Below are 57,671 nucleotides of genomic sequence, written 5' to 3'. Positions count from 1 at the left end.
CTGCAGCCATGCCTGAGCACCGAAGTTGCCATTCCATACCACGCCCTCGAAGAACGGGTAAATGAAGGCTACGATCAACGCTGTGGCACACAGCTGAGGCACGAACCGCGCACGCTCGGCGATGCCCCCGGAGATGATCGCCGGTATCGCTGCTGCGAACGTCAGCAGGAAAAAGCACTTGACCAGCGCATAGCCGTGGTCGGCGGCCAGCTGGGATGCCGGGGCCAGAAAACTCGCACCATAGGCAACCCAGTAACCGATGAAGAAGTACACCAGCGCCGAGATGGCGAAATCGCTGAGTATCTTCGACAAGGCATTGACCTGGTTCTTGTGGCGCACGGTGCCCACTTCGAGAAACGCGAAGCCCGCGTGCATGGCAAGCACCAGAATGGCGCCCATGAGGATGAAAAGTGTATTGGAGCCGTGGACCAGGGTGTCCATGGCGCTGTGCATGTTGTCCATGAAAAGGCAGACCTGACTGAAAAAAGGCACCAGGACAGTTCAAGAACCTGCATCCATGCACCGGATCGGTGCCAGCCCACTGCCCGGGTACGGTGAACCGAGCGAAGCCTGCGTGGTTTTTCTTGGGTTTGTCGTGGATTGGGTTAAGGTTTATCGGTATATGCCGGGGTCGTTGCCCTTAATCGGCGCACCGCTGCGGTTTACGCCCCGCGTTGTGGCAATCTTCTTTAGCAAGGCCCATACCAGCAACGGAAGTGAACCTTCAGCGCACAGCGAAACTCGAATGACCTACACATCGACACAGGGAGAGCACCATGGCCAGCAAATCGGCAAAGACTGCACAAGAGATATTGATGGCGGACTTTCAGGCTTTGGTCCGTGACACAGAGAAGCTCCTGGCCGACACCGCCAATCTGGCGGGCGACCAGGCCGATGAGCTGCGTGAGCAGATTCACGAGCGCCTTACCCAGGCCCGAGAAACCTTGCAACTGACCCAGGAGTCGGTACGTGAGCGGGGCCAGGCGGCCTTGGGCAGTGCCGAGCACTACGTACAGCAAAACCCTTGGCAGGCCATCGGCATTGCCGCAGGTGTCGGCCTGCTGATTGGCCTGTTGGCCAATCGGCGTTAAGGAGCTTCCATGGACAATGACGCCATTGGCACCGGCGCTTCGGGCAGGCGCCTGGGCGCCGCGATTCTGGGGCTGCTGCATAGCCATATCGAACTGTTCGGTATCGAACTGCAGGAGCAGAAAGGACGCACCCTGAGCCTGTTGCTGTTCGCCGGCCTGGCGCTGGTGTTCGCCCTGCTGCTGCTGACAGCCCTGTCAGGCCTGCTGCTGGTGTTGCTGTGGGACAGCTATCGCCTGGCCGGGATAATCGGCCTGTGTGTGTTTTATGGTGTGGCTGCGCTGTATTGCGGCCTTCGCTTGAAAGCCGCGGTGTTCGACGAGTCTTCGCCGTTTGGCGCCACCCTCGAAGAACTTGCCAAGGATCGGGAGCGTCTGCTGCCATGAGCCTGCCTGAACTACCCAATACACGTAACCCACGAGAGCTGCGCAAAGCCCTGCTGCGCCTGCGCATGGAGATGCACCGCCAGCAAATCCGCCAGGAGTCCGGGCAAATGCTGCAGCCACTGCACCGCCTGCGCGGCATGGGCGGCTCACTGCATGATGGCCTGGGCATCAAGCACGCGCCTCTATGGGGCATTGGTGCGGTGGTGGCGCTGGGCTTTCTGACCGGCAAAGGGGTGCGCAGCGGCAACCTGTCGCGGCTGGTGCGCCTGGGCACTACCCTGCTGCCGCTGGTGAAGCTGTATCTGCAAGGCCCACGGCGCTCCTGAGCCACCACCAGAGCCGTCAACCACAGGTGACCCACGCGTTTGCAGCGTGGCTCGCACCTGTGAGCGACGGCTTGCCGACGATAAGGCCGGTATCGATTTTCCGCTTGCACAGCCCCGCGCGACACCGGAAGCTACGCCATTCGACCCACAGGAGAGCGAGCCTTGGACTGGCATACCCTGCTCACCCGCGAGCGCCTGGGCAAAGCCCTGTACAGCCCTGAGGAACTGGGGCGAAGCCCCTTCCACAAGGACCACGACCGGATCATCTTCTCAGGCGCGTTTCGCCGCCTGGGGCGCAAGACCCAGGTTCACCCCGTTTCCAGCAACGACCACATTCACACGCGCCTGACCCATTCTCTCGAGGTTAGCTGCGTAGGGCGCTCACTGGGCATGCGCGTCGGCGAAACGTTGCGGGGCAGCCTGCCTGACTGGTGCGAACCCAGTGATCTGGGCATGATCGTGCAGTCCGCCTGCCTGGCCCACGACATCGGCAACCCACCGTTCGGCCACTCAGGCGAAGATGCCATCCGCCATTGGTTCCAGCAGGCTGCAGGGCGCGGCTGGCTGGATGACATGACGGATGACGAGCGCGGCGACTTCCTCAACTTCGAAGGCAATGCCCAAGGCTTTCGCGTGCTCACCCAGCTTGAGTATCACCAGTTCGACGGCGGTACCCGCCTGACCTACGCCACCCTGGGTACTTATCTGAAATACCCCTGGACCGCCCGGCATGCCGATGCCCTGGGGTACAAGAAGCACAAGTTCGGCTGCTACCAAAGCGAACTGCCGCTGCTAGAACAGATCGCCCAGAAGCTCGGCCTGCCCTTACTGGAGGAGCAACGCTGGGCGCGCCATCCGCTGGTCTATCTCATGGAGGCAGCCGATGACATCTGCTACGGCCTGATCGACCTGGAAGATGGCCTGGAGATGGAGCTGCTGCAGTACGCCGAAGTGGAAGCACTGTTGCTGGACCTGGTCGGCGATGACTTGCCAGAAACCTATCGCCAGCTTGGCCCTGCAGATTCGCGACGACGCAAGCTGGCGATCTTGCGTGGCAAAGCCATCGAGCACCTGACCAACGCCGCTGCGAGCGCCTTCGTCGAGCAACAGCAGGCCTTGCTTGCCGGGCAATTGAGCGGCGACCTGGTCGAGCACATGCATGGCCCGGCCAAGCGCTGCGTGCTTCAGGCCAAGGACATGGCACGCAACAAGATATTCCAGGACAAGCGCAAAACGCTGCACGAAATCGGTGCCTACACCACCCTGGAAATCCTCCTCAACACCTTCTGTGCTGCCGCCCTGGAGCAGCATGGCGGGCGCACCCCGTCCTTCAAGAGCCGCCGCGTACTGGATCTGATTGGTAACAATGCCCCCCACCCGCATGATTCTCTGCACAAAGCCTTCCTGCGCATGATCGATTTCATCGCCGGCATGACCGACAGCTATGCCAGCGAGATGGCCCGCGAGATGACCGGCCGCTCCAGCCCGACCTGAACCTGGGTGCTGCCGCATGCCTTTACGTATGCGGCCCCTTTTATTGAAGGATATTTCCTACAAATGTCGCCAACTGTTAAACAGAAAGAGCATCTCCAAATAAAAAGTTACCAATAGACCTTTGACACTGATTCAAACTCTTACGCTTCGTAGCTCTAATTGCTTTCCACTGTAAGCCATTTCCCATATACGTTTAATCGCCCCACTTCACACCCCATGTCAGATGCAACTGGGTTAAGGTGCCCCCCTGCCTCGTCATCCGCCGTAGGGAAGTTGAACATGCACTCCGTATTTATTGTCGATGACCACCCCGTCATCCGCCTGGCTGTCCGTATGCTGCTTGAAAACCAGAACTACAAAGTCGTCGGCGAGTCGGACAACGGCGTGGACGCCATGCAGATGATCCGCGAAACGCTGCCCGACCTGGTGATTCTGGATATCAGCATCCCCAAGCTGGACGGCCTGGAGGTCCTCTCGCGCTTTCAGGCCATGGCGTTGCCGCTGAAGGTGCTGGTCCTCACCGCGCAATCGCCCGCGCTGTTCGCCGTACGCTGCATGCACTCGGGTGCAGCAGGCTATGTGTGCAAACAGGAAGACCTGAGCGAGTTGCTCAGCGCTATCAAGGCGGTACTTGCCGGATACAACTATTTCCCCAGCCAGGCCATCCACACCGACCACGAAACAGCGGATAACGATCTGCGGCTTTTCCGCCAGGTCAATGATCGTGAACTTATGGTGCTGCAACTTTTCGCCCAAGGGCGCAGCAACAAGGAAATTGCCAAAGGCATGTTTCTGAGCAACAAGACCGTCAGTACCTACAAGAAGCGCCTGATGCAGAAACTCCAGGTCGACACCTTGGTCGACCTTATTGAGATGGCCAAACGCAACGCGCTGGTCTGAGGTGTCACATGGCGCGACTTCTTGCCTGGCTGGCCCTTGCACTGCCATTGGCCTGCTGCGCAGCGCAGGCTTCTCAGCTTGAGGCGGTGCCGTATTCCCTGCTTTCCCGCTCCTCGGCCCCACCGGTCACCCCACAGCTGACCGCGCAACAGCGGGAATGGCTGATGGGCCGCCAATACCTGAAGCTGGGCACGTCTGCACCCGACTATCCGCCGTTCGACATAACCAGTGGCGGCCGCGACTATCAAGGCCTTACCGCCGAATATGCCAGCCTGATCGGCAAGGTCCTGCAAGTGCCGATTCGAGTGCTGCGCTACCCCAACCGGCAAGCTGCGGTAGAGGCGCTCAAGAAAGGTGAGATCGACCTGCTCGGCAGCGCCAATGGCTATGAAGCAGCGAGCGATGGCCTGGCGCTTTCGGACCCTTATGCCGTGGACCAGCCAGTGCTGGTGACCCGCGAAGACGAACGCCGCACACTCAACCCGGGCATGGCGGGCATGCGCCTGGGCATGCTGTATCACTATCTGCCCCGAGAAGAAGTCAGCACTGTCTATCCCAAAGCAGAACTGCTGGCCTTCGGTTCATCTTCCCAAGCCCTCAATGCCGTAGCGTTCGGGCAGGCTGACGTGTTCATCGGCGATACCATCTCCACGCACTATCAGCTCAACCGCGGCCACCTGCCGCGCCTGCGCATGGCCAGCTTCGGCAAACATGAAAGCGTCGGCTTCAGTTTTGCGATGCGTGCGCAAGATACCATTCTCAAGGATCTGGTGAACCTGGCCCTGGACCGCCAGCCAGCTGCCGTGCGCGCCAGCATCTTCAAACGCTGGAGTGCCGGCAGCGACCTGCTGCTGAGCGAGCGCAAACTGCAGCTCACGGCCGAAGAAGAGCAGTGGTTGCGCCGCCACCCTGTGATGCAGGTGGCTATCGACGAAACGGCTGCACCGCTGTCGTATTTCGACGGCAATGGCCATTTCCGCGGGATCACCGCCGACCTGCTGGACCTGATCCGCCTGCGTACAGGCCTGCGCTTCGAAGTGCAGCGCGCCAACGGCATCGCTGAGATGATCGCCCGACTCGAGGACGGGCGCGTCAACATGATCGCAGCGCTTGCCGTGGATGACATGAGCGAGGAGCACTTGCAGCTCAGCCGGCCGTACCTGGAAAGCACCTATGTGCTGGTGACGCGCACCGAAACGCCCCAGTACACCTCACTGGAACACTTGCAGGGCCGGCGCATCGCCATCACCCGCTACAGCGAAATGTCCGAACTGCTGACAACCCGATACCCGCAGACCGGCTGGATCGAGACCGAGAGCCCCTACTATTCCATGGCACTGCTGAGCAGTGGTGCAGTCGATGCCGTCATCACGACCTTGATCGATGCCAACCATGCCGTGGCAGGTAACGCCAAACTGGTGATCCGCAGCACGGTCGGTACCGAGCCTGCGAGCTTCGCCATGGCCACCTCCGCACAGGAAACAGAACTGGCATCGATCCTGGACAAGGCGCTGCTGAGTATTTCGCCGGAAGAACTGGGGGTGATCAACAACCGCTGGAGTGGCTACAGCCAGCATGACGACAGCAACTGGCTGGGTTTCAGGCGCCTTGCCATGCAAGTGTTGCTGGGGACCGCTGTGCTGCTGTTGGCCGCGCTGCTGTGGAACGCCCGGTTGCGCCGCCAGATCAAACAGCGCCAGCACGCCGAACGGGCCCTGAGCGATCAACTGGAGTTCATGGGCGCACTGCTCAACGGCACCCCGCACCCCATGTACGTAAGGGACAGAGCGGGCTGTTTGCAAAGCTGCAATGCCAGTTACCTGGAAGCGGTGCAGGCGACCCACGAAGAGGTCATCGGCAAGCGCCTGGAGGACAGCCTGTTCGCAGGGTCGGACAGCACCCGCCAGATCCATGCCGACTATCTGCAGGTGATGGCCGCCGGCGTTCCGTTGATCATCGACCGCCCCTTGCGGCTCAAGGATCGCGAAATCACCATCTACCACTGGATCCTGCCGTACCGTGATTCACTCGGTGAGGTCCAGGGAATCATCGGTGGCTGGATCGACATCAGCGAGCGGCGCAAGCTGGTGCAGGAGCTGCGCGAGGCCAAGCAATTGGCTGATGATGCCAACCGCGCCAAAAGCACCTTCCTGGCTACCATCAGCCATGAAATCCGCACCCCGATGAACGCGGTCATCGGCATGCTCGAACTGGCGGTCAAGCGTGCTCATCAAGGGCAGATCGATCGCACCTCCCTGGAAGTCGCCCACCATTCGGCCAAGGACCTGCTGGGCCTGATCGGTGACATCCTGGATATCGTGCGTATCGAGTCTGGCCACCTGTCCCTTGCACCCGAGCCGGTCGACCTTGCGGCGCTGGTCGAATCGGTGAGCCGCGTGTTCGATGGCCAGGCACGGCAAAAAGGCCTGGCCTTCGACGTCGAGATCGACCCCAGCGCACGCTGCCACGTCCTGCTCGACCCCTTACGCTTCAAGCAGATCCTGTCCAACCTGATCAGCAATGCCATCAAGTTCACCGGGCAGGGTCAGGTGCGCATCAGCCTCAGCCTGCATGAAGAAGCCCCATCAGTGCCTCCCAGCCTGGAGCTGGAAGTGCGTGACACCGGCATCGGCATTCACGACGATGACTTGCAACGGCTGTTCAATCCCTTCGTTCAGGCCAACCCACACAGCCAGGGCGCTCGCGCCGGCACCGGCCTGGGCCTGGCCATCTGCCGTAGCCTGTGCGAAATGATGGGCGCGAGCCTAAGCATCAAGAGCGTGCCGGATTTCGGCACGCAGGTTCGCTTCAGCGTCCCACTGCAACGTGTAGACGCTCTGCCGCCGCAGGTGCTGGAAGCCGATGACATGGACGTCCCCGATGCCCGGCTGAAGGTGCTGGTGATCGACGACCACCCGGCCAACCTGATGCTGATGGCGCAACAGCTGGGCTACCTTGGCCTGAGCCAGGCCACTGCCAGCGATGGCAGCGAAGGCCTGGAAAAATGGCGCGAAGGGCAATTCGACGTGATCGTCCTCGATTGCAACATGCCGCACATGAACGGTTATCAGCTTGCCGCCGCCGTGCGCGCCGAAGAACGCCAGAACGGGCGTACTCCCTGCGTGATCCTGGGCTATACCGCCAACGCCCAGCCCGAAGTCAGGCAGAAGTGCCTAAGTGTCGGGATGGACGACTGCCTGCTCAAACCCATCAGCCTGCGCACCTTGAGCCAACGCCTGGCCAATATCACCCCCCGGCGGGAGCGGCCCGCAAAGGAGGCACCGTTCCATCTCGAAGGTCTGCGCAGTATCGTTGGCGATAACCCCAACGACCATGAGCGGTTTCTCAAGGCGTTGCTGATGAGCCTGCAGCAGGACCTGGCAACGCTCATGGGCCTGAACCCTGAAGCCCAGCCCGAGGCCATCGCCGAGCAGGCACACAAGATCCTCAGCGCGGCGCGGATGCTGGAAGCGCAGCACTTGATGGCGGCCTGTGAGGCCTTGGAACAGAACGGGTTGCCCGCAGCGCAGCTGAAACAGCGGCGACAGGCTTTGGCACGGCACATGCGCCGCGTAGAGAAAGCCTTGGCCAGAGAACTGACCAAGCCTTGATGAAGCGGCCGCCCGAACGGGCGCCGCTTCAGCCGAGCATCAGGAAGCCGGGTTGATCGGCTTTTCCGGGTACCAGGCGTCCAGCAGCGGGCTGACTTCGATGGAGGTCAGTTCGCTACGGCCTTTGAGCCAGGCTTCGACAGCGGCACGTTGCTCTTCGCTGACCGAGCCACGTTCTGCCAGGCAAACCAGGCCGAAATCATCACCACCGACATAGTCCAGGCCGTTGGCGTCCATGGCTTCTGCCAGGAAGGCGTCGAGGAAGGCATCGATGGCTTCGTCGGACAGGTCTTCCTTGAAACCCAGGTTCAATTCGAAACCCAGCTCCTGGAATTCATCAACGCACAGCTTCTTGCGCAGACGACGGGAACGGTTGGTAGCCATGAAACAATCCTCTTGAGTAATAACGCGCGGCACTTTAACAGTTTCCGCAGTACAACGGCGCTTTTCCGTCGAACGTGGCGCATGAGTGCTGCGCTTGGGGCATAATGCGCACTATATTTCGTAGAGGGGCCATCATCTCTTACAGCCCCTATGTCTTTTTCCCTCGTCCGCAGGGTATGAATCTCATATGATCAAATCGCTCCGCCCCCTCGTTCTCGCCGGCATGCTCCTGCCGTTCGCCCTGCCCAGCCAGGCTGCGGCTGTAAACACCACGCTGCCACCCAAGGTTCAGCAAGCGCTCAAAGCCAGCAAACTGCAGGACAGCGCACTGTCACTGGTGATGCTGCCGCTCAATGGCCCTGGCACGCCGACCGTGTTCAACGCCGATGTGTCGGTCAACCCGGCCTCGACCATGAAGCTGGTCACCACCTATGCAGCCCTCGAACTGCTCGGCCCGACATTCCAGTGGAAGACCGAGTTCTACACCGATGGCACCCTGAGCAACGGCGTGCTCAACGGCAACCTGTACCTCAAGGGCGGCGGTGACCCCAAGCTGAACATGGAGAAGCTGTGGCTGCTGATGCGTGACCTGCGCGCCAACGGCGTGCGCACCATCACCGGCGACCTGGTGCTGGACCGTAGCCACTTCGTACAGCCCAACCTGCCGCATTTCAATGATGACGGCGGCGACATGAACAAGCCCTTCCTGGTCAAGCCCGACTCCTTGCTGGTCAACCTCAAGGCCCTGCGCTTCGTCGCCCGCAACGATGGCGGCAAAGTGACTGTCGCCGTTGAGCCACCCATTGCGAGCATTCGCATCGACAACCAGGTCAAGCCAGTTGCCTCCAGAAAGTGCACTGGCGATGTACGCTACAACCCGGTGCCTCAAGCCGATGGCATGAATGTGGTGGTCAGCGGCCAGTTGGGCGATGGCTGCAACTCGCAGACCTACCTCGCGCTGCTCGATCACCCGACCTACGCCGCCGGTGCCGTGCGCGCGATCTGGAACGAGCTGGGTGGCAGCATCCAGGGCCGTGACCGTATCGAGAACGTGCCCAAGGGCGCGCGCCTGCTGGCACGGGCCTTCTCGCCCGACCTGGTGGAGGTGATCCGGGACATCAACAAGTACAGCAACAACACCATGGCCCAACAGCTGTTTCTGAGCCTTGGCGCACAGTTCCGTACCGACGCCGATGGCGACGATGCCCGCGCCGCCCAACGCGTGATTCGCCAGTGGTTGGCCAAGAAAGGTATCACCGCGCCGCACCTGGTGATGGAAAACGGCTCGGGCCTGTCGCGTGCTGAACGGGTAAGCACCCGGGAAATGGCTGCATTGCTGCAAGCGGCGTGGAATAGCCCCTACTCCGCCGAGTTCATCAGTTCGATGCCATTGGTGGGGATGGACGGCACCATGCGCAAGCGCCTCAAGCGCACCGCCATGGCCGGCGAAGGCCACATCAAGACGGGCACCCTGAATACCGTACGCGCCATCGCGGGTTTCAGCCGTGACAGCAACGGCAATACCTGGGCAGTGGCGGCGATCCTCAACGACCCGAAACCCTGGGGTGCATCGCAGGTACTCGACCAGGTACTGCTGGACCTGTATCGCCAACCCAAAGCCGGTAACCGGACGGCAGGCGTCAACCCATGATCTGACTCCAACAGATCCGGCCTCATCGCCGGCAAGCCGGCCACATGGCTTTGCGCCGGCTTCAGAAATTGGGCAGGCCTTAAGCTCTGCGCGGTCGCGGTGGGAGCCGGCAAGCTGGCTGCCACTTGGATTTGCGCCGGCTTTTAGAAATTGGGCAAGGCGGGTGCTGTCACAGGCAAAGCGCAGGCCTTGAGAACTGCGCGGTTGGGGTGGGAGCCGGCTTGCCGGCGATGAGGCCGGTGCGCACACCTCAGCTCAATTCTGCCTCGACACGATCCCTGCCTGCCTGCTTGGCTGCATAGACGCCAGCATCAGCCCGCAGCAACAGGGCATCGGCACCCTCCCCCGGCCGCCATCCAGCCACGCCAAAACTGGCGGTCACTTTGCCAACGCCTTCGACAGGCACATTGCGCACGCCGTGCCACAGTTCCATCGCCAACAGCCGCGCCTGTTCGGCGCTGCTGCCTGGGCACAGCACCATGAACTCTTCCCCGCCAAGCCGGCAGAAAACGTCGGTACGCCGCAAGCGCTGACCGATGCGCTGGCACAAGCTGCGCAGCACATGATCCCCCACGGCATGGCCGTACTGGTCGTTGATCCTCTTGAAGTGGTCGATGTCGAGCATGATCACTGCCAGTTCCTGATCATCACGCTGGGCTCGGTCCAGTTCGGCCTTCAGCCGCTCCTGGAAGTAGCGGCGGTTGTGGATACCGGTCAGGGCGTCGGTCACCGATAGCTTACGCAAATCCTCCTCCACACCCTTGAGGTCGGAAATGTCGGTCAGGTAACCATGCCAGAGCGTACAACCGTCTTCACCGACCTCGGGCGTGGCCTCGCCGCGCACCCAGCGCAAACCGGCTTTGGGCAGGCACACCCGGTACTCTTCACGCCAAGGGGACAGGTGTTCGGCCGAGTCGCGCACGGAGCGTCGCACGCGCTCAAGGTCATCGGCATGAATGCGCTCGAACACCACCGTGGCGTCCTTCTGCAGCAACTGCAAGTCGATCTCGTAGATATCGAACAGCCCTTGGCTGGCGTAGGGGAAACACGAGTGGCCGTTGGCGTCCAGGCGATACTGATAAATGCCGCCCGGCACCTCGGCACTGAGCTTCTCCAGCAGCCGATCACGCATCGCCAGCGCCTCATGCACACGACGCTGCTCGGTGACATCGATGCAAATTGCCAGGTAACCCACCCAAAGCCCCTGCTCGTCGAGCACTGCGGTCACCAGCATGTTGGCCAACAGCTGGCTGCCGTCCTTGCGCACCAGGGTCCACTCGCCTGGCTGCGCGCCACCGCCCTGCAAGGTCTCGGCGAACATCGCCTGGCCACCGTCAATCTGACGCCCGTAGCGCAGGCTCAGGGCATGGGCGCGCTGGCTGAGTTCCTCAGGCAGGACCAGGTGTTCCAGATGAAGGTGCCCGACCGCTTCGCTGGCCGCGTAACCCAGCATGCGTTCGGCACCGGCATTGAAGGTACTGACCACGCCCTTGAGGCTGGTCGCGATGATAGCGACCTGGGTAGCAGCATCAAGCACACTGCGCAGCTGATTATGCGTCTCGCGCAACGACTGCTCGCTGACCCGCAACTGCGCGGTACGCTGCTCCACCAGCTTGAGCGCCCGTTGCCGCTGGCTGAACAGACTGTACAGCAACGCACTGAGCAACAGGCTCAGCAGGCCACCGAGCAAGCCCACAGCCAGCGCTGCCGAGGAGCGGTTGCCCTGCATGAATACCTGGCTGGGGCGGATATCAAGCTGGTAATGATGGTCGGCCAGGTGCAGCAGCTGCGTGCTGACCAACGCCAATGGCGCGGCCGGGTTCTGCGAGTCGAACAACAACTCATGGCCATCGCGCCCACTGGGGTCGACGATGCGTACCACCAGGTTGTCCTCGGCAATGGCCGGCAGGCCGTCCGTGATCAGTTGCCGCAGGTTCAGCAGCGCCATGGCATACCCTGCAGGGCCGTCAGCCTGCGCGGTGTAGAACACCGGCGCGACCATCAACAGCCCGCGGGCGTAGCCCGGCGCCACACTGATCATGTCCAGCGGCGCCGACACTGCCATGCTACCGGGCTCCACGGCACGCATCAGGGTCTGGTCACGTACCGCCTGGCCGCGCAGGTCCAGCCCGTAGGGTTGCCCCTGCATCTGGGTTGCTTGGGTGTAAAGCACAGGGAAGTAGTGATCACGTGGCGGCGCCGGGTGCCAATCGCCCCCCTCGTCCAGGTCACGGATCAAGTAGGCCTGACCCAACGCAGCACTGGCCCGGCGCTCGAACTCAAGCCGCTGCGCGCCTTCAACCCGCGGCGCCCACGAGTACGCCTGGGTACGTTGCAGCAAGGGGCGGGCGTAGCCGTTGAACTCGCTTGGGGTGACTTCGTTGGAGAAGCTGAAAAAGCGGCGCAAGCTGTCCAGGCGCTGCTCCTGGTCATCGAAGCGCTCGGCGATACGGCTATAGCGCTCGCTGGCCAGCAGCTCGAAGCGCTGGCGCAGTTGCTGCTTGTAAAACGCATGCGTGGCCAGCGCCAGGGCAATCGACAGCAAGCTGCCGGCCACCAGCGCCACCAACGCCACTGCCCAGGCAGCCATCGCCTGGCTGCACAGGCCCAACACCTTCGCACGCACGCCATACTTCGACATAGATCGGTCTCGTCACGTCAGCGTCCTGCGAAAATCATGGCCCTGTGCTGAGTTATAGCTATTGGCCATTAGCGATGCAACGTTGCCTGTCGCATTAGCGCAGTTGCAGGCGCCAGGCGCGGTGGATGCGATTGTTACGGGCAAAATCCGGGTCCAGTGTCTGCGCCGTGATTTCCTCCACCACGTACCGCGCAGCCAGGTGCTCATCGAGCTGGAACTTGCGGAAGTTGTTGGAGAAATACAGCACACCGCCGGGGGCCAGGCGCGCCATGGCCAGGTCGAGCAGTTGCACGTGGTCACGCTGCACGTCGAACACACCTTCCATGCGTTTGGAGTTGGAGAAGGTTGGCGGGTCGATGAAGACCAGGTCGTAGGTGTCGCGATTGGCTTCCAGCCACGCCATGACATCACCCTGCTCCAAGCGGTTGCGCTCGGAGAAACCGTTCAGCGACAGGTTGCGCCGCGCCCAGTCCAGGTAGGTCTTGGACAGGTCGACGCTGGTGGTACTGCGCGCACCGCCCTTGGCAGCATGTACGCTGGCCGTCGCGGTGTAGCAGAACAGGTTCAGGAAGCGCTTGCCGGCGGCCTCACGCTGGATGCGCATGCGCATCGGGCGGTGGTCGAGGAACAGGCCCGTGTCGAGGTAGTCGGTGAGGTTGACCAGCAGCTTGACGCCACCTTCACTGACCTCATGGAAGCGCCCTTCGGTGGCCTGGCGCTCATACTGGCGGGTGCCGCTCTGCCGCTCACGGCGCTTGAGCACCACATGCTGCGGGTCGACGCCCAGCGCCTGGGGGATCGCCGACAAGGCATCGAGCAGGCGCGCCTGGGCCTTTTCCGGGTCGATCGAGCGTGGCGCGGCGTACTCCTGCACGTGTACCCAATCCTGATAGAGGTCGACCGCCAAGGCATATTCAGGCATATCGGCATCGTACACGCGGTAGCAGTCGATCTGCTCCTTGCGCGCCCACTTGCCCAGTTGCTTGAGGTTCTTCTGCAGGCGGTTGGCGAACATCTGAGCGCCTTCGGACAGGCGTGCAGGCTCATTGGCTACCGGCAGCGGTCGGCGGGTATCGCCGCTCTCGGCCTGGGCCTCGCGACGCTCGCCGGTGACGAACTGATCAGGCTGCACCTTGAAAAGCAGCAGTTTGCACGGCAGCGCGCCGTTCCAGAACGCATATTGCTTGTGGCTGCGGATGCCCATGCGCTTGCCCAACTCCGGCGCACCGGTGAACACCGCCGCTTCCCAGCCCATGCACGCCTGGCGCAAGCGCTCGCCGAGGTTCTGGTAGAGATACAGCAAGCTGGCCTCGTCACCCAGACGCTCGCCATAGGGCGGGTTACTGATGACCAGGCCCTTCTGGTTCTGATCAGGGCGCGGCTCGAAGCTGGCGACTTCCCCTTGGTAGATCTTGACCCAGTCGCTCAGGCCTGCGCGCTCGACGTTGTTGCGCCCCGGCTGGATCAGCCGTGGGTCTGCCTCGTAGCCGCGAATCCACAGCGGCGGCTTGGCCAGCCCAGCCTGTGCACGGGCCTGCGCCTCTTCGTGAACCTTGCGCCAGGTGGCTGGCACATGGCCAAGCCAGGCGCTGAAGCCCCAGCGCTCGCGCTTGAGGTTGGGTGCCATATCGGCGGCGATCATGGCCGCCTCGACCAGGAAGGTACCTACACCGCACATCGGGTCGGCCAGAGCGCCACCCTCGGCGGCGATTCGTGGCCACCCGGCACGGATGAGCACTGCCGCTGCCAGGTTTTCCTTGAGTGGCGCAGCACCCTGCTGCAGACGATATCCGCGCTGGTGCAGGCTGTGGCCGGAGAGGTCGAGCGAAAGAATTGCCTCGCCACGGTCCAGGCGCAGGTGTACACGCACGTCCGGGTCGACCTTCTCCACCGACGGGCGCAAGCCTTCACGGTTGCGCAGCTTGTCGACGATGGCGTCCTTGACCTTCAGAGCGCCGAAGTGGGTGTTGTCGATGCCCGAGCCATGGCCACTGAATTCGACCGCCAGGGTACCGTCGGCCGCCAGGTGATCGGCCCAGTCGACAGCGTTCACACCGTCGTAGAGGTCGTCGGCGTTTTTCATGTTGAAGCGCTTGAGCACCAACAGCACGCGGTTGGCAAGGCGCGACCAGAGGCACAGGCGGTAGGCGGTTTCCATGTCGGCCGCGCCGCGGATGGCCGAAGTGTGCTCGCGCACATCGTCAAGGCCCAGGGCCTTGGCCTCTTCGGCAAGCAGGCCTTCCAGGCCTTTGGGGCAGGTGAGATAAAGTTCGAAACGGTCCGACATGTGTATTCCAGAGCCTTGGGCTATTTGATTGACGAGGTGACGCATCGCCCCGCCGATGTTTGCCCGAACGCCCTTCCAGCAAGCGTCCGAGTGGCCTTTGGCTGCGCGACATGCTGCAGCTGATGGGCCGGGCCGCCTGATCGATCCACTCTCGCCAGTGGCAGAGAGAGCTTAGATCATCAGGCAGTGCATAAAATTTCTACCGATTTCAGGGATGATGTGACCCTTCGTCGCATTACCAGATATTTCTTTCATCGCAGCGCAACGCTGGCGAAATGACGTCAAGGTTCAGCAAACCCCGATCATAGCGGGCTCAACGTCAAACAAGGTTGAGTCGCATTTATTTACTTATCCCCTCACCCTTGGAAACGTTACGTCCTTATGACAAATCGATCATTCCCTCGGTCACTCGCATTCGTTAGAACTGGTCTCAGGCCGCTTCGCAACGAGGCGGCACTTTCAGCCCGCCACGCCGGCAGCGGGCGCAAACCGGCAGAAAGACTCTGCCCGGCCTCGGAGAGGCCGACGGGACATTACAGTCAACAAGTGAGGGCAACACCCTATGAGAAGACTTAAGCGTGATCCGTTGGAAAGAGCATATTCACGTGGCTACCAATACGGGGTCACCGGCAAATCCCGCGAACTTTGCCCCTTCAATCTTCCTTCTGTTCGCCAAGCCTGGATCAACGGCTGGCGTGAAGGTCGCGGTGATAACTGGGACGGAATGACTGGCACCGCTGGCATCCATAGACTCAACGAAAATCACGCCGTTGGCTGAACGAGGACACTGAATTCGAGTCACCATGCACGCCCCATCCGGGCGGCGGGCTAAGGCCCAGGGGCCCCTTGATGGGGCCCTTTTTTATGCCTGCGTGATCATGCCCGCGGCATCGCAGCGATCGCATCCACCGCTTCGCGGATCAGCGCCGGCCCTTTATAGATGAAGCCTGAGTAGATCTGCACCAGGCTCGCGCCAGCGGCGATCTTCTCTGCGGCGTGACGGCCTTCGGTGATACCACCGGCAGCGATGATCGGCATCTTGCCGTTGAGCTCGGCCGACAAGACCTTGACGATATGGGTGCTCTTTTCCAGCACCGGTGCACCGGAAAGGCCGCCCGCCTCCCCGCCATACGGCAGGTTTTCAACGCCTTCACGGCCCATGGTGGTGTTGGTGGCGATCACCGCATCCATGCCCGATTCCATCAGCGTTGCTGCCACCAGCGCAGTTTCTTCATCACTCATGTCCGGCGCGATCTTTATCGCCAGCGGTACACGCTTGCCATGCTCGCCAGCCAGCTGTTCACGGCGCTCGGCCAGGGCATCGAGCAGTTGCTTGAGCGAATCACCGAACTGCAGGCTGCGAAGGCCTGGGGTATTGGGCGAGCTGATGTTCACCGTTACGTAGCTGGCGTGGCCATAGACCTTGTTCAGGCAGATCAGGTAATCGTCGACCGCGCGCTCAACCGGGGTGTCGAAGTTCTTGCCGATGTTGATGCCCAGCACGCCGCTGTAACGCGCGGCGCGCACCCGCTCGAGCAGGTGATCGACGCCCAGGTTGTTGAAGCCCATGCGGTTGATGATTGCCGTTGCCTCTGGCAGGCGGAACAAACGCGGCTTCGGATTGCCCGGCTGCGCTCGCGGGGTCACGGTGCCGATCTCGACAAAACCGAAGCCCAGCTGGGCAAAGCCATCGATGGCCGCGCCATTCTTGTCCAGGCCTGCCGCCAGCCCAACCGGGTTGGCGAAGTTCAAGCCCATTACCGACACCGGCAATGCCGCCGGCTGCTTGCACAGCGCGCCGTTGAGCCCGAGGCGGCCACCGGCGCCGATCAGGTCCAGGGACAGGTCATGGGAGGTTTCCGGGGAAAGCTTGAACAGCAGCTGGCGGGCCAGGGTATACATGGGCGGGCAAGGCTCGGGGTAAGTGAGGGTGCGATTATAGCCAGCGCGCGGCCGGCATGACAGCGCCTTGGCACATGCGTTGCTACATCGCCTGCACACAGCCTATTCAGTACAGGCGAGGATCTACGTGAATACATCACCCCTGGCATGGGTCAACGGCAGCGACGCACCCGAAAAAACCAGCCTCGACATCGGCTTCATGGCGTTGACCGATTGTGCGTCGGTGGTGGTCGCAGCCACCCAGGGCTTCGCCCAGCAACACGGCCTGACCCTGAACCTCAAACGTCAGGGCTCATGGGCAGGCCTGCGCGACAAACTGGCCAGCGGTGAACTGGATGCCGCGCATTGCCTCTATGGCCTGGTCTACGCCGTGCACCTGGGCATCGGCGGGGTACCGGCCAGGGACATGGCGGTGCTCATGGGCCTGAACCAGAATGCCCAGGCCATCAACCTGTCCCCCGCACTTCAACGCAAGGGCGTGACCACACCTGATGCACTGGCACGCCAAGTGCACCAGCAGGGTGCAAAGCTGACCTTCGCCCAGACATTCCCCACTGGCACCCATGCCATGTGGCTGTATTACTGGCTGGCAAGCCAAGGTATTCACCCCCTGCACGACGTCAACAGCGTGGTGGTGCCACCGGCGCAGATGATGGCGCACATCCAGGCTGGCCGTATCGATGGCTTCTGCGTCGGCGAACCCTGGGCCGGCGCCGCCGTGGCGCAGGGCCAGGGTTTTACCTTGGCCACCAGCCAGTCGATCTGGGCCGACCACCCGGAAAAGGTCCTGGCCTGCGAACGCACCTTCGCCGAGCAATACCCCAACAGCGCCCGGGCGCTGATCAAAGCGGTCCTCGCCGCCAGCCGCTTCATTGAACAAAACCAGGAAAATCGCCACGGCACCGCGCAGCTGCTCAGTAGCAGCGCCTACCTGGATACGCCCCTTGAAAACGTCGAACCGCGCCTGCTCGGGGTGTATCAGGACGGCCTAGGCAACCACTGGCAGGACCCGCATGCCCTGCGCCTGTTCGATCAGGGGCGGGCCAATGTGCCTTACCTGTCCGATGGCATGTGGTTCATGACCCAGTTCCGTCGCTGGGGGCTGCTGCGCGATGATCCCGACTACCTCGGCGTAGCGCGCCAGGTCCAGCAGCTGGCGCTTTACCAGCAGGCCGCCGATGCGCTCGGCGTGGCTTGCCCTGGCACGCCGATGCGCAGCAGCGTGCTGATCGACGGCATCGGTTGGGATGGCAGCGACCCCTACGGTTACGCCCGCAGCTTCAGCCTGCACGCCTTGGGCGATACGCCCGATGCCCGTATCGGCCTTTGAGGGGCACCGCCATGCTGCGCATCCTGCTGATCGACGATACCCAGAACAAGCTCGGCCGACTCAAGGCTGCACTGCGCGAGGCCGGCTTCGAGGTGATCGAGGCGCCAGACTTAACCATCGACCTGCCGGCCTGCGTCGAAATGGTGCGCCCGGACGTGGTATTGATCGATACCGATTCACCCGACCGCGATGTGATGGAACAGGTGGTGATGGTCAGCCGCGACCAGCCACGGCCAATTGTGCTGTTCACCGACGAGCATGACCCCGGGGTGATGCGCCAGGCGATCCAGGCCGGGGTCAGCGCGTACATCGTCGAGGGTATTCACGCCGCCCGCTTGCAGCCCATCCTGGATGTAGCCATGGCCCGCTTCGAGAGCGACCAGGCGCTCAAGGCCCAGCTGCAGGCCCGCGACCAGCAACTGGCCGAGCGCAAGCGCATCGAGCAGGCCAAGGGCCTGTTGATGAAAATGAAAGACTGCAATGAAGAACAGGCGTACACCCTGATGCGCCGCCAGGCCATGAGCCGCCAGCAGAAGCTGATCCAGGTGGCTGAGCAGATCATCGCCATGCACGAGATGCTGGGCTAGGCAGCGGCCGTACAATGTTGGCCCAGCTCTTGCTGAAGATATCGCACCGGTAGCCAACGGCGGTTGCCTACAAACCCCGACAAAGACGTCGCTCACCCCTCCACGCCAGTGGGCCGGGTAGCGGCGTCTTTTCGTTTCCGTTGCATTGCCGAGTGAGGTGTTCGATGAGTACCAGCTTCTGGAAATCCGGGCATGTGCCCACGCTGTTCGCTGCGTTCCTGTATTTCGACCTGAGCTTCATGGTGTGGTACCTGCTCGGCCCGCTGGCCGTACAGATCGCCGCCGACCTGCAACTGAGTGCACAACAGCGGGGCCTGATGGTCGCGACACCCATTCTCGCCGGTGCCGTGCTGCGCTTTGTCATGGGCCTGCTGGTCGACCGCCTCTCACCAAAAACCGCCGGGCTGATCGGCCAGGTCATCGTTATTGTCGCCCTGGCCTGCGCCTGGTACCTGGGCGTGCACAGCTTCGAACAAGCCCTGCTGCTCGGCGTGTTCCTCGGTGTTGCCGGCGCCTCGTTCGCTGTGTCGCTGCCGCTGGCCTCGCAATGGTATCCGCCGCAGCATCAGGGCAAGGCGATGGGCATCGCTGGCGCAGGCAACTCCGGCACCGTCTTCGCCGCGTTGCTGGCCCCGGTGCTGGCTGCAGGCTTTGGCTGGAACAATGTGTTCGGTTTCGCCGTGATCCCGCTGCTGCTAACGGTGGTGGTGTTCGCCCTGCTCGCGCGCAATGCACCACAACGGCCCAAGCCAAAGGCCATGGCCGACTACCTCAAGGCGCTGGGTGATCGCGACAGCTGGTGGTTCATGTTCTTCTACAGCGTCACCTTCGGCGGCTTCATCGGCCTGGCCAGCGCCCTGCCCGGCTATTTCAGCGACCAGTATGGCCTCAGCCCGATCACCGCGGGCTACTACACCGCCGCCTGCGTGTTCGCCGGCAGCCTGATGCGCCCGCTGGGCGGCGCCCTGGCTGACCGTTTCGGGGGCATCCGCACCCTGCTTGGCATGTACAGCGTGGCCGCCATCTGCATTGCTGCCGTGGGCTTCAACCTGCCCAGCGCCACCGCGGCCCTGGCGTTGTTCGTCAGTGCCATGCTTGGCTTGGGCGCGGGCAACGGCGCGGTGTTCCAGTTGGTCCCGCAACGCTTCCGCCAGGAGATCGGTGTGATGACCGGGCTGATCGGCATGGCTGGCGGCATCGGCGGCTTCCTGCTGGCGGCCGGGCTCGGCACCATCAAGCAGCACACCGGTGACTACCAGATGGGCCTGTGGCTGTTCGCTAGCCTGGGCCTGCTGGCCTGGTTCGGGCTGCACGGGGTCAAGCAGCGCTGGCGCACCACCTGGGGCTCTGCCGCGGTCACTGCGGCGCGGGTCTGAGGCGAACCGATGAGCCTGCAACTGAGTTTCGCCCAGGCCAGCGCCACCGGCCCGCGCGAGGAAAACCAGGACGCCTTGCGCCTGGTAACCCCGGCGCCCGAGCTTGCCGCCAGCAAGGGCTACCTGTTCGCCCTTGCCGACGGCGTCAGCCACTGTGCTGACGGAGGCCTTGCGGCCCGGGCCAGCCTGCAGGCCCTGGCCATGGATTACTACGCCACCCCCGCAACCTGGAGCGTGGCGCAGGCACTGGACCGCCTGCTGTCGGCGCAGAACCGCTGGCTGCGCGCTCAGGGCAGCCAGCCGTTACTGACCACGCTCAGTGCGCTGGTGCTGCGCGGGCGCCGCTTCACCTTGGCACACGTCGGCGATTGCCGCGCCTATCGCTGGCACCACGGCCACCTGCAGTGCCTGAGTGAAGATCATGTGTGGGACCAACCCGGCATGCAGCATGTGCTCAAACGCGCGCTGGGCCTGGACCAACACCTGCTGGTGGATTACCTGGACGGTGAACTGCAGCCAGGCGAATGCTACCTGTTGGTCAGTGACGGCGTGTGGGCCAGCCTGGGTGACCAGCACATCCAGGCCGTGCTGCGCGAGCAACCCGACTTGCAACTGGCTGCAGATACACTGGTCGCCAGCGCCCATCACCATGGCAGCCAGGACAATGCCAGTGCCCTGCTGGTACGGATCGAACAAGTGGGCACGGCCAACCTTGGCGACACCTTGGTCCAACTGCAGCAATGGCCGTTGCCCCGCGAACTGCGCGAAGGCCAGGTAATCGATGGCTGGCAGGTCGAGGCGCGGCTGGCGCACAGTCGCCAATCGCTGTTGTACCGCGTGCGCGACGGCCAAGGCCAGCCGTGGCTACTGAAAACCCTGCCTGCCGAACGCGAACAGGAGCCGGGCGCTGCACAGGCGCTGTTGCTCGAGGAATGGTTCCTGCGCCGCGTAGCCGGCCGCCATTTCCCCGAACTGCACGCCGCCAGCCAGCGCCAGCACCTGTACTACGTGATGCGCGAGCACAGCGGTCGAACCCTCGCCGCACAACTGGCCGAGCAGGGCCCGTTGCCGCTGGCCCAGTGGCTGGAAGTGGCCCGCCAGTTACTGCAGGCCGTCGGCGTGCTGCACCGGCGCAACCTGCTGCACCGTGACATCAAGCCCGATAACCTGCACCTGGGCACAGACGGCCAACTGCGCCTGCTGGACTTCGGCCTGGCGTACTGCCCGGGGCTGTCCGAAGACCCATGCCACGAACTACCCGGCACGCCCTCCTACATCGCCCCGGAAGCCTTCGAAGGCCAGCCGCCGAGCCCGCGCCAAGACCTTTATGCCGCGGGAGTGACGCTCTACCACCTGCTGACCGGGCATTACCCCTATGGGGAGGTCGAAGCCTTCCAGCGCCCACGCTTTGGCCAACCGGTCAATGCGGCGCGCTATCGCCCCGACTTGCCAGAGTGGCTGCAGCACAACCTGCAACAAGCCGTGGCCACGGACCCGGCGCAGCGCTTCGAAACCGCCGAACAGTGGTTACTGCTGCTCGAACGTGGTGACCGCCAGACGCTGCACAGCCATCCACGCCCATTGCTGGAACGCGAGCCACTGAAGGTCTGGCGCACCCTGGCCCTACTGTCGCTGTTGCTCAACCTGATATTGCTGTTCAGCCTGTTCAAGGGCTGAGCACGCCTTGCCGATGAGGAAACCCTGATGAATGCAAAAGTCTGGCTGGTCGGTGCCGGCCCCGGTGACCCCGAACTGCTCACCCTCAAAGCGGTGCGGGCGCTGCAACAGGCGCATGTGGTGATGATCGACGACCTGGTCAACCCGGCCGTGCTGGAACACTGCCCACAGGCACGGGTGATCGCCGTGGGCAAACGGGGGGGCTGCCGCTCCACACCCCAGGCGTTCATTCAGCGCCTGATGCTGCGCCATGCGCGCCAAGGTCGCTGCGTCGTGCGGCTCAAAGGCGGCGACCCGTGCATTTTTGGCCGTGGCGGCGAGGAGGCTTCGTGGCTGCAAGGGCATGGCATCGAGGTCGAAGTGGTCAACGGCATCACTGCTGGCCTGGCCGGCGCGACCCAGTGCGGCATCTCGCTAACCGCTCGCGGGATTAGCCGTGGGGTGACGCTGGTGACCGCACACACACAGGATGACAGCGAGCTGAACTGGGCAGCGCTGGCACAGGGTGGCACGACCCTGGTGGTGTACATGGGCGTTGCGCGGCTGGAGCAGATCCGCCAGGGCTTGCTGGACGGCGGCATGGCGCCGGGGATGCCGGTCGCGATGATCGAGAACGCGTCACTGCCCGAGCAGCGCGAGTGGCGCAGCGACCTGCGGGGTATGCTGGAGGCTGCGAGAGCATTCAACTTGCGTAGCCCGGCAATCCTGGTGATTGGCGAGGTAGCAGGGAACGTGATGGCCCACCCGTGGATGGCGGCAGCCGGGTGATGCGGTGTTTTCAGGCCTGAAGGCTTGCCTGGAAACTACACATTGCAGATAAAGAAAAACCCGGCCGAGGCCGGGTTTTTCATTGAAGCTTCAACCAATTACTTGGCTTGGGCTTCTACCTGAGCTTCAACGCGACGGTTGATAGCACGGCCTTCTTCGGTGGCGTTGTCGGCAACCGGACGGGTTTCGCCGTAGCCAACCGAGTCAACGCGAGTCGACTCAACACCGTACTGCTGGGTCAGCACTTCTTTAACAGCGTTGGCACGACGCTCGGACAGCTTCTGGTTGTAAGCGTCTGGGCCCACGGAGTCAGTGTGACCTTCAACCACGGTGGTGGTTTGTGGGTACTGCTTCATGAAGTCAGCCAGGTTCTTGATGTCGCCGTAGCTGTTAGGCTTGACGACCGACTTGTCGAAGTCGAACTTGACGTCCAGCTCAACGCGAACGACTTCGGCAACAGCCGGGCAGCCATCAGCGTCAACGGTAACGTTGGCCGGGGTGTCTGGGCACTTGTCGACGTTGTCGCAAACGCCGTCGTTGTCGCTGTCGGAGCAGACTTCAGCAACTGGGGCAGGAGCCGGAGCAACTTTGCCACCGCTGCCACCGAAGTTCAGACCCACACCAACGGTCGGGCCCCACTCGGTGTTGCCGTTGTCGATGTTGTACATGGCTTCAACGCCAGCACGGGCGAAGAACATGTCGGTGATGTACCACTTGGCGCCAGCGCCAACGTTGGCGAAGGTGGAGTGGTCACGGCCGCTACGAGTGGCCTGGCCCAGGCTCTCGTGAGCGAAACCAGCGGAAACGTACGGACGCAGAGCGTCGCCAACGGTACCGAAGTGGTAGGTAGCGTCGAGCTTGGCTTTGGAACCTTTGATGTCTTTGTTGAAGACTTCGCCACGAGCGTTGTGAGTCTCGTTGTAGCCCAGGTCCAGGGAGACGTCATCGGTCAGGAAGTAACCGAGGCGAACACCAGGATTGGTGCCGTCGTTCTTGAAGTTACGCTCGCTGTCGTAGTACTGCTTGGTGACGTTGCCTTCGATCTCGACAGCGCCTTGGCCTTGAGCCAGAACGCCGAACGAAGTAGCTGCTACGAGCGAGCCAATGGCCAAGCCCAAGGTGTTTTTCAATTTCATCCGTTAAATCCCCATCTGGTGATAGTTAAGCAGTCCCACCAAAATCCGGCGGACAACTCGACGGCAAGTCTAGCAGAACTCGCCGATTCGTTAGAGATATTCGCAAGGGGCTAAGTTTCATCCAAACCTGCAAATTTCTCTCTAAGCTTGTCCAGCGCACGCTTGTAGCGCATTTTCGTTGCGCTCAGGCCCATGTGCATGATGTCCGCGATCTCCTGAAACTCCAGTTCCGCAACAAAGCGCAACACCAGAATTTCCCGGTCGATCGGGTTCACATACACCAGCCACTTGTCCAGACCGCCCTTTTCTTCGGGTTTCGGTGCCTTGTCTTCAGACGCCTCTTCAACAGGGTCAAGACTCAGGGCATCCATCAACCGACGTTTGCGGCGCTCCTTGCGGTACTGGGTGATGCATTCGTTATAGGTAATGCTGTAGAGCCAGGTCTTGAACTTGGATTTACCCTCGAAGTTCTTCAGACCGTAAAGCACCTTGAGCATCACCTCCTGACAGACATCGTCAGCATCCCGGTCGTTCCCCAAATAACGCGCGCACACGTTGAACAGGGTCCGCTGGTAGCGCCGCATGAGCTCTTCATAGGCGCGGGTAACGTGGTACAGCTCCTCATGCGAACGCGCCACCAACTCCTCGTCGGTGAGCTCGCGCGGGTCGTAACGCATGGGCGGCGAATGAACTTTATTCAAAACGGATCTGGCCGACAGTCAGGTCAATGTCACCGCTCGGCCACGTGGGCGGATTTCAGCGGCGGCATACATTAACAGCTTTTGGACAATTAGCGGCTATTGACGCGCTGCTCGAGCAACACTCGATTAGCCAGCGACACTAATTCGCCATCATCGGTCAGCAACGTCGTCTTGACCGTGCCGATCTCCTCGATCTGCCCCTCGACCTCTCCAATTCGCACCTGCTGGCCGACCTGGTAAAGCTCACGCACATAGATACCGGCCAGAATCTGCCCAGCGATTTCGCGACTGCCAAGCCCCATCGCAAGCGCAACGGCCAGACCAACGGTAATCAGCCCGATCACGATCACGTGGTTGAGCAGGTCGGTCTTGACCTCAAGCTGGCTGATCGCCACCGAGATGCTGATGATGATCACCAGGCCTTGGGTGATGCGCCCAAGGCCTGCGGAGTATTCCAGGCCGATGCCTTCGGCAGCACCACGCACCAGGCCATTGGCCACTTGCGCCAGCAGCACGCCAACCAACAGTACCAACGCTGCGCCAAACACCTTGGGCAGGTACAGGGCGAGCATGTCGAGGGTGGCAGACACCCGCTCAAGGCCAAGGGATTCGGCGGCAGAAACCAGGAAAATCAGCAAGACGAACCAGTAGACGATCTTGCCGATCAAGGTCGAGATCGGCACCTGAATGCCGCCACGGCTGAGCATTTTGGTCAGGCCGGTGCCGGCCATCAGGCGATCCAGGCCGAACTTGGCCAGCAGCTTGGACAGCAGCGTATCGAGCAGCTTGGCCACCACGAAACCGAGCAGCACCACCACCAGCGCGCCGAACAGGTTGGGGATGAAGTTCGCCACCTTGGTCCATAGGGCGGTCATGGCAGTGACCAGGCTCTGGGTCCAGAGATCGAGTTCCATATTCAATCGGCCTTATCAGCTTTGCTGCCAGCGGCAGCGTTACGGGCAGAAGTGCGGCGCACCGGCGCGACATGCGCCGAGCCATTGTTCACGGCGATCAGCAGCGCCTGGCTCCAACGGCCAAGCAGGCTGAACAGGTCACCGGCGCCGACCTGGCGGTTGGCGGTTTTCAGCACGCGACCCAGGCACGCAGCGTCGTCCCGGTCTTCACCGGATGGCGACGCGTTGAGCAGGTCACGCAGGGATTGTTCAAACGGATCGTGCATGTGCACCTCGCGCAATGTCAGTCAGAGACGAGAGCGGCGGGCGATGGGTCACACATCGGCCGATGTCGGGGCCGGCTTGCCGGCGATAAGCCCGGTACATTCCAATAAGCATTCAAACCCACCGCAGCCGTCTGAACAGCCACCACTGCCCCACCGCAAGGCCGAGCACGACGATACAGGCAAGCAGGAAACCATAGGGGTTTTCCGCGCCCGGAATGCCGCCCACATTGATCCCCAGCAACCCGGTGACGAAGCTCATGGGCAGGAAAATGCAGGTGATGATGCCCAAGCGGTACATGGTTCGGTTCATCCGCTCGCTGCGCCGCCGGTCTTCGCTTTCCAGTAGCAGTGCGGCCCGCTCACGGGCCAGCTCCAGCTCTTCGAGGTAACGGATCAGGCTGTTGTTCAGCTCGTTCCAGTAGTCAGCGTCCGCATCGGCGAACCAACTCCACCGGCTGCGCGACAGCTGGGCATAGATTTCCCGCTGTGGGGCGAGAAAACGCCGCAGGCCAGCGGCCCGACGACGAATCTGTTGCAAGCTGCCATGTTCAGGGCTGTACCGTTCGTCGGATTCGACTTTCTCTTCTTCCAGATCGACCAACTCCGACAGATCGTTGACCAAACCCTGGACTTTCTCGGTGAGCAATTCGCCCATCAACAGCAGCAGCTCGGAGGCCGACTTTGGGCCCCTCCCCTCGTCCAGCAAACGGAGAATTTCGTCACTGGCACGCAAAGGCCGCAAGCGCAACGAAATCACCCGCCGCGCCTGAGCAAAAATACGCACCGATACCATGTCCTCCGGCTCGGCGCCCGGGTTGAGATTTACCCCTCGCAAAAACAGCAGCAGCTGTTCATCGGCCAGCGGCAGCAGGCGCGGACGGGTGTTTTCCTCCAGCAGCAGGTCGCAGGCGAACTCACTCAGCCCGCTCTCTTGCAGCAGCCAGGTACGGGTTTGGGGATGACTGCGGTCCCAGTGCAGCCACAGGCTTTGCTGTGGCTGTAATTGCAGGTCGTCCAGCTCGGTCCGGGGGATCGAGCGCGCGCCGCCTTTACCATCGAGCACCAGGGCGTGCACCAAGCCCCACTGCGCGTTGTCTTCCTCGAACATCAAAGCTCCATCAGCGCGTGCGGCGCATCACTGCGGCATTTCCAGCGGGCTTGGCGAGACGATCACACCATTGTTGTCGGCATACACATACTCGCCAGGGCGGAACGTCACGCCGGCGAAGGTCACGGCCACATTGAGGTCGCCGATGCCGCGCTTGTCGGTCTTCATCGGATGGCTGGCCAATGCCTGCACACCGACGCTGGTCTGGATCAGCACATCGACGTCACGCACGCAGCCATAGATCACCAGGCCTTCCCAGCCGTTTTTGGCAGCCTTTTCGGCAAGCATGTCACCGAGCAACGCGCAGCGCAGCGAACCGCCGCCATCGACCACCAGAACCTTGCCCTTGCCGTCGAGCTCGACCTGCTCCTTGACCCGCGAGTTGTCCTCGAAGCACTTGATGGTAACGATCTGGCCACCGAATGAATCGCGGCCACCGAAGTTGCTGAACATCGGTTCCAGCACCTGGACCAGGTCGGGGTAGGCGTCGCACAGGTCGGGCGTTACGTAATGCTGCATGGGAAGCTCCTGTCAGTCACAACGAAAGCGGGTGTCTGCCAAGGCTACACCGGGGAGGCTGTTGCAGTCATCCGGGACTGCTCGGTCATCTGTATTTCGCCTGCCGTGGCCCGCACGGGCCACGACAACCAGCAGAAAATCAGCCTACCGGCACAGGCTCGGCAATCACGGTCGCCTCGTGCACCGGCAGCAACGGCTGGCGCAACCAGCGCTCCACCAATGGCCACACCTGCACCTGCGCCGCCTTGCTCACCAGCATGTCGACATGCCCGAACGCCTCGAAGCCTTCCTCGCGGCCAAGCCTGAGGAACTGCTTGCGCTCACCCCCCAACTGATCGAACAGCTTGCGACAAGCCCACACCGGGTCTTGGAAGTCTCCCGCGCCAGCCACTGCCAGCACCGGCACATCCACCTCAGCGAGCCCCGCCCACCAGTCACTGTCCTTGTCACCGAAGCGGCCAAACAGGCCATGCCAACGCATGCTTTCCAGCGCCAGCCCAATCGGTTCGTCCTCAGGCCCGCGCTTGAATCGCGGCCCGGAAATCTGCCCCCAACGCTTGAGCAGCAGCTTGGCGCCCCAGGCCACGGGCGGCACCTTCAACGGCCAGTACACCCGGCTGATCTGCGTGCCAAAAAACGCGGCACTGGCGACCTGCCTGGCATCCAGGAAACCACCGCCAAGCGCTGCCGCCAAGGTGGTACCGCCAAGCGAATGGCCTATCCAGTGAGGTGCGGTGCCGGACTGCTCCTCAACGAAGGCTGCGATCAGCGGCAAATCATAGCGGGCATAGTCAGCGACCCGGTTGTGCCGCCAATCGTGGTTGCGCGGCGACAGCCCGTGACCGCGCATTTCAGGGATCCACACATCGAACCCCGCACGCACCAGGTAAGCCCCCAGGCCAATGCCCTTGGGCGAATACCAGAAGCGCCGATTGGAGAAACTGCCGTGCAGGAGAATCACCGGCACGCCTTGGGCGCCCTCCTGGTCCGCTAGCCCCAGGCGGGTCAAGGCCAGCTCCACGCTCGGATCAGGGCTGTTGCCGGCCTTGATCCGGTAGACGTCTTCACTGAGGTCGCCGCGGCGCTCGGCACTGAGCAAGGCCACGGGAAATAGAACACTGCTGCTTTGCATAAGGTTTGCTTGGTGCACAAAAAAGGGCGGGGTCCATCGCTGGAACTCGCCCTGGAAAAAACCAGGCAGGGGCACACCAGAGGTGCCCCCGCATTTACTGCATCAGACCGCGCCCTGGCCTTCGGCCAGGAAGAACCAGGTCTCGAGTACCGAGTCCGGGTTCAGCGATACGCTTTCGATGCCTTGTTCCATCAGCCACTTGGCGAGGTCCGGGTGGTCCGACGGGCCCTGCCCACAAATGCCGATGTACTTGCCGGCCTTGTTGCACGCCTGGATGGCATTGGCCAACAGCTTCTTCACCGCAGGATTTCGCTCGTCGAACAGGTGGGCGATGATCCCCGAGTCGCGGTCCAGGCCCAGGGTCAGCTGGGTCAGGTCGTTGGAGCCGATCGAGAAGCCGTCGAAGTACTCCAGGAACTCTTCGGCGAGGATGGCATTGGACGGCAGTTCGCACATCATGATCACGCGCAGGCCGTTGTCGCCGCGGGCCAGGCCGTTTTCGGCCAACAGGTCGACCACTTGGCTGGCTTCGCCCAGGGTACGCACGAACGGCACCATGATCTCGACGTTGGTCAGGCCCATCTCGTTACGCACGCGCTTCAGTGCACGGCATTCGAGCTCGAAGCAGTCACGGAACGACTCGCTGATGTAGCGCGACGCACCGCGGAAGCCCAGCATCGGGTTTTCTTCTTCCGGCTCGTACAGTTTGCCGCCGATCAGGTTGGCATACTCGTTGGACTTGAAGTCCGACAGGCGCACGATGACCTTTTTCGGGTAGAAGGCGGCCGCCAGGGTGCTGATGCCCTCGACCAGCTTTTCGACGTAGAAGCCGACAGGGTCGTTGTAGCCGGCGATGCGTTTGTCGACGCTCTCTTTGAGCTCCGGCGGCAGGCCCGCGTAATTCAGCAGCGCCTTGGGGTGCACGCCAATCATGCGGTTGATGATGAATTCCAGGCGCGCCAGGCCGACACCGGCGTTGGGCAGCTGGGCGAAATCGAAGGCGCGGTCGGGGTTACCGACGTTCATCATGATCTTGAATGGCAGGTCGGGCATGGCATCAACCGAGTTCTGCTTGACGTCGAAGCCCAGCTCACCTTCAAAGATGAAGCCGGTATCGCCCTCGGCGCAGGACACGGTCACGCCCTGGCCATCCTTGAGCAGTTGGGTGGCGTTGCCACACCCTACCACTGCCGGAATACCCAGCTCACGGGCGATGATCGCCGCGTGGCAGGTACGCCCACCGCGGTTGGTGACGATGGCGCTGGCGCGTTTCATCACCGGTTCCCAGTCCGGGTCGGTCATGTCTGAGACCAGCACGTCGCCCGGCTGCACCTTGTCCATCTCGGACACATCCTTGATCACGCGGACCTTGCCGGCGCCGATGCGCTGGCCGATGGCGCGACCTTCGACCAGTACGGTGCCCTTTTCCTTGAGCAGGTAACGTTCCATGACGTTGGCGCTGGCGCGGCTCTTCACGGTTTCAGGGCGGGCCTGCACGATGTACAGCTTGCCGTCGTCACCGTCCTTGGCCCATTCGATATCCATCGGGCGCTGGTAGTGCTGCTCGATGATCATGGCCTGCTTGGCCAGCTCACTGACCTCGGCGTCGGTCAGGCAGAAGCGCGCACGCTCGGCGCGGTCGACTTCGACGGTCTTGACCGAACGACCGGCCTTGGCCTCGTCGCCGTAGATCATCTTGATCGCCTTGCTGCCCAGGTTGCGGCGCAGGATGGCCGGGCGGCCGGCCTGCAGGGTGTTCTTGTGTACGTAGAACTCGTCCGGGTTGACCGCACCCTGCACCACGGTTTCGCCCAGGCCGTAGGCACCGGTGATGAACACCACATCGCGGAAACCCGACTCGGTGTCGAGGGTGAACATCACGCCGGCGGTGCCGGTTTCGGAGCGGACCATGCGCTGCACACCGGCCGACAGCGCCACCAGCTTGTGATCGAAGCCCTGGTGCACGCGGTAGGCGATGGCGCGGTCGTTGAACAGCGAGGCGAACACTTCCTTGGCCGCGCGGATCACGTTATCGACGCCACGGATATTGAGGAAGGTTTCCTGCTGGCCGGCAAACGAGGCATCCGGCAGGTCTTCGGCGGTGGCCGAGGAACGCACGGCGACGGCCATGTTGTCGTTGCCGTCGGCCATTTCGGCGAAGGCCGTACGGATTTCCGAATCCAGCCGTGGCGGGAATTCGGCTTCCATGACCCACTGGCGAATCTGCGCGCCGGTCTTGGTCAGGGCATTGATGTCATCGACATCCAGCGCGTCGAGCGCGGCGTGAATGCGGTCGTTCAGCCCGCTTTGCTCGAGAAAATCACGGTACGCCTGAGCCGTAGTGGCAAAGCCGCCCGGCACCGACACGCCGGCACCGGCAAGGTTACTGATCATCTCGCCCAGGGATGCGTTCTTGCCCCCCACATGCTCCACATCATGGACGCCGAGCTTATCGAGGGAAACTACGTACTCTACCAAGGTGATCTCTCCACTAACTGTGTTGGAAAAGCTCAAGGGCGCCCGCCTGCCTTTTGACTGGGCCGGACGCTTGTGGCCTGTACCTGGAAAATAAGTGAGAATGCCGACAGCCGCATTCGGCAAACCGAACTTATCATATCCAAGAAACGTCATCAGCTTAAGGCCCAGATCGCAAATGAAAAGAACCGCGTTCTTCATCTCCGATGGCACCGGCATCACTGCCGAAACCCTGGGCCAAAGCCTGCTTGCGCAATTCGATAGCATTCCGTTCAACAAATTCACGCGTCCGTACATCGATACGCCCGACAAGGCACGTACGATGGTGCAGCAAATCAATACCGCCGCCGAGCGCGACGGCATGCGCCCGATCATCTTCGACACTATCGTCAATCAGGACATCCGTGAGATCCTGGCGACGTCGAACGGCTTCATGATCGACATTTTTTCGACGTTTTTATCCCCGCTCGAGCAGGAATTGACTGCCCATTCGTCGTATTCCGTAGGCAAGTCCCACTCCATTGGCGGCAATTCCAACTACATGGAGCGCATCGAGGCGGTGAATTTTGCCCTCGACAACGACGACGGCGCGCGCACCCATTACTACGACAAGGCCGACCTGATCCTGGTCGGCGTGTCGCGTTGCGGCAAGACCCCGACCTGCCTGTACATGGCAATGCAGTTCGGCATTCGTGCGGCCAACTACCCGCTCACCGAAGACGACATGGAGCGCCTGCAATTGCCCGCGGTGCTCAAAAAACATCACAACAAGTTGTTCGGCCTGACCATCGACCCCGACCGCCTCACCGCCATCCGCCACGAACGCAAGCCCAACAGCCGTTATTCGAGTTTTGCCCAGTGCGAGTTCGAGGTCCGCGAGGTCGAGAGCCTGTTCCGGCGGGAGAACATCCCCAACATCAACTCCACGCATTTCTCGGTAGAGGAGATTTCGGCGAAGATCCTGGTGGAAAAAGGCGTGGAGCGCCGCTTCAAATGACGCCCGGCCCTACCGGGGCCGCGCTCATTCCTCAGGTGGAACGCAGACAAAAAAAGCCCCGGCATCACTGCCGGGGCTTTTTCATTTCAGCTGACCAGCTGACCGATCAGGACGGCACCGCCACCGCCTGCCCGCTCATTGCCAGGTCGACCAGCTCGCGGTTGGCCACCGCATACATCGCATAGTCGGTACCCGTCGCATTGCGCAGGTCGTCGAGCATGGCGCGCCAGCGCTCGACCATGACCCGATGCTGCTCGGCCCACAGCGCCACCCGGGCATCCATGTCTTGCGGGGCATCGGCCATCTGCAGCACCGAGATGGTGATGGCCCGTTGCTGCAGGTCGATATCGTCGCGGAACGCCTCGCGGGCCAGAGCCTGCCAGTTGTTCTCGACCGGCAGGTTGCTGATTTCCTGCAAGTACCAGGTCAAGTCCAGCGCACTACCCACGGCGAAGAACGCCTTGGCCACCTGGGCCGGCTCGTGGCCGGTCACGTCTGCCGCCTCGATGATCGGCAGCAACGTGTACAGGTGGCTGGTACCCGCCACCATGCGTGCGAGCAATTCCGGGACGCCGGCATCGACGAAGCTCTGGTAGCGGACCATCCAGCGTTCGCGGGTCGGCCCCTCCAGCAGCTCGTCGAGCTTGAGCCCCAGCTGGGCGATTTTCGGCCCGAAGTGCGCGGTGTCGCGCCCGGCATCCTGCTCGTTGCGCCGGCTGCGCAGGAACCAGCGGGTCGCGCGGCGGCCCAGGCGCATCAGCTCGTCCATCAGGGTAAGCTGGATTTCTGCCGGCACCTGGTAGTCCAGCGCCTCGATCTGGCGGAACCAGTGCGGCAGATGGAAGATGTCACGCACGATCACATAGGCCCCGGCGACATTGGCCGGGCTCATGCCAGTCGACTCTTTCAGCCGCTGGACGAAGGTGATGCCCATGTTGTTGACCAGGTCATTGGCGATCTGGGTGCTGACGATCTCGCGCTTCAGGCGATGGCGGCGCATGGCTTCGGCGAACTTGCTGACCAGCGACGGCGGGAAAGCGGTTTCCATGTCGCGGGTCAGGTAGTCGTCGTCAGGCACCAGCGACTTGAGCAACTGCTCCTTGAGGTCGATCTTGCTGTAGGAAATCAGCACCGAAAGTTCGGCACGGGTCAGGCCCTGGCCTGCCGCCAGGCGCTCGGCCAACTGCTCCTCAGTTGGCAGGAACTCGATCGCACGGTCCAGCTTGCCACGGCTCTCGAGGTCGGCCATCAAGCGCTTGTACTCGGCGATCCGCTCGCGGGCGCGACGCGCCGCCAACGAAAGCGCCTGGGTCTGCTTGTAGTTGTTGCCCAGCACCAGCGCACCCACTTCATCGGTCATGCTGCCCAGCAGCTGGTTGCGCTGCTTCTCGGTCATGTCGCCACCCTGCACCACTTCGTTGAGCAGGATCTTGATGTTGACCTCGTGGTCGGAGCAGTCCACGCCACCGGCGTTGTCGATGAAGTCGGTATTGGTGGCACCGCCGTTGAGGCCGAACTCGACACGGCCAAGCTGGGTCATGCCGAGGTTGCCGCCCTCGCCCACCACCTTGCAGCGCAGTTCATTGCCGTTGACCCGCAACGCGTCATTGGCCTTGTCGCCAACATCGGCGTGGCTTTCGCTGCTGGCCTTGACGTAGGTACCGATACCCCCGTTCCACAGCAGATCCACCGGCGCCTTGAGCAATGCATGCAGCAGCTCGGTCGGCGTCAGGCGGTCGGCCTCGATGGCGAAGCGTTCCTTCATCTGCGCGGTGATGGCGATGCTCTTGGCACTGCGCGGGAAGATCCCGCCGCCTTCGGACATGATGCTGGTGTCGTAATCGGTCCAGGCCGAACGCGGCAGGTCGAACAGGCGCTGGCGCTCGGCGAAGCTGCTGGCCGGGTCCGGGTTCGGGTCGATGAAGATGTGCAGGTGGTTGAACGCCGCGACCAGTTTCAGCTTGTCGGACATCAGCAGGCCGTTGCCGAACACGTCACCGGCCATGTCACCGACGCCGATCACCGTGATCGGGTCCTGCTGCACATTGATGCCGCGCTCGCGGAAGTGGCGCTGCACGCCCACCCAGGCACCACGGGCGGTAATGCCCATCTTCTTGTGGTCGTAGCCGGCAGAGCCACCCGAGGCGAAGGCATCGCCCAGCCAGAAGCCGTAATCGATGGCGATGCCGTTGGCGATGTCGGAGAAGGTTGCGGTGCCCTTGTCGGCCGCCACCACCAGGTACGGGTCATCGTCATCGTGACGCACCACGTTGGCCGGCGGCACCACGCCGCCGTCCTTGAGGTTGTCGGTGATGTCGAGCAGGCCCGAGATGAAAATGCGGTAGCAGGCCACGCCTTCGGCGGCGATTTCGTCACGCGTGCCGCCCAGCGGCAAACGCCGTGGCAGGAAGCCGCCCTTGGCACCGACCGGCACGATCACCGAGTTCTTGACCTGCTGGGCCTTGACCAGCCCAAGCACCTCGGTACGGAAGTCTTCTTCACGGTCCGACCAGCGCAGGCCACCGCGTGCCACGTTGCCGAAGCGCAGGTGCACACCCTCGACCCGCGGCGAGTAGACGAATATCTCGAACTTGGGTACCGGCTTGGGCAGTTCGGGGATCAGCCTAGGGTTGAACTTGAAGCTGAAGTACGACTTGCTCTGGCCGTTGGCATCCGGCTGGTAGAAGTTGGTGCGCAGGGTGGCCTTGATCAGGTCCAGGTAGCGGCGCAGGATGCGGTCCTCGTTGAGCACCTGGACATCGTCCAGGGCGCTGAGGATGGCTTGCTCCAGGCGTTGCTGCTTGTCGTCCAGGTCATCGGCCGTGAGCTTGCGCGCCAGGTAGAAGCGGGTCTTGAACAGCCGGGTCAGCTCACGGGCGATGTCGGTGTGGTTGTTCAGGGTGCTGGCGATGTAGCCGAGGTCGAAGCCCAGGCGGATCTGCTTGAGGTAGCGGGCGTAGGCGCGCAGCAGCGCCACATCGCGCCATGGCAGGCCGGCGGTGAGCACCAGGCGGTTGAACGCGTCATTCTCGGCATCGCCCTGGACGATATGGATGAACGCATCCTGCAGGACGTCGTTGAGTTGCTGGATGTCCAGGCTCAAGCCTTCGCTGTACGTGAAGGCGAAATCGTGGATCCAGTACTCACGACCACTGGCGTGACGCAAGCGGTAGGGGAACTCGCCCAGCACGCGCAGGCCGAGGTTTTCCAGAATCGGCAGCACGTCCGACAACGCCAAGGGCGTGTCCGCGTGGTACAGCTTGCAATGCAGCAAGCGTTCGCCCAGCCGCGTCAGCGGCTGGTAAAAGCTCATCGCCAGCGGCTTGCTTTCGGACAGTGCCAGCACATGTTGCAGGTCGACCACCGCCGAATGGGCGGCGAAGCGCTCACGGTAGCCGGCCGGGAAGCCTTTGGGGAAATCGGCGAGGATGTTGGTGCCCTGGGCTTCACCGAAGTTCTCCACCACCAGCGCGGCGTAATCGTCATGCCACGAGCGGCAGGCCTGGATCACTTCGTTTTCCAGTTGCTGCGGGTCGATGGCGATGCGGTTCTTCGGGTCGACGCGCAAAATCAGCTGCACGCGCGCCAGCACCGATTCGGAGAAGAACGTCCAGAACTCGCAGTCGCTGGCCTTCAGGCGCTCCATCAGCACCTGCTGGATCTTCTGCCGCACTTCGGTGGAATAGATTTCCCGTGGCACGTAGGCCAGGCAATAGCAGAAGCGCCCGTACGGGTCCTTGCGCAGGAACACACGGATCTTGTTGCGCTCCTGGATCTGCACGATCGACATGACCGTGCTGAACAGCTCGTCGATCGGGGTCTGGAACAGGTCGTCGCGTGGCAGCACTTCGAGCACCTGCGCCAGTTCCTTGCCCAGGTGGGCCTTGGCGTCGAAGCCGGAGCGGCGCTCGACCTCGGCGACCTTGACCCGGATGTAAGGAATGGCGTGCACGCTCTCGCCGTACACCGAGGAGGTGTAAAGGCCCATGAAGCGGTGTTCCTTGACCACCTTGCCATCGGCGTCCAGCTGGCGGATCGAGACGTAATCCGGGTAGGCCGGGCGGTGGACGCGGCTGGGCAGTGCGGCCTTGGCGAACGACAACAGCAGCGGTTCGGCCAGGTACGCCACCGCGTAGTCTTCGATGCGCAGCTCTTCTGGCGTCAGGCCCACACGCAGGCGGCGCGGCAAGCCTAGGAACGACTGCTCGTCGTAGACCATCTGGCCGCCGGCGCTGTCGGCCTGCACGGTGAATTCTTCATAACCGAGGAAGGTGAAGTGGTTGTCCAACAGCCACTCGAGGAAGGCCTTGACCTCATCCTTTTCATGGTGAACCGGCGCGAAAGCGGTTCGCTCCACCAGTTCCATGACTTCCTGCAGCTTGGCTTTCATCGGTTCGAAATCGGCCACCGCCACCCGCACCTCGGCCAGCACCTGCTCGATTTCGCGGGTGAGCACCGTCAATTCGGCAGCGTTGGCGCAGCGGTCGATCTCCAGGTACATCAGCGACTCATGGCACACACCCTCGCCCTGGGTGCCCTTGGGCAGCAGTTCGAGCAGGTTGCCCTTGGCGTCACGACGCACGCTCAGCACGGTGGTCTGCAGGGTATGGATGCTGTAGCCGCGGCGGTTGAGCTCGGTCCGCACCGAATCCACCAAGAACGGCAGGTCATGGTGCAGCACCTCGACCACGGTGTGGGTCGACTGCCAGCCATTGCGCTCGTAATCGGGATTGTACACCCGCACCACTGGATGCTCGGGGTCGAAGCGCTCGATGATGCGCCAGGCGGAAAGGGTACAGCCGGCGAGGTCCGACAGCCTGCGCTGGGTGAGTTCGTCCATGGAAATGATGCCGAAGAACTGCTCGGCGAACAGCGCCACTTGTGGCAGGGACTGCTCGCTGATGTGCTGCGCCAGGGCCGCTTGCAGTTGGTGCTGGAAGTCGGCTTTGCTGGCTGCGGTGAAGAACGCCATCTGTGGTACTCCGCTTGGGCTTTGTAATAGTTGAAGCGTCGCGTACGTCCGACGATCACGGATCAACGATAGCCAACCCGTGGCAAGCCGGACGGTAAAGTTCAGGGCTCGCGGAAGCTTAACGACTGATCGGTCATCACCGCTTGCAGCGCTGCGACAATTTCGGTCAAGGGGGGGAAACTTTACGTTTATCGATACCCCCAAGGCTGTCAGAATTCACTTTCGTTTCCATTGACCCGAGCCGCCCACATGCAAATCCACACCGCCCTGCTGTTCGCCACCCCTTGCGATGACGAGGAAGACAACATGGCGACCTTGTGCTGCCATAGCGACAAAGGGCAGATGTTCCTGCTCACCCGCTACCCGGACGAGGACACCGTGGACCTGACCCTGGACGATGAACCGTCGACCCTCGATGGCCTGAAAGTGACCTTGAGCGCCCAGCGCCTGCTGATCGAAGTGGCGGCCGGGGATCGGGATGCGTTGAAGGGTGACGAAACCCTGGAGATCGTGCTGACGTCCGCAGGGACTGACCTGGAAGAGGTCGAGCTGACCTTGCGCACTATTCTGGATGGCACAGGGACCTTCGTCAGCGAGCTTCGATAGACGACGGGTGCGTCGACCGCCCGGTGGGCGTGTCGGCGCATTCAAGCCCGCTTGAGACCTGCCCTTGAAATGGCCGGCGGGTACGTCAACCCACCGGGTTCCTGTGCAGCACCCTGCCCGCCTTGCCCGGCCGGTCGATGAACAATGCGTCCAGCGAACTGTTATCCAGCCCTTTCACAGCGTTCCAGTGCGCCGATGTGTGCACGTATTTCGCCTGCAACAACGCTCGCTCCTGGGACGTCAGGTGCAATTGCGCACATTGACCGAGGGCAAACTCATGCAGCTTGCGGCTGACAGGCAGCAATTCTGCCGGCAGGCGATGCGCATCGTCACCGCCCAGAGGGGCGAACGCTACCCCACCGCGCACGGCCAGTTCACGCATGATGCTGAGGTAGACACGTGAAAGATGGCCACTGACTTCACGTTCTCGGTACACAGCGGCGTACACCTGCTTTTCCGGGGTATCGCGCCTGGCTCGGCTGCCTTGGACCGGCACCTCCCAGCTGAGCAGCCGGGGCCGCGGATCGACCAGGCTTGCAAAGGTCGAGCTCAGCAGCCCAGTGACCGCCGCATGGGCGCGCGTGCAGTGGGCCGGTGTCGTGCGCGCGACCCGGCTCGAATGCGGTTTGCACAACAGTACCTGCTCGTGCATGTGCTCCAGATAGCCGCCACCGATATTCGAGTGCACACCCGGCACGACAATGTCGTTGTCGCTACGCACCAGCGGGAAGTTGTGGCGCTGCTCATCCCCTGCCACCAGTTGCACGACCTGCCGGGCGACACGCGTGTCCAGCCCGAGACGCAAGCCGCCGTGGCGATCGCTGGCTGGGCCGAAGCTGCCTCGCAAGGGTGCAACGATTGCCGCCACGGTATCGAACAGGCCAATGAAGTTGATCGCCCTCGGCCCGTGCAGCTCAGCCGGCAGGCCCGCCTCATCCGTGCCCAGGCGATTGGCCAGGTGCCTGGCCGCCGCCGCACCGCGGCTGAAACCGAACAGGTCGAATTCGATGCACGTGGGCACAAACTGCGGATGCTTTGCCCGATAATCGCGCAACTGCCTGCCAACCTCTGCCAGCGCCTGCTCTACCCGCGCCGCCACCCCCGCGCTTCCGCGCCCCGTCGCCTGGGCGAAGGGCGAGTCAGGGCCACCGTGCGTTGTACCGATCCCTTCCACATACACGTTGAGATGGACCTGCCCGTGCACGGGCCCGCAGGGATATAGCGCGTGCAGCAGGGCAATGTTACTGCGGGCATTGGCGTAACTGCCCCCTGCGCAGCCGTGGCCGGTGGCGGCCAAGGGTGCAGCATTGCCCTGATTGTTGCCGGTGCCGTCGAAAAAAACGCCCACCCGCAGGGTAACCGGGGCAGGCGCAGCAGACTGCTTGCTCATCATCATGCTCCTTCATGATTCGAAGAGCACAAGCAAGCGCCAGATCACCGCCAGCGCAAATCAGAGAACACCGCAAAGGCATGCGGATAGTGCAACCTTTCGATGCGCATAAAAAACCGGGGCGTAATTGGTCGCCACCCCCCGGATAGATTAAAGTATCCACCCCTGCCAGGTCCGTCGCGCTACGCGCCCGCCCTGGCCCAATCCCAGGAACCGCCGCCGATGGAACACCGTGAAGCGCTGATCGCGCTACGCACCTTTCTTTCCTCCCAGATCCTAGGCCAGGAAAAACTGGTCGAGCGGCTGTTGATCGTGCTGCTGGCCGACGGCCACATGCTGGTCGAGGGCGCCCCGGGCCTGGCCAAGACCAAGGCCATCAAAGAGCTGGCCGAAGGTGTCGAAGCGCAGTTCCATCGCATCCAGTTCACGCCCGACCTGCTCCCGGCCGACATCACGGGCACTGAAATCTATCGCCCGGAAACCGGCAGTTTCGTCTTCCAGCAGGGGCCGATCTTCCACAACCTGGTGCTGGCCGACGAAATCAACCGGGCACCCGCCAAGGTGCAGTCGGCGTTGCTCGAGGCAATGGCCGAACGCCAGGTCAGTGTCGGGCGCAGTACGTACGACCTGTCGCCGCTGTTTCTGGTCATGGCCACGCAGAACCCGATCGAGCAGGAAGGCACCTACCCGCTGCCGGAAGCCCAGCTCGACCGTTTTCTGATGCACGTGAAAATCGGTTTCCCCGATGCGGCGGTGGAGCGACGCATTCTTGCCCAGGCCCGCGGTGAAGCGCTGGGAGGCGAAGTCAAACCTGAACGGCGTGTCAGCCAGCAGGCCATCTTTGCCGCACGCAAGGAAATCCTCGGCCTGTACATGGCCGACGCGGTGGAGGAATACCTGGTGCAACTGGTGATGGCCACGCGCACACCGGCCAAGTTCGATACCGAGCTGGCCGACTGGATCGCCTATGGCGCCAGCCCGCGCGGTTCCATCGCCCTGGATCGTTGTGCACGGGCGCATGCCTGGCTGGCCGGGCGCGACTTCGTCAGCCCCGAGGATATCCAGGCCGTGCTGTTCGACGTGCTGCGCCATCGCATCATCCTGTCCTTTGAAGCCGAAGCGGCCGGGGTCGACCAGGATCGCGTGGTCCAGCGCATCCTTGACGTCGTCGCCGTTGCCTGACCCCATGCCCACCGCTCAGCAGGCCGAACCCGGCATCCGCATCGGCCTCGCCGAGCTGATCGACATGCGCCACCGTGTGCGCGAAATCCAGTTGTTCTCCCGCCCTGGCCAGCGCAGCCCGCTGGTAGGCTTGCACCACTCCAAGCTGCGCGGGCGCGGCGTGGACTTCGACCAGGTGCGTGTCTATCAGGCCGGTGACGACGTACGCAACATCGACTGGCGGGTCACCGCACGCACCCAAGAGCCGCATACCAAGCTGTTCCATGAAGAGCGCGAGCGGCCGATCTTCATCCTCGTCGAGCAAAGCCAGCGCCTGTTCTTCGGCTCGGGGCTGATGTTCAAGTCAGTGCTTGCGGCCCAGGCCGCGGCGCTGTTCGGTTGGGCAGCGCTGGGCCACAACGACCGCATCGGCGGGCTGGTATTCGGCGATGATGAACACCATGAAATCAAGCCGCGGCGCAGCAAGCAGAGCCTGCTGCAGCTGCTCAACCGTATGGCGAAGGTCAATCAGGCGCTGCACACCGAAGCCGCGCCCCACGCCGACAGCCTGGGCCTGGCGCTGCGCCGCGCGCGTGAAGTACTGCGCCCAGGCAGCCTGGCCATCGTCATTTGCGACGAGCGCTCACTCAGCCCCCAGGCTGAACAGCACCTGGCGATGCTCTCGCGCCATTGTGACCTGCTGCTGATGCCAGTGTCCGACCCCCTCGACCATGCCTTGCCGGCAGCAGGCCTGCTGCGTTTCTCCCAGCGCGGCGCGCACCTGGAGCTCGACACCCTGGACACCAACCTGCGCCAGGCCTACCGTCAGCAGGCCGAAGCACGCATAGAACGCTGGGAGCTGATGGCCCAGAAACTGCGTGTGCTGCTGATGCCCCTGAGCACCCAGAGCGAAATGATCGAGCAACTGCGCGAATACCTGAATGCACAGCGCCCACGGAGCGGTTCATGAAGAGCAGCGCCCAATGAACCCTCTGGACCAGTTGCAACCGCTGATCCCCCCTTCAGCGATCGGCCTGTGGCCACCGGCACCAGGCTGGTGGCTGCTGCTTGGCGTCCTCCCCTTCCTGGCCTGGGGCCTGTGGCGGCTGCGCCGCTGGCGCCCAGGCAAGCGCAGGATAGTGCGTGCCGAGCAACCGCTGGACCCGGTACGCCTGGAAGCCCTGGCCGAGCTGGCCCTGCTGCCGCGCCCCTACGACGGCGCGCCGGCCGGGGCCTGGCTGCAACAGATCAACGCCTTGCTCAAGCGCCTGTGCCGCAACCACTACCCCGGCGCCAACAGCCATACCCTCAATGGCCGCCAGTGGCTGGCGTTCCTCGACAACCGCTGCCCCGCTGCCGGCCTGACCCGCTGGATGGTGCTGGTAGAAGGCGCGTACAAGCCGGAATGCAAGCTTGACGACAAGGCCATTGCCGGGCTCAGTCAGGCTGTCGAAACCTGGATCCGCAAACATGTTTGAACTGGCCTGGCCGTGGATGTTCCTGCTGCTGCCGCTGCCGTGGCTGGCGCGCCTGTTGCTGCCTGCCGCCGACAGCGGCGAGCCGGTGCTCAAGGTAGGCTTTCTCAATGAACTCGAAAGCCTGGCCGGGCGTCGGGCACGGCTGAACCTGCCGACCTTGCGTCAGCAGGCACCGTTCGCGCTGATCTGGCTGTTGCTGCTGCTCGCCGCTGCCCGTCCGCAGTGGCTGGGCGAGCCGCTACCGGTGGCCGCCAGCGGCCGGGACCTGCTGGTGGCGGTGGATGTGTCCGGCTCCATGGATTTCCCCGATATGCAGTGGCAGGGCGAAGAGGTCAGCCGCCTCGACTTGGTCAAGGCGCTGATGGGCGATTTCCTGCAAAACCGCGAAGGCGACCGCGTCGGCCTGATCCTGTTCGGCAGCCAGGCGTACCTGCAGGCACCCCTGACCTTCGACCGGCGTACCGTACGCACCTTCCTCGACGAAGCGCAGATTGGCATCGCCGGCAAGAACACCGCCATCGGCGACGCCATCGGCCTGGCGGTCAAGCGCTTGCGCCAGCGGCCGGCGCAGAGCCGGGTGCTGGTACTGATCACCGACGGTGCCAACAACGGCGGGCGGATCCATCCATTGACCGCTGCCCGCCTGGCCGCCCAGGAAGACGTGCGCATCTACACCATCGGCATCGGCGCCAACCCTGAGGCCAGCGGTACGCCGGGCCTGCTCGGCCTCAACCCCAGCCTGGACCTGGACGAGGCCTCACTGAAGGAAATCGCCGACCTGACCCATGGCGCCTACTTCCGTGCCCACGACGGCGCCGAACTGGATGCGATCGGCGATACCCTCGACCAGCTGGAACCGGTCGCCCAACAGCCAACCCAGGCCCGCACGGCAACCGCTTTGTATGCCTGGCCACTGGCCCTGGCCTTGCTGCTCAGCGTGCTGCTGGTGGTGGCGGTGCAATGGCCAGACAACCTGCTGCAGCGTGCGCTGCGCCGGCCACGCTTCCTGCAGCCCCACCCGCAATGGCGTGAGCGCCTCAAAAGGCTGCGCCTGAGGAGGCGGCGATGATCGACCTCTGGCCGCACTGGTTGCGCCCGCTCTGGCTGCTGGTGGTACCGCTGCTCGCCTGGCTGGTGTTCAAGCTCTGGCACCGGCGCAGGCGCGCCGGGCGCTGGCAGATGATCCTGCCGCCGGCCTTCCACCCGGTGCTGCTCGGTGGCGGCAGCGGCAGCCACAGCAAAATGCCCTGGGTCGCACTGGGCCTTGCCTGGTTACTGACGGTACTGGCGCTGCTCGGGCCGAGCTGGCAGCGCCTGGAAGAAACCCGCCAACGCCCGGCCGACCCGCTGGTGATCCTGCTGGAACTGACCCCGCAGATGCTTGCCCAGGACACGCCGCCCAACCGGCTGCAGCAGGCGCGGCGCAAGGTCCTTGACCTGCTCGAACACCGTCGCGACAGCCAGACGGCCTTGATCGTCTACGCTGGCAGCGCGCACACCTTGGTGCCACTGTCCGACGACCTGAGCACCACGCGCAACCTGCTCGAGGCCATCGACCCGTCGATCATGCCGCAGCCCGGCCAGCGCGCCGACCTGGCCGTGCAGAAGGGCCTGGCCCTGCTGGCGCAAAGCGGCCTGGGCCAAGGCCGCCTGTTGCTGATCGGTTCGGCATTGAGCGACCCGGAACGCCAGGGCATTGTCCAGGCCCTTGGCCGCCAGGGCCCGAGCCTGTTGATGCTCGGCATCGGTACCAGCGAAGGGGCGCCGGTCCGCCAGGCCAACGGCGAGTTTCTCAAGGACGAGCAAGGCGGCATTCTGGTACCGCGCCTGGACAGCGGCGGGCTCAGGGCGTTCATCAACGGCACCGGAGGACGCTACCGTCATGCCCGGATCGACGACCTCGACCTGCGTGGCCTCGGCCTGTACGACAACCCGCGCATCCTGCGCAATGACGGCCAGAACCTGCAGCTCGACAGCTGGGCCGACCAAGGCTACTGGCTGTTGATACCCCTGTTACTGCTGGCCGCCTGCGCGGGTCGGCGCGGCTGGCTGTTCTGCTTGCCGCTGCTGCTGGCCCTGCCGCAGCCGAGCCAGGCGTTCGAGTTCAATGACCTGTGGTTGCGCCCCGATCAGCAAGGGAAGCGCCTGCTTGAACAAAACCGCCCGGTGGAAGCCGCGCGGCACTTCCAGGACCCGCAATGGCGCGGCATGGCGCTGTACCAGGCCGGTGACTATGCCGCTGCCGCCACCGCCTTCGGCCAAGCCAATACCGCCGCTGCCCACTACAATCGAGGCAACGCCCTGGCCCGCAGCGGTGAGCTGGAAGCCGCCCTGGATGCTTACGAGCAGGCCCTGGAGCATCAACCCGACCTGAAGCCGGCGCTGGACAACCAGGCCCTGGTCCAACAACTGTTACAGCAGCGTCAAGGCCAGGCCGAGGAACAACCGGCCCAAGACGATGCCCAAGGCACGCCGGGCAGCGAGACCGAGGGCAACAGCAGCTCGGCGAGCAGCCCCGCCCAGGGTTCGCCGGGCAGCGAAGAACAGACAAACACCGATCAACCCGTTGAAGGCAGTGGCAACAACCAGGCCGCACCCGGTAACCAGGTGGGCGACGATGACAGCATCACCCAGCCGCCCAAGCGGCCGGTATCGACCAGCCTCGATGCCGAACAACGCCAAGCCCTGGAACAATGGCTGCGGGAGATCCCCGACAACCCGGCGCAGCTGCTGCGACGAAAATTCTGGTACGAACAGCAATTGCATCAGGAATCCCAACGATGAGTCGCCTTGGCGTCTTTCTCCTCAGCCTGATATGGGCCGTGCTCGCCCAGGCCGAACCGACCCTGCAGGCCAGTGTCGACCGCACCCGCCTGGAGGCCGGTGAAACCTTGGAGCTGACCCTCGAAAGCCAGGACGTGACCCAGTTCGGCAAGCCCGACCTGCGCGCCCTGGACGGCGACTTCGAAGTACGCGGCACGCGTCAGCTGAACAGCCTGCACACCCTCGATGGCGAGACCCGGGCCAGCACTCGCTGGATCATTACCCTGCTGCCGCGGCGCAGCGGCAGCTTGCGTATCCCTGAGCTGCAACTGGGGCAATCGCGCAGCCAGGCCATCGACCTGCAGGTGGTGCAAGCGGATGCCGACCGCCCGGACAGCGCGTCCCAGGTGTTCATCGAGGCTACCCTGGACACCAGTGATGTCTATGTCCAGGCGCAGGCCGTGCTGACCTTGCGCATCTACCATTCGGTGTCGCTGTACGACGACAGCAGCCTTAGCCCGCTGCGCCTGGAAAACGCCAAAGTCGAACCGCTGGGGGACTCGCGTACCTATGAGAAGGACATCAACGGCGTACGCCACGGGGTGATCGAGACACGCTACGCACTCTATCCGCAGCAGAGCGGCAGCCTGGACATCGCGCCCCTCACGTTCACCGCCACTGCTGCCGATAATGCGCAGCAGCCTGCGGGCAGCGCACGTACAGGCCGCCAGGTACAGGTCAGTTCACTGCCGCTGCGCCTGAACGTTCGCCCTATCCCCGCCGCCTGGCCCGCAGCCGAACCGTGGTTGCCAGCCCGTAGCCTGGCCCTCGAAGAACACTGGAACCCCGACCCCGGCACACAGCCAACCCAGATAGGCGACTCCCTGACCCGCAGCATCACCCTGCGCGCCGAGGGGCTGTCCAGCACCCAACTGCCACAATTGCCGGCCACCGAAATCGTCGGCCTGCGCCGCTACCCGGACCAACCGCTGCTGCGCAACGAAATCAGCGAGCGCGGCATGACCGCCAACCGCGAGGAGCGCGAAGCACTGGTGCCGACCCACAGTGGTGAGCTGGCGCTGCCGGCACTGGAGGTCACCTGGTGGAACACCCGCGAAGACCACCTGGAGCATTCCAGCTTGCCTGCGCGCACCCTGAACGTGCAGGACAACCCGGCCCTGAGCGCCGAGAGCCCGGTCGGTGATGCCAGCACGGGCAGCAGCCTGCTCTGGCCCTGGCAGCTCGCCACCCTGGTGTTCGCCCTGACCACGCTACTGGGCTTCACCCTGTGGTGGCGCGCCCGCTCGCAACCGGCCGTGCTGCGCGCCGCCCAGACTGGCCCCAGCCCACGCACCCTGCTGGACGACCTCAAGCGCGCCTGCCAGGCCAACGACCCACAGGCCACCCGCCAGGCGCTCGATGCCTGGGCGCGGCAACAGCCAGAGACCCTGGCGGAGATGGCGGCGCGGTTCGTGCCGCTGTCGGATGCTTTGGATGGTTTGAACGGGGCGTTGTATAGCGAGAGCGGCCAATATTGGCAGGGAGAGGATCTGTGGCGGGCGATAGGGACGATTCCACCGGCAGAACACGTGTTACTGCCGTCTGGGGAGCCAGGGGGCTTGCCACCGCTTTATCCGAAGTGATTGGGAGAGCGCGCGGGCCCGTCTAGCGTGCTGTAGCGCACGTCAGACAAGCCCGTCCAAACCAGGATGCGATCCTGGCTGCTCCCCCTCTGCGACAACCCTGAGCGATCAGATGAAGCGGTGACCCTGAAACGGGTTCCAGCCCTGCTCGCCTTTGGTCTGTTTCAAGTAATAAGCGTAATTGGTCAACATGCCGTACAACAGGGCAAAGGCCACACTGAAGCCTTGATCCAGCGCCCGAGGCACTGCATTACCCGTGGCAGCCTCGTAAACGCCTTCAAGCAGCCCGACGCCAATGATGATGGCCAGCATGACCAGGTTCTTCTTCCACATGCCTAGGACGAACCAGTAGATCGGGCCAAAGAAGAATCCGAGGAAATTGTTGTTGATCAACAGTTTCTTGCGAAACGGCAAAGCGCGGAACGCGGCTTTGTAGGTCGCTTCACGTGGGCCGCCGTGCTGATCGAAGAAGGCGAACCGCTCCTGCCATTTAGGCTTGAGGTTGGCGTAGTCGGCCTGGATTTGTGGCGTGCTTTGCATAAAAATTCCTTTTCAGATGGGATCCGGTAGCCCACACCCGCAGCACTGCAAGCGCCGCGGCCGGGGTAAGGGATTAGAGCATCGGCGATGGCTGGCATCAAGCAAGCAGATGGCCACTATGTCGACCCGTTCGCATAATGGATTGCCCTTGTAGCGCACTGCCCCGCCCTTTGAATGCACCGAACACGGCCAGGCTCCAGACAATCGCCAAGCCACTTGAGTTACCATACCGCCCTCCTTCGAAGGCCACCTTGGCGATGTCATGACGCCAAGCACCGAAGCCTTCATGTCCCAATCCAACAGGTCATCCATGCGTCTGTTTCACACCTCCGACTGGCACCTGGGCCAAAGCCTGCACGGCCAGGAACGCGACTTCGAACACGCCTGCTTCCTCGACTGGCTGCTCGGCCAGCTGCGCTTGCGCCAGCCCGACGCGCTGCTGATCGCCGGCGACATCTTCGACACGGTCAACCCGCCGGTCAAAGCTCAGGAGCGGCTATACGACTTCATCGTCCAGGCCCACGAGCAACAGCCGAAGCTGGACATCGTGATGATCGCCGGCAACCATGACTCCGGCTCGCGCATCGAGCTACCTGCCGCGCTCATGCGGCGTCTGCGCACCCACGCGCTAGGGCGCGTGCACTGGCTGGATGAGGGCCAGCTGGACGCCGAACGCCTGCTGATCCCGCTGACCAACGGCCGCGGCAAGGTCGCAGCCTGGTGCCTGGCGCTGCCTTTTTTGCGCCCAGCCGAGGTCACCGGCCCGCAGTTGGGTGACGATTACCTGCAGGGCATCAACCAGGTGCACCAGCAATTGATCGCGGCCGCGCAGAAAAAGCGCAAGAAGGACCAGGCGCTGGTCGCCATCAGCCACGCGCACATGGCCGGCGGCGCGGTGTCCGAAGACTCCGAGCGCAGCCTGATCATCGGTAACGCCGAAGCCCTTCCGGCCAAACTGTTCGACAAGGCCATCAGCTACGTTGCCCTGGGCCACCTGCACAAGCCGCAGAAGGTCAACCGCGAAACCCGCATCCGCTACAGCGGCTCGCCGATCCCACTGTCGTTCGCCGAAATCAACTACCCGCACCAGGTGCTGGAAGTCGAGCTCGACGGCGCCGAGTTGGTCAGCGTCGAGCCGCGCCCGGTGCCACGCGCCGTGGCCCTGCAGCGCATCGGCCCTGCGCCCTTGGGCGAACTGCTGGAGCAGCTTGCCGAACTGCCGGTGATCGACCTGCTCGACGACCCCAACCGCCAGCCGTGGCTCGAAGTGCGCGTGCTGCTGGACGAGCCGCAGCCAGACCTGCGCCAGCAGATCGAAAGCGCCCTGCACGGCAAGGCGGTGCGGCTGATCCGCATCAGCGCCGAATATGCCGGCCGTGGCAATGATGAGGAAAGCGAGCTTGAGTTCGTCGAACTGTCGCAGATGACCCCGCAGGATCTGTTCAGCCGCGCTTGGGAACAGGCTTATGGCAACCCCGCCGACGAGCAGGCCCTGGCCGACTTCGCCCTGCTGCTGCAGGACGTCCAGCTGGAAGAGGAACAGCCATGAAGATTCTCGCCATCCGCCTGAAGAACCTGGCATCCCTGGCCGGCCCGGTCGACATCGACTTCACCGCCGAACCCCTGGCCAGCGCAGGCCTGTTCGCCATCACCGGGCCTACCGGTGCCGGCAAGAGCACCTTGCTCGACGCCCTGTGCCTGGCGCTGTTCGGCACTGTGCCGCGGCTCAATGACATTGGCCGCGAAGCCAAGGTGCCAGATGCCGATGGCGAAATCCCCACCTCGGACCCGCGCAACCTGCTGCGCCGCGGCACCGGCAGCGGCTTTGCCGAGGTCGATTTCGTCGGCATCGACGGCCACCGCTACCGCGCGCGCTGGGAAGCCAACCGTGCCCGTGACAAGGCCAATGGCAAGCTGCAGTCCAGCCGTCAGAGCCTCTATGACCTGGACAGTGAGCAGGTGCTGGGCAGTGGCAAGAACGAATACAAGCAACTGATCGAAACCCGTCTGGGGCTCAACTTCGAGCAGTTCACCCGTGCTGTGATGCTGGCCCAGAGTGAATTCAGCGCCTTTCTCAAGGCCGACGACAAAGAACGCAGCGAGCTGCTGGAAAAACTCACCAACACCGCAATCTACACGCGCCTGGGCCAGCGTGCCTTCAGCAAGGCCCGCGAAGCCGGCGAGGCGCACAACGCGCTGAAAGACCGTGCCAGCCACCTGCTGCCGATGGCCGCCGAAGCCCGAATCGAGCTGGACACGCGTCTGGAGCAGGCGCAGCAACACTTCAAGGCCGAGCAAGCCCGCCAGCGCCAGCTGGAGCAACAGCGCACCTGGCTCAACGAGCAACGCCTGTTGCAGACGCAACTCAGCGAAGCCGGCGCCGCCCTGCACGCTGCCGAGCAGAACTGGCAAGCCATGGCCGAGCAACGCCTCGACCTGCAGCGCCTGGAACGCCTGGCACCGCAACGGCACCAGTTCCATCGCCAGCAAGTACTGACCGCACAGCTGACGCCGTTGGCGGCGCAGATTGCCGAGCAACAACAGCTGCAAGCTGAGCTGCAGGGGCACACCCAGGCGCTGGAGCAGGCGCTGGTAGCCGCGCGCCAGGCACTGGCCGACAGCCAGGCGAAGCACAGCGACAGTGCCCCGCGCCTGCGCCAGGCGTTTGCCGGCCAGGACAGCCTGGCGCGCCTCGACACTGAGCTGGAGGCGCAACGCACCGCCAGGGAGCAGGCCGACCTGCACGTCGCCGAAGGCCAGCAACAGTTGCAGCAACTGGATGAACACCAGCAGCGCAGCCTGCAACAGCTGGCGCAGATCGACACGGCCTTGGCAGACAGCCAGCACCTGGCCGGCCTGGCCAATGCCTGGCAGGCCTACCTGCCACAACTCAAGCAAGTCATGGTGATTGGCGGGCGCCTGAGCAAGGGCCGTGAGGAGCTGCCTGGCCTGCAGGCGCGCGCCAGCGAGGCCAACGCGCAGTGGCAGGCCCAGCATGACGCGTTCGAGCTGATGTTCCGCGAAGCCAAAGCCGAGCCGCAGGCGCTGGCGGAGCAAATCGACCTGCTCGGCAACATGCTGCAGGACAATCGCAAACAGCAGCGGGCGGTCGAAGAACTGTCGCGCCTGCATGGCCGCGAGCAGGAGCTGCGCAGTCAGCTGGAGGGGCTGCGAGAACGTCACCAGCAGGCCATGCAGCAACGCCAACAGCTGATCGGTGAAGGCACCGCAGCCAAGGCGGAGCTGGAAGCGGCCGAGCAGGCGCTCAACCTCACACGCCAGTTGCTGGAGCGTCAGCGCCTGGCACGCAATACCAGCGTCGAAGAGCTGCGCGGCCAACTGCGCGACGGCGAACCGTGCCCGGTCTGTGGCAGCGCTGAACATCCGTTCCACCAGCCTGAGGCTTTGCTGCAGAGTTTGGGCCGACATGACCAGGCCGAAGTGGATGCTGCGCAAAAGCACGTCGAAACGCTCAACGGCAAACTGGTGGAGCTGCGCACGCAGCTTGGCGTGGTCAACGCCCAGCTCAAGGACCATCAACAGCAACAGGCGCAGCTGGGCGAACAGTTGCAGCCGCTGGTTGCACAGGTACAGTCGCACCCCCTCTGGCCTGCCCTGGCGCCACAGGACGACAAGGCCCGTACCGCGTGGCTGGACAGCCAGCTGCAGCGCCTGGACGATGAGATCAAAAAGGACGAGAAGCGTCAAAGCGCCCTGCTCGCCCTGCAAAAAGACGCCGCCCGCCTCACCCAGCAATTGCAGGCCGCGCAGCAGGCGCAGCAAGAGGCCCAACGCCACCTGGAGCAACAGCACCAGGCCTTGGCCAACGATGAACAGCATCTGCAACAAGGCCTCGATGACTTGGCCAATGTGCTTCCGGCTGATGTGCTGAAGGCCTTGAGTGATGATCCGGCCAATGCCTTCCTCAGCCTCGACCAGCAGATCGCGCAGCGCCTGCAACAGCTGGAGCAGCGCAAGGACGAACAGGACGAGCAGCACGCGCGCCAACTGCAACTGGACAAGCTACGCGACCAGCAGCAGACGCGCCTGCAGGCTCAGCAACACCTGCAGCACACCCTCGACGCCCTCCAAGCGCAGCGCCTGCAGGCCCAGGCGGAGCTGGCCACGCTGCTCGGCGAACATAGCAGCGCCGAAGCGTGGCAACACCACCTCGAAGCGCAGCTGGAACAGGCCCGCGCCCTCGATGCCGAAACCGCAGAGCGCCTGCAGGCGCTGCGCAACCAGGGCGTGCAATTGGCCGCGGAGTTGAAGGCCAATACCCAGCGCCAGCAGGCGCTGGAGCAGGAGTGCCAGCAGCTTCAGCACGCAGTCGCGCAATGGCGCAGCGAACATCCCGAACTGGATGACAGCGGGCTGGACCGCCTGCTGGCCATGGACGATAACCAGCTCAGTACCCTGCGCCAGCAGCTGCAGGCAGCAGAAAACGCCATCGAGCAAGGCCGCGTGCTGCTCCAGGAACGTGAACAGCGCCTGCAGCAGCACGCCGCTCAGGCACAGGGTGACCTGCATGGCGAAGACCTTGAGCAAGCACTGGCCGGCCTTGCCGAGCAACTGACCGCTCAGGAACAGCAATGCGCCGAGTTGCGCGCGCAGCAGGCTGACGACCAGCGTCGCCAGCAGGCGTACCAGGCCCTTGCCTGCGAAATCGAACAGGCCCACCAACAGTGGCAACGCTGGGCACGCCTGAATGCGCTGATCGGCTCAGCCTCTGGCGATGTGTTCCGCAAGATCGCCCAGGGCTACAACCTCGACCTGCTGCTGCACCATGCCAACGCCCAGTTGCGCCAACTGGCGCGGCGCTACCGTCTGAAACGTGGCGGCAGCGCCCTGGGGTTGCTGGTGCTGGACACCGAAATGGGCGACGAACTGCGCTCTGTGCACTCCTTGTCTGGCGGTGAAACCTTCCTGGTCTCGCTGGCGCTTGCCCTGGGCCTGGCGTCAATGGCCTCAAGCACCCTGCGTATCGAGTCGCTGTTCATCGACGAGGGGTTCGGAAGCCTCGATCCTGAGTCGCTGCAGTTGGCCATGGACGCCCTCGACGGTCTGCAGGCGCAGGGGCGCAAGGTCGCGGTCATTTCTCACGTACAAGAGATGCACGAGCGTATTCCGGTGCAGATCCAGGTGCGTCGCCAGGGCAATGGCCTGAGTGATGTCGAGGTGTGCGGGTGATTCTTTTCTCCTTCCGCCGCTGCCCTTGGGCCATGCGAGCGCGCCTGGCCCTGCACTATGCCGGGTGCGAGGTGCACATCCACGAAGTGGCGATGAAGAACAAGCCGGCCGCCTTGCTGGCTTTGTCACCCAAGGGGACGGTACCGGTGCTCGATACCGGTGAAGGCGTGCTGGAGGAAAGCCTGGACATCATGCGCTGGGCGCTCGAGCGCAATGACCCGCAGGACTGGCGGTTGCAAGCCGACCCTGCCGCCGCGCGACAGGCTGAACGGCTTATTGCCCGCAACGACAGCGAGTTCAAAGCGCAGGTCAACCTGTACAAATATGCCGAGCGATACCCCGAGCACACGCGCGAACACTACCGCCAGCAGGCCGAGGCCTGGCTGGCCGAGCTTGAGCAGCTGCTAGAAGGCCGGCCTTACCTGCTGGCCAGCCATGCAAGCCTGGTCGACGCCGCGCTGTTGCCCCTGATGCGCCAGTTTGCCGGGGTCGAACCGCAGTGGTTCGCCGAGGCGGCTTATCCGCGTGTGCGGAGCTGGCTGGAGAGGTGGTTGGCGTCTGAGCTGTTCAAGGCGGTGATGGCCAAGTGAGTTGGCCCGCGCCTGTCGCGGTTCGCGCAGGGCTCACAGGTTGTGTTTAGCGCTCAAGGCCGCATGAAAATGGGCGCTCTGGCGCAGGTACTGCTCGGTATAGCTGTGGGTGGCGGTTACCTTGTTGCGGGAATCAGCCTGGGCATGCGCCGGCAGCACGACTGAGGCGGAAAGGGCGGATGCGGCGATGACCGGGAAAAGATTGAAGTTCATCTGGGCAGACCTCGACTTCGGTGGTTTGACGTTGGCCCGCCTGGGCCTTGGGTCAAACTTACGCCGCTGAGGTCCGCCACAGAAATTCATTGCGGTGGTAGGGATTATCACGTCCATCGATAGTCAATCGATAAACTTCAGGTCCGAAGGCGCGTCCTGTGGCAAGGTCTGCACGGTTTCACCGAGCTTGCCAGTACGCGGGTCGCGACGGATGACCACGATCTGGTTGCTCTTCTGGTTGGCCACCAGCAGGAAGTTGTCGCTTGGGTCCAGCGCGAACTCCCGTGGGTGGTCGCCCTCTACCGAACGGCGCTGCAAAAAGGCCAATTGGCCGTCCTCTTTGCCCACGCTGAAAACCACGATCTCGTTGGCTGTGCCACGGTTGCTGACATACAGGAAGCGCCCGTCTGCCGACAGGTGCAGTCCGCCCGCGGCCTTGGCCGCAGCGTCTTTCTGCTCGGTCAGCGGCAGGCGCTGGCGTTCGTGCAGCGCAGCGTCGTCGACATCGAACACGACCACTTCGGCGCTCATTTCCAGTGTCAGGTAGGCATGCCGCCCCTTGGCATCGAACAACAGATGACGCGGGCCGCTGCCGGGCGGCAGCTCGACGGACGCCGGTATCGCAGCGCTCAGGGGCCGGTCGACGCTGGCGCCGTCGTAGCGGTAGATGAACACCTTGTCCGCGCCCAGGTCGCTGGCATACAGGTGGCTGCCATCGGGCGACAGCACCACGGCGTGCACATGGGCACCGGCCTGGCGCTCGGGGTTGACGCCGCTGGCCTTGTGCCGCGCTTGTTGCACCACCTCCTTGAGCTTGCCGTCCTTGGCCACCGGGATCACCACCAGGCTGCCGCCCGGGTCGGGGGCGACAGCATAGTTGGCGACGAACAGGTAACGCTGGTCGCGGCTCAGGCTGGCGTGTGTCGGTTCATCGCCACGGCTGGCCACCTGGTTGAGCGGCTTGATCTCGCCGTTGCCGTTCACACTGAAACTGCTGGCATGGCCCTGCGGCGTTTCGTTGACCGTGAACAGTTGCCGCTGGTCGGCCGAGAGTACCAGCCACGACGGGCTGACGCTCTTGACCACCTGCTGCGGCGTGGGGTCGATACGGCCAGTCTTGCTGTCGAACAGGTAGCGGTAGATACCTTGGCTGGCGCCATCGGTGTAACTGCCCACCAGCAGCGTGGCAGCCTGGGTAGTGAAAGTCAGGGTCATGAGGCTAGCGGTCAGCAGGCTCGTCCAAGTCCGGTTCATGGTGTTCTTCTTCATCCGGGGCGCGAAAGGCACTCATACAGACTAGACGATGCTCACCCTGGGCATCGTGCAGTTGCCACTCGTCACCGGCACCGATGGCGGCGGCGACCTGTTCGGCAGTGAAGGTCCAGCGACGGTGTTGGCGGCCGTCCATGCATTCGACCGTCAGGCCTGTTGCATCGAGGGTGAAGTCGAAGGCGTGGAGGCCGTCGATCAGTAGCATGTCGCAGGATGCGAGGGCGGTGGTGAGGGAGGACATGGGGGTACCCATTGCAAGTGAGCCGGCATTATAACCTTGACCCTGCGTTGCATGGCACCGGCTTCACAGGTGATCGCCGGCAAGCCGGCTTCCACAGGCCTTGTGGGCTGGCTTGCCAGCGATGGGCCGCAAAGCGGCCCCCCGCACTCAATGGGCGAAGATCGAACCGCCCTGCTTGCCTGCCATCTTCTCGGGCTTGATCAGGAACCGCGCCAGCGCCGGCAGCAGCCACAGCGCACCGAACATGTTCCACAGCAGCATGAAGGTCAGCATCAGCCCCATGTCGGCCTGGAACTTGATGGCCGAGAAGATCCAGGTGCACACGCCGATGGCCAGGCACAGGCCGGTGAACAGCACCGCCTTGCCGGTCGAACGCAGGGTTTGGTAATAGGCCTCCTGCAGCGGTAGGCCGGCACGCAGGAAGCTTTCCAGACGGCTGTAGATGTAGATGCCGTAGTCGACACCGATACCCACGCCCAGCGCCACCACGGGCAAGGTGGCGACCTTCACGCCGATCCCCATGAATGCCATCAGCGCATTGCCCAGCACCGAGGTCAGCACCAGCGGCAGGACGATGCACAAAGTGGCAGCAAAGGAGCGGAAGGTGATCAGGCACATCACCGCCACGCAGATGTACACCAGGATCAGGATGGTCAGCTCGGCCGACTTGATCACCTCGTTGGTCGCAGCCTCGATCCCGGCGTTGCCCGCCGCCAGCAGGAACTGCAAGCCGTCCTTGTCGTGGCTTTCGGCAAACGCCTTGGCAGCGCTGGTGACCCGCTCGAGGGTTTCGGCCTTGTGGTCGTTGAGGAACACCAGCACCGGTGCCAGCGAGCAGTCGGCGTTGTACAGGCCGTCGGCGCGGGCGATGGAGTTGTTGAGGATGTCAGGGTTGCGCGACAAGGTTTCCCATTTCAGGCTGCCCTCGTTCATGCCCTTGATCACCTGCTTGGACACCGTCACCAGGGAGATCGCCGACTGCACGCCGGGGGTGTTTTCCATGGTCCACATCAGCTCGTCGATCGGTGCCATGGTCGAGTGGATCGAGCAGCTTTCGGCGGGCGTCTTGACCATCACCACCAGCACATCGGAGCTGGTCGAGTAGTTGCTGATGATGAAGTTGTTGTCCTGGTTGTAGCGCGAGTCCGGGCGCAGCTCCGGCGCGCCCTGGTCGAGGTCGCCGATTTTCAGGTTCTGGCTGTACCACAAGCCGCCAGCGAAGGCGACCAGGGCCAGGGCAATGGACACCGGCGCCACCTTGGCACTGGCGAAATTCGACAGCAGGCGCCAGAACGGGTGCTCACGGGTGGCGTCCTCCTTGCTGCGCTCGATGGCCTTTTTGCTGATGCCGATATAGGAAATCGCGACCGGCAGCAGGATCAGGTTGGTGAAAACGATGACCGCCACGCCGATCGACGCACCGATGGCAAGTTCGCGGATCACGCCGATGTCGATGATCAGCAGGGTAATGAAGCCCACGGCGTCGGCGAGAATGGCGATCATCCCGGGCAGGAACAGCTGGCGGAAGGTGCGCCGGGCGGCGGTCAGGGCATTCTCGGCGTCACTGGACTGCAGGGCGATGCCGTTGATCTTCTGCACCCCATGGGAAATGCCGATGGCGAAGATCAGGAATGGCACCAGCATCGAGTAAGGGTCCAGGCCAAAGCCCACCACATGCATCAGGCCCAATTGCCAGACCACTGCCACCAAGGTGGTGATCAGCACGGCGATGGTGCTGCGGATGCACCAGGTGAACCAGTAGAGCAAGACCCAGGTGATGACCAGCGCGACACCAAAGAACATCGCCACCATCACCAGGCCGTCGATCAGGTCACCGACCTTTTTGGCGAAGCCGACGATGTGCACCTTCACATTGGGGTTCTGTGCCTGGAACTTGTCGCGGATTTTCTCCTCGAGCAGATGCGAGAACTGCTGATAGTCCAGCTTGACCTGCTTACCGGGGTCTTGCGGATCGGGGTAGCTTTCCAGCAAAGGTACATCGACGATGCTGGATTTGAAGTTGTTGCCCACCAGGCGCCCGACCTGGCCGGACTTGAGCACGTTGTCGCGCAGTGAGTCGAGGCTGTCCTGCGAACCGTCGTACGTATTGGGGATGACTTCACCGCCGGAGAACCCCTCCTCGGTGACTTCACTCCAGCGCACGCTGGGGCTCCACAACGACTTGAGGCCCGCACGGTCGACGCCGGGGATGTAGAACACCTCGTCATGGATCTGGCGCAGGGTCTCCATGTAGTCCTTGTCGAAAATGTCGCCGTTGACCGCCTCGACCGAAATGCGCACGGTGTTGCCGAGGTTGGCCAGGTCGTTGCGGTGCGCCATCATCTGCTCGATGAACGGGTGTTCGAGCGGGATCATCTTCTCGAAGCTGGTCGAGGGGCGGATCTGCGAGGCCTGCCAGAACAGGAAGATGCTCACCAGCACGCACAGGGCGATGACCACCGGGCGGTTGTTGAAAATCAGGCGTTCCAGCAGCGTGGGCTTGTCCTGGTGGTGGGGGTGCATGATGCTCTCTCGACTGGTCATGGGCGAGGCTCCTGGGCTGCCTGGTCGGCTCCTTCAGCGGTGGCCAGGTGGACACCACCCTGCCCTACCAGCAGCAAGCCACCATTGGCCAGGCCACTGACGCCGGCCAAGGCGATACGGTCGGCGCGGTTGTAGACCGTGAAGCGCTTCCCGTCATCGATGCTGCGCAGCACGCTGCCGCCATTACCGACCAATACCAGGCTGCCATCATCCAGAAGCGTAGCGCTGGCCAGGCCGAATTCGAGGTTGCCGCGTGCGGCCTTGAGTTCGATCGGCTGCCAGCTGTCGCCGAAGTCCGTGGAGCGGAACAGGTTGCCGCGCAGGCCATAGGCCAATAACGTCTGCGGCTGGGCGGTGCCGATCACGCCGAACAGCGAGCCCTCGTAGGGCCCGTCGACCTTGCTCCAGCTCTGCCCGCTGTCGCTGGAGCGGAACATGCTGCCCTGCTCGCCGACGATGAACAGGCCGGCATCCCTGATCTGGGCAATGCCGTTGAGGTGCATCTGGTCGGGGTTGTCCAGGCGCTCGGCGACGTCCTGCCAGTGCTGGCCGCCGTCGCGGGTTTCCAGCAATGCACCGTAGGCGCCCACGGCAAAGCCGTGCTGGGCATCGAGGAAAGTGGCATCGAGCAGCGGGGCTTCACGGGCAAGGTCTTCGAACTGCTTGCTCCAGGTCGCACCGCCATCGTTGCTGGCGAGAATCTGCGCGTCGTGCCCGACTGCCCAGCCACGCTTGTCGTCGATGAAGAACACTGCGGTGAGCAATTGCCGGGTAGGCACCCGCGCTTGGGTCCAGGTCTTGCCCTGGTCATCGGAGAAAAGAATGTGGCCGCGATCGCCCACCACCACCAGGCGCTTGCCAGCATGAGCGGCGTCGATCAGCAGGCTCTGGCTGGCCTTTGCCGATTCGGTGGAATACTCCTGGGCAGCGGCGGCCTGCGTGCTCCCCGCCCACATCGCCAGTGCCAGCGCCAGCGTTGCGCTGGCCGCCAACGGCCAGGCACTGCGCCTGGCATGCGTCATCACCCGCTCCCTCATGACCATCCCCTGTTTGTTGTTCTTGGTGGGTCTGTGCCTTGCAGGTACTGCGAAAACCCTGTAGTAGAGGCCTGCAATAGCTTCGGGCCATCGTAGCGGGGATGATTGCGGGAACACAACGAGCAGGACGTTATGTTTTGTTAACCAGACACGGGGGGCTGTTGCACAGCCCAATCGCCGGCAAGCCGGCTCCCACCACGATCGCGCAGTTCTTCAGGCCTGCGCTTTGCCTATGGAAGCAAGCTTCTTGCCCAATTCCTAAAAGCCGGTCCAAATCCCTGTGGGAGATTCTATGGTTATCAGCAAGCCATTTTCCCGCCTTTGGTAACGTATTCGTCCTGATTTCTCATCAGGGCGAATGCCACTCGTGCGAG

General features: G+C 63.2%; 45 protein-coding genes (1 of these 45 running past the window's edge). 24 read left to right on the top strand and 21 right to left on the bottom strand.

Annotation, left to right across the window (positions count from 1 at the left end; translation table 11 throughout):
• On the bottom strand, nucleotides 1-462 hold the 5' end (the start) of the coding sequence (locus ACIPZH_RS24860; RefSeq protein ID WP_241803137.1) for an ammonium transporter. The gene continues 747 nt to the left of window position 1, outside the view; 462 of the gene's 1,209 nt are visible here — the first part of the coding sequence; it begins with the start codon at nucleotides 460-462; the stop codon falls past the left edge of the window.
• Nucleotides 463-776: 314 nt separating this feature from the next.
• Here ACIPZH_RS24860 and ACIPZH_RS24855 point away from each other — a divergent pair, with 314 nt between their 5' ends.
• From ACIPZH_RS24855 to ACIPZH_RS24830, 6 genes are all read left to right on the top strand, one after another.
• A complete protein-coding gene (locus tag ACIPZH_RS24855) occupies nucleotides 777-1,091 on the top strand; it encodes a YqjD family protein (protein ID WP_400638202.1) in 315 nt (104 codons plus the stop codon).
• A 9-nt stretch (nucleotides 1,092-1,100) separates the two neighbouring features.
• Complete coding sequence (locus ACIPZH_RS24850; RefSeq protein ID WP_241803136.1) at nucleotides 1,101-1,475, top strand: phage holin family protein; 375 nt, start codon at nucleotides 1,101-1,103, stop codon at nucleotides 1,473-1,475.
• Nucleotides 1,472-1,801 (top strand): hypothetical protein, encoded by a 330-nt coding sequence (locus ACIPZH_RS24845; RefSeq protein ID WP_241803135.1) that lies wholly within the window; start codon nucleotides 1,472-1,474, stop codon nucleotides 1,799-1,801. Before ACIPZH_RS24850 ends, ACIPZH_RS24845 begins: the two co-directional genes overlap by 4 nt.
• Before the next feature lie 162 nt (nucleotides 1,802-1,963).
• A complete protein-coding gene (locus ACIPZH_RS24840) occupies nucleotides 1,964-3,295 on the top strand; it encodes a deoxyguanosinetriphosphate triphosphohydrolase (RefSeq protein ID WP_400627049.1) in 1,332 nt (443 codons plus the stop codon).
• Between the two features lie 279 nt (nucleotides 3,296-3,574).
• Nucleotides 3,575-4,195 carry a response regulator transcription factor gene (locus tag ACIPZH_RS24835; RefSeq protein ID WP_241803133.1) on the top strand — a complete coding sequence of 207 codons (621 nt, stop codon included), beginning with the start codon at nucleotides 3,575-3,577 and terminating at the stop codon, nucleotides 4,193-4,195.
• Nucleotides 4,196-4,203: 8 nt separating this feature from the next.
• On the top strand, nucleotides 4,204-7,806 hold the full coding sequence (locus tag ACIPZH_RS24830) for a transporter substrate-binding domain-containing protein (protein ID WP_400638201.1): 3,603 nt from the start codon (nucleotides 4,204-4,206) through the stop codon (nucleotides 7,804-7,806).
• Between the two features lie 39 nt (nucleotides 7,807-7,845).
• Here ACIPZH_RS24830 and ACIPZH_RS24825 read toward each other — a convergent pair whose 3' ends face one another.
• Nucleotides 7,846-8,190, bottom strand: a complete 345-nt coding sequence (locus ACIPZH_RS24825) for a YggL family protein (RefSeq protein WP_267822222.1) — start codon at nucleotides 8,188-8,190, stop codon at nucleotides 7,846-7,848.
• A 187-nt stretch (nucleotides 8,191-8,377) separates the two neighbouring features.
• On the opposite strand from ACIPZH_RS24825, the gene dacB reads away from it, so the two are divergent.
• Nucleotides 8,378-9,841, top strand: coding sequence for a D-alanyl-D-alanine carboxypeptidase/D-alanyl-D-alanine-endopeptidase (dacB, locus tag ACIPZH_RS24820; RefSeq protein WP_400638200.1), 1,464 nt, complete (start codon nucleotides 8,378-8,380; stop codon nucleotides 9,839-9,841).
• A gap of 250 nt (nucleotides 9,842-10,091) precedes the next feature.
• Here dacB and ACIPZH_RS24815 read toward each other — a convergent pair whose 3' ends face one another.
• Together ACIPZH_RS24815 and rlmKL are read right to left on the bottom strand one after the other, a co-directional pair.
• Complete coding sequence (locus ACIPZH_RS24815) at nucleotides 10,092-12,482, bottom strand: diguanylate cyclase (protein WP_400638198.1); 2,391 nt, start codon at nucleotides 12,480-12,482, stop codon at nucleotides 10,092-10,094.
• Between the two features lie 94 nt (nucleotides 12,483-12,576).
• Nucleotides 12,577-14,769: a bifunctional 23S rRNA (guanine(2069)-N(7))-methyltransferase RlmK/23S rRNA (guanine(2445)-N(2))-methyltransferase RlmL gene (rlmKL, locus tag ACIPZH_RS24810; protein ID WP_241803114.1), complete on the bottom strand. Its 2,193-nt coding sequence runs from the start codon at nucleotides 14,767-14,769 to the stop codon at nucleotides 12,577-12,579.
• A 562-nt stretch (nucleotides 14,770-15,331) separates the two neighbouring features.
• On the opposite strand from rlmKL, the gene rmf reads away from it, so the two are divergent.
• Nucleotides 15,332-15,547, top strand: a complete 216-nt coding sequence (gene rmf / locus ACIPZH_RS24805) for a ribosome modulation factor (RefSeq protein ID WP_003248687.1) — start codon at nucleotides 15,332-15,334, stop codon at nucleotides 15,545-15,547.
• A gap of 98 nt (nucleotides 15,548-15,645) precedes the next feature.
• Here rmf and ACIPZH_RS24800 read toward each other — a convergent pair whose 3' ends face one another.
• On the bottom strand, nucleotides 15,646-16,671 hold the full coding sequence (locus ACIPZH_RS24800; RefSeq protein ID WP_241803113.1) for a quinone-dependent dihydroorotate dehydrogenase: 1,026 nt from the start codon (nucleotides 16,669-16,671) through the stop codon (nucleotides 15,646-15,648).
• Nucleotides 16,672-16,798: 127 nt separating this feature from the next.
• Between ACIPZH_RS24800 and ACIPZH_RS24795 the strand changes: the two genes are divergently transcribed.
• The 5 genes from ACIPZH_RS24795 (at nucleotide 16,799) to cobA (ending at nucleotide 22,409) form a co-directional block, all read left to right on the top strand.
• Nucleotides 16,799-18,001 carry a CmpA/NrtA family ABC transporter substrate-binding protein gene (locus tag ACIPZH_RS24795; protein ID WP_400638196.1) on the top strand — a complete coding sequence of 401 codons (1,203 nt, stop codon included), beginning with the start codon at nucleotides 16,799-16,801 and terminating at the stop codon, nucleotides 17,999-18,001.
• Nucleotides 18,002-18,012: 11 nt separating this feature from the next.
• The gene (locus tag ACIPZH_RS24790; protein WP_254467401.1) at nucleotides 18,013-18,588 is read left to right on the top strand and encodes an ANTAR domain-containing response regulator; all 576 of its coding nucleotides are present in this window, start codon (nucleotides 18,013-18,015) and stop codon (nucleotides 18,586-18,588) included.
• 164 nt (nucleotides 18,589-18,752) lie between these two features.
• Nucleotides 18,753-19,964: a NarK/NasA family nitrate transporter gene (locus ACIPZH_RS24785; RefSeq protein WP_241803111.1), complete on the top strand. Its 1,212-nt coding sequence runs from the start codon at nucleotides 18,753-18,755 to the stop codon at nucleotides 19,962-19,964.
• Nucleotides 19,965-19,973: 9 nt separating this feature from the next.
• On the top strand, nucleotides 19,974-21,641 hold the full coding sequence (locus ACIPZH_RS24780) for a protein kinase (protein WP_400638195.1): 1,668 nt from the start codon (nucleotides 19,974-19,976) through the stop codon (nucleotides 21,639-21,641).
• Nucleotides 21,642-21,668: 27 nt separating this feature from the next.
• On the top strand, nucleotides 21,669-22,409 hold the full coding sequence (cobA, locus tag ACIPZH_RS24775; protein WP_400638193.1) for a uroporphyrinogen-III C-methyltransferase: 741 nt from the start codon (nucleotides 21,669-21,671) through the stop codon (nucleotides 22,407-22,409).
• A gap of 98 nt (nucleotides 22,410-22,507) precedes the next feature.
• Here cobA and ACIPZH_RS24770 read toward each other — a convergent pair whose 3' ends face one another.
• From ACIPZH_RS24770 to ppsA, 8 genes are all read right to left on the bottom strand, one after another.
• Entirely contained in the window at nucleotides 22,508-23,545 is a 1,038-nt protein-coding gene (locus ACIPZH_RS24770; protein ID WP_241803108.1) for an OmpA family protein, read from the bottom strand.
• Between the two features lie 110 nt (nucleotides 23,546-23,655).
• Nucleotides 23,656-24,222 carry an RNA polymerase sigma factor SigX gene (gene sigX / locus ACIPZH_RS24765; RefSeq protein ID WP_012313514.1) on the bottom strand — a complete coding sequence of 189 codons (567 nt, stop codon included), beginning with the start codon at nucleotides 24,220-24,222 and terminating at the stop codon, nucleotides 23,656-23,658.
• Nucleotides 24,223-24,335: 113 nt separating this feature from the next.
• A complete protein-coding gene (locus ACIPZH_RS24760; RefSeq protein ID WP_241803107.1) occupies nucleotides 24,336-25,160 on the bottom strand; it encodes a mechanosensitive ion channel family protein in 825 nt (274 codons plus the stop codon).
• A 2-nt stretch (nucleotides 25,161-25,162) separates the two neighbouring features.
• Nucleotides 25,163-25,426, bottom strand: a complete 264-nt coding sequence (locus ACIPZH_RS24755) for a hypothetical protein (protein ID WP_012313512.1) — start codon at nucleotides 25,424-25,426, stop codon at nucleotides 25,163-25,165.
• Nucleotides 25,427-25,538: 112 nt separating this feature from the next.
• Nucleotides 25,539-26,534, bottom strand: coding sequence for a zinc transporter ZntB (locus tag ACIPZH_RS24750; protein WP_400638192.1), 996 nt, complete (start codon nucleotides 26,532-26,534; stop codon nucleotides 25,539-25,541).
• A 27-nt stretch (nucleotides 26,535-26,561) separates the two neighbouring features.
• The gene (gene rraA / locus ACIPZH_RS24745) at nucleotides 26,562-27,053 is read right to left on the bottom strand and encodes a ribonuclease E activity regulator RraA (RefSeq protein WP_012313510.1); all 492 of its coding nucleotides are present in this window, start codon (nucleotides 27,051-27,053) and stop codon (nucleotides 26,562-26,564) included.
• Nucleotides 27,054-27,192: 139 nt separating this feature from the next.
• Entirely contained in the window at nucleotides 27,193-28,185 is a 993-nt protein-coding gene (locus ACIPZH_RS24740) for an alpha/beta fold hydrolase (protein ID WP_400638191.1), read from the bottom strand.
• A gap of 102 nt (nucleotides 28,186-28,287) precedes the next feature.
• A complete protein-coding gene (gene ppsA, locus ACIPZH_RS24735; RefSeq protein WP_400638190.1) occupies nucleotides 28,288-30,663 on the bottom strand; it encodes a phosphoenolpyruvate synthase in 2,376 nt (791 codons plus the stop codon).
• Between the two features lie 175 nt (nucleotides 30,664-30,838).
• On the opposite strand from ppsA, the gene ACIPZH_RS24730 reads away from it, so the two are divergent.
• Nucleotides 30,839-31,657, top strand: coding sequence for a pyruvate, water dikinase regulatory protein (locus ACIPZH_RS24730; RefSeq protein ID WP_241803103.1), 819 nt, complete (start codon nucleotides 30,839-30,841; stop codon nucleotides 31,655-31,657).
• Nucleotides 31,658-31,763: 106 nt separating this feature from the next.
• Here ACIPZH_RS24730 and ACIPZH_RS24725 read toward each other — a convergent pair whose 3' ends face one another.
• Complete coding sequence (locus ACIPZH_RS24725; protein WP_400627027.1) at nucleotides 31,764-36,629, bottom strand: NAD-glutamate dehydrogenase; 4,866 nt, start codon at nucleotides 36,627-36,629, stop codon at nucleotides 31,764-31,766.
• Nucleotides 36,630-36,878: 249 nt separating this feature from the next.
• On the opposite strand from ACIPZH_RS24725, the gene ACIPZH_RS24720 reads away from it, so the two are divergent.
• Nucleotides 36,879-37,235: a hypothetical protein gene (locus ACIPZH_RS24720; RefSeq protein WP_241803101.1), complete on the top strand. Its 357-nt coding sequence runs from the start codon at nucleotides 36,879-36,881 to the stop codon at nucleotides 37,233-37,235.
• A gap of 85 nt (nucleotides 37,236-37,320) precedes the next feature.
• Here ACIPZH_RS24720 and ACIPZH_RS24715 read toward each other — a convergent pair whose 3' ends face one another.
• Nucleotides 37,321-38,631 carry a DUF2235 domain-containing protein gene (locus ACIPZH_RS24715; RefSeq protein WP_400638188.1) on the bottom strand — a complete coding sequence of 437 codons (1,311 nt, stop codon included), beginning with the start codon at nucleotides 38,629-38,631 and terminating at the stop codon, nucleotides 37,321-37,323.
• Nucleotides 38,632-38,847: 216 nt separating this feature from the next.
• Between ACIPZH_RS24715 and ACIPZH_RS24710 the strand changes: the two genes are divergently transcribed.
• The 6 genes from ACIPZH_RS24710 to ACIPZH_RS24685 are packed head-to-tail and all read left to right on the top strand — an operon-like array spanning nucleotide 38,848 to nucleotide 45,670.
• On the top strand, nucleotides 38,848-39,807 hold the full coding sequence (locus tag ACIPZH_RS24710) for a MoxR family ATPase (protein ID WP_039601915.1): 960 nt from the start codon (nucleotides 38,848-38,850) through the stop codon (nucleotides 39,805-39,807).
• 4 nt (nucleotides 39,808-39,811) lie between these two features.
• A complete protein-coding gene (locus ACIPZH_RS24705) occupies nucleotides 39,812-40,756 on the top strand; it encodes a DUF58 domain-containing protein (protein WP_241803100.1) in 945 nt (314 codons plus the stop codon).
• A gap of 13 nt (nucleotides 40,757-40,769) precedes the next feature.
• Nucleotides 40,770-41,264, top strand: coding sequence for a DUF4381 domain-containing protein (locus ACIPZH_RS24700; protein WP_241803099.1), 495 nt, complete (start codon nucleotides 40,770-40,772; stop codon nucleotides 41,262-41,264).
• Entirely contained in the window at nucleotides 41,257-42,333 is a 1,077-nt protein-coding gene (locus ACIPZH_RS24695) for a vWA domain-containing protein (RefSeq protein ID WP_400638187.1), read from the top strand. The genes ACIPZH_RS24700 and ACIPZH_RS24695 overlap by 8 nt, the downstream gene beginning before the upstream one ends.
• Entirely contained in the window at nucleotides 42,330-44,048 is a 1,719-nt protein-coding gene (locus ACIPZH_RS24690; protein ID WP_400638186.1) for a tetratricopeptide repeat protein, read from the top strand. The genes ACIPZH_RS24695 and ACIPZH_RS24690 overlap by 4 nt, the downstream gene beginning before the upstream one ends.
• Nucleotides 44,045-45,670, top strand: a complete 1,626-nt coding sequence (locus ACIPZH_RS24685) for a BatD family protein (RefSeq protein WP_400638184.1) — start codon at nucleotides 44,045-44,047, stop codon at nucleotides 45,668-45,670. Before ACIPZH_RS24690 ends, ACIPZH_RS24685 begins: the two co-directional genes overlap by 4 nt.
• Before the next feature lie 108 nt (nucleotides 45,671-45,778).
• Here ACIPZH_RS24685 and ACIPZH_RS24680 read toward each other — a convergent pair whose 3' ends face one another.
• Complete coding sequence (locus tag ACIPZH_RS24680) at nucleotides 45,779-46,210, bottom strand: DUF2628 domain-containing protein (RefSeq protein WP_400638183.1); 432 nt, start codon at nucleotides 46,208-46,210, stop codon at nucleotides 45,779-45,781.
• Nucleotides 46,211-46,520: 310 nt separating this feature from the next.
• On the opposite strand from ACIPZH_RS24680, the gene ACIPZH_RS24675 reads away from it, so the two are divergent.
• Genes ACIPZH_RS24675 through ACIPZH_RS24665 form a run of 3 tightly spaced genes read left to right on the top strand, consistent with a single transcriptional unit; the run spans nucleotide 46,521 to nucleotide 51,990 of the window.
• Entirely contained in the window at nucleotides 46,521-47,759 is a 1,239-nt protein-coding gene (locus tag ACIPZH_RS24675; protein ID WP_241803091.1) for an exonuclease SbcCD subunit D C-terminal domain-containing protein, read from the top strand.
• Nucleotides 47,756-51,400 (top strand): AAA family ATPase, encoded by a 3,645-nt coding sequence (locus ACIPZH_RS24670; RefSeq protein WP_400638181.1) that lies wholly within the window; start codon nucleotides 47,756-47,758, stop codon nucleotides 51,398-51,400. The genes ACIPZH_RS24675 and ACIPZH_RS24670 overlap by 4 nt, the downstream gene beginning before the upstream one ends.
• Complete coding sequence (locus tag ACIPZH_RS24665) at nucleotides 51,397-51,990, top strand: glutathione S-transferase (RefSeq protein ID WP_267822177.1); 594 nt, start codon at nucleotides 51,397-51,399, stop codon at nucleotides 51,988-51,990. Before ACIPZH_RS24670 ends, ACIPZH_RS24665 begins: the two co-directional genes overlap by 4 nt.
• Nucleotides 51,991-52,023: 33 nt before the next feature.
• Here the strand turns inward: ACIPZH_RS24665 and ACIPZH_RS24660 are convergent, their stop codons facing one another.
• The 5 genes from ACIPZH_RS24660 to ACIPZH_RS24640 all read right to left on the bottom strand — a co-directional run bounded on the left by ACIPZH_RS24660 (nucleotide 52,024) and on the right by ACIPZH_RS24640 (nucleotide 57,297).
• Nucleotides 52,024-52,203 carry a hypothetical protein gene (locus ACIPZH_RS24660; protein ID WP_400627013.1) on the bottom strand — a complete coding sequence of 60 codons (180 nt, stop codon included), beginning with the start codon at nucleotides 52,201-52,203 and terminating at the stop codon, nucleotides 52,024-52,026.
• 123 nt (nucleotides 52,204-52,326) lie between these two features.
• Entirely contained in the window at nucleotides 52,327-53,457 is a 1,131-nt protein-coding gene (locus tag ACIPZH_RS24655; RefSeq protein ID WP_400627011.1) for a lactonase family protein, read from the bottom strand.
• On the bottom strand, nucleotides 53,423-53,716 hold the full coding sequence (locus ACIPZH_RS24650) for a DUF5629 family protein (protein WP_267822171.1): 294 nt from the start codon (nucleotides 53,714-53,716) through the stop codon (nucleotides 53,423-53,425). The genes ACIPZH_RS24655 and ACIPZH_RS24650 overlap by 35 nt, the downstream gene beginning before the upstream one ends.
• 147 nt (nucleotides 53,717-53,863) lie before the next feature.
• Entirely contained in the window at nucleotides 53,864-56,260 is a 2,397-nt protein-coding gene (locus ACIPZH_RS24645) for an RND family transporter (RefSeq protein ID WP_400638180.1), read from the bottom strand.
• Nucleotides 56,257-57,297, bottom strand: coding sequence for a WD40/YVTN/BNR-like repeat-containing protein (locus ACIPZH_RS24640; RefSeq protein WP_400638178.1), 1,041 nt, complete (start codon nucleotides 57,295-57,297; stop codon nucleotides 56,257-56,259). Before ACIPZH_RS24640 ends, ACIPZH_RS24645 begins: the two co-directional genes overlap by 4 nt.
• Nucleotides 57,298-57,671 lie beyond the last annotated feature (374 nt).

The organism is Pseudomonas sp. NPDC089758 (assembly GCF_044748705.1).
GTDB lineage: Bacteria > Pseudomonadota > Gammaproteobacteria > Pseudomonadales > Pseudomonadaceae > Aquipseudomonas > Aquipseudomonas putida_X.
The sequence above is the reverse complement of the archived record's forward strand: the minus strand, read 5'-3'. Positions and strand labels throughout refer to the sequence as shown.

Excerpts from the sequence above, each read along its gene's own strand:
- ACIPZH_RS24855 (WP_400638202.1), top strand. The coding sequence starts at position 777 with ATGGCCAGCAAATCGGCAAAGACTGCACAAGAGATATTGATGGCGGAC.
- ACIPZH_RS24850 (WP_241803136.1), top strand. The coding sequence starts at position 1,101 with ATGGACAATGACGCCATTGGCACCGGCGCTTCGGGCAGGCGCCTGGGC.
- ACIPZH_RS24845 (WP_241803135.1), top strand. The coding sequence starts at position 1,472 with ATGAGCCTGCCTGAACTACCCAATACACGTAACCCACGAGAGCTGCGC.
- ACIPZH_RS24835 (WP_241803133.1), top strand. The coding sequence starts at position 3,575 with ATGCACTCCGTATTTATTGTCGATGACCACCCCGTCATCCGCCTGGCT.
- ACIPZH_RS24830 (WP_400638201.1), top strand. The coding sequence starts at position 4,204 with ATGGCGCGACTTCTTGCCTGGCTGGCCCTTGCACTGCCATTGGCCTGC.
- ACIPZH_RS24825 (WP_267822222.1), bottom strand. The coding sequence starts at position 8,190 with ATGGCTACCAACCGTTCCCGTCGTCTGCGCAAGAAGCTGTGCGTTGAT.
- dacB (WP_400638200.1), top strand. The coding sequence starts at position 8,378 with ATGATCAAATCGCTCCGCCCCCTCGTTCTCGCCGGCATGCTCCTGCCG.
- ACIPZH_RS24815 (WP_400638198.1), bottom strand. The coding sequence starts at position 12,482 with ATGTCGAAGTATGGCGTGCGTGCGAAGGTGTTGGGCCTGTGCAGCCAG.
- rlmKL (WP_241803114.1), bottom strand. The coding sequence starts at position 14,769 with ATGTCGGACCGTTTCGAACTTTATCTCACCTGCCCCAAAGGCCTGGAA.
- rmf (WP_003248687.1), top strand. The coding sequence starts at position 15,332 with ATGAGAAGACTTAAGCGTGATCCGTTGGAAAGAGCATATTCACGTGGC.
- ACIPZH_RS24800 (WP_241803113.1), bottom strand. The coding sequence starts at position 16,671 with ATGTATACCCTGGCCCGCCAGCTGCTGTTCAAGCTTTCCCCGGAAACC.
- ACIPZH_RS24790 (WP_254467401.1), top strand. The coding sequence starts at position 18,013 with ATGCTGCGCATCCTGCTGATCGACGATACCCAGAACAAGCTCGGCCGA.
- ACIPZH_RS24785 (WP_241803111.1), top strand. The coding sequence starts at position 18,753 with ATGAGTACCAGCTTCTGGAAATCCGGGCATGTGCCCACGCTGTTCGCT.
- ACIPZH_RS24780 (WP_400638195.1), top strand. The coding sequence starts at position 19,974 with ATGAGCCTGCAACTGAGTTTCGCCCAGGCCAGCGCCACCGGCCCGCGC.
- cobA (WP_400638193.1), top strand. The coding sequence starts at position 21,669 with ATGAATGCAAAAGTCTGGCTGGTCGGTGCCGGCCCCGGTGACCCCGAA.
- ACIPZH_RS24770 (WP_241803108.1), bottom strand. The coding sequence starts at position 23,545 with ATGAAATTGAAAAACACCTTGGGCTTGGCCATTGGCTCGCTCGTAGCA.
- sigX (WP_012313514.1), bottom strand. The coding sequence starts at position 24,222 with ATGCGTTACGACCCGCGCGAGCTCACCGACGAGGAGTTGGTGGCGCGT.
- ACIPZH_RS24760 (WP_241803107.1), bottom strand. The coding sequence starts at position 25,160 with ATGGAACTCGATCTCTGGACCCAGAGCCTGGTCACTGCCATGACCGCC.
- ACIPZH_RS24755 (WP_012313512.1), bottom strand. The coding sequence starts at position 25,426 with ATGCACGATCCGTTTGAACAATCCCTGCGTGACCTGCTCAACGCGTCG.
- ACIPZH_RS24750 (WP_400638192.1), bottom strand. The coding sequence starts at position 26,534 with ATGTTCGAGGAAGACAACGCGCAGTGGGGCTTGGTGCACGCCCTGGTG.
- rraA (WP_012313510.1), bottom strand. The coding sequence starts at position 27,053 with ATGCAGCATTACGTAACGCCCGACCTGTGCGACGCCTACCCCGACCTG.
- ACIPZH_RS24740 (WP_400638191.1), bottom strand. The coding sequence starts at position 28,185 with ATGCAAAGCAGCAGTGTTCTATTTCCCGTGGCCTTGCTCAGTGCCGAG.
- ACIPZH_RS24730 (WP_241803103.1), top strand. The coding sequence starts at position 30,839 with ATGAAAAGAACCGCGTTCTTCATCTCCGATGGCACCGGCATCACTGCC.
- ACIPZH_RS24725 (WP_400627027.1), bottom strand. The coding sequence starts at position 36,629 with ATGGCGTTCTTCACCGCAGCCAGCAAAGCCGACTTCCAGCACCAACTG.
- ACIPZH_RS24720 (WP_241803101.1), top strand. The coding sequence starts at position 36,879 with ATGCAAATCCACACCGCCCTGCTGTTCGCCACCCCTTGCGATGACGAG.
- ACIPZH_RS24715 (WP_400638188.1), bottom strand. The coding sequence starts at position 38,631 with ATGATGATGAGCAAGCAGTCTGCTGCGCCTGCCCCGGTTACCCTGCGG.
- ACIPZH_RS24710 (WP_039601915.1), top strand. The coding sequence starts at position 38,848 with ATGGAACACCGTGAAGCGCTGATCGCGCTACGCACCTTTCTTTCCTCC.
- ACIPZH_RS24705 (WP_241803100.1), top strand. The coding sequence starts at position 39,812 with ATGCCCACCGCTCAGCAGGCCGAACCCGGCATCCGCATCGGCCTCGCC.
- ACIPZH_RS24700 (WP_241803099.1), top strand. The coding sequence starts at position 40,770 with ATGAACCCTCTGGACCAGTTGCAACCGCTGATCCCCCCTTCAGCGATC.
- ACIPZH_RS24695 (WP_400638187.1), top strand. The coding sequence starts at position 41,257 with ATGTTTGAACTGGCCTGGCCGTGGATGTTCCTGCTGCTGCCGCTGCCG.
- ACIPZH_RS24690 (WP_400638186.1), top strand. The coding sequence starts at position 42,330 with ATGATCGACCTCTGGCCGCACTGGTTGCGCCCGCTCTGGCTGCTGGTG.
- ACIPZH_RS24685 (WP_400638184.1), top strand. The coding sequence starts at position 44,045 with ATGAGTCGCCTTGGCGTCTTTCTCCTCAGCCTGATATGGGCCGTGCTC.
- ACIPZH_RS24680 (WP_400638183.1), bottom strand. The coding sequence starts at position 46,210 with ATGCAAAGCACGCCACAAATCCAGGCCGACTACGCCAACCTCAAGCCT.
- ACIPZH_RS24675 (WP_241803091.1), top strand. The coding sequence starts at position 46,521 with ATGCGTCTGTTTCACACCTCCGACTGGCACCTGGGCCAAAGCCTGCAC.
- ACIPZH_RS24670 (WP_400638181.1), top strand. The coding sequence starts at position 47,756 with ATGAAGATTCTCGCCATCCGCCTGAAGAACCTGGCATCCCTGGCCGGC.
- ACIPZH_RS24660 (WP_400627013.1), bottom strand. The coding sequence starts at position 52,203 with ATGAACTTCAATCTTTTCCCGGTCATCGCCGCATCCGCCCTTTCCGCC.
- ACIPZH_RS24655 (WP_400627011.1), bottom strand. The coding sequence starts at position 53,457 with ATGAACCGGACTTGGACGAGCCTGCTGACCGCTAGCCTCATGACCCTG.
- ACIPZH_RS24650 (WP_267822171.1), bottom strand. The coding sequence starts at position 53,716 with ATGTCCTCCCTCACCACCGCCCTCGCATCCTGCGACATGCTACTGATC.
- ACIPZH_RS24645 (WP_400638180.1), bottom strand. The coding sequence starts at position 56,260 with ATGACCAGTCGAGAGAGCATCATGCACCCCCACCACCAGGACAAGCCC.
- ACIPZH_RS24640 (WP_400638178.1), bottom strand. The coding sequence starts at position 57,297 with ATGAGGGAGCGGGTGATGACGCATGCCAGGCGCAGTGCCTGGCCGTTG.